The 57671-nt window shown below is 60.2% G+C and carries 52 protein-coding genes and 4 tRNA genes (2 of these 56 cut by a window edge); 16 read left to right on the top strand and 40 right to left on the bottom strand.

Annotated features, from left to right (window positions below):
* The 6 genes from rbsK to AC1DVE_RS03580 all read right to left on the bottom strand — a co-directional run.
* Window positions 1–812, bottom strand: the 5' portion of a protein-coding gene (gene rbsK / locus AC1DVE_RS03605) for a ribokinase (protein WP_223532639.1). Its footprint begins 106 nt before the window's first position; the window shows 812 of its 918 coding nt (coding positions 1–812); the start codon lies at window positions 810–812; the stop codon falls past the left edge of the window.
* 91 nt (window positions 813–903) lie between these two features.
* Window positions 904–1923, bottom strand: a complete 1020-nt coding sequence (locus AC1DVE_RS03600; protein ID WP_223532637.1) for a LacI family DNA-binding transcriptional regulator — start codon at window positions 1921–1923, stop codon at window positions 904–906.
* Between the two features lie 3 nt (window positions 1924–1926).
* Window positions 1927–2904 carry an ABC transporter permease gene (locus tag AC1DVE_RS03595; RefSeq protein ID WP_150752675.1) on the bottom strand — a complete coding sequence of 326 codons (978 nt, stop codon included), beginning with the start codon at window positions 2902–2904 and terminating at the stop codon, window positions 1927–1929.
* Window positions 2901–4454, bottom strand: coding sequence for a sugar ABC transporter ATP-binding protein (locus tag AC1DVE_RS03590; RefSeq protein WP_477783749.1), 1554 nt, complete (start codon window positions 4452–4454; stop codon window positions 2901–2903). Before AC1DVE_RS03590 ends, AC1DVE_RS03595 begins: the two co-directional genes overlap by 4 nt.
* Window positions 4455–4509: 55 nt before the next feature.
* Window positions 4510–5466 (bottom strand): sugar ABC transporter substrate-binding protein, encoded by a 957-nt coding sequence (locus AC1DVE_RS03585; RefSeq protein ID WP_223454342.1) that lies wholly within the window; start codon window positions 5464–5466, stop codon window positions 4510–4512.
* A gap of 192 nt (window positions 5467–5658) precedes the next feature.
* Window positions 5659–6120: a hypothetical protein gene (locus AC1DVE_RS03580; protein ID WP_223454341.1), complete on the bottom strand. Its 462-nt coding sequence runs from the start codon at window positions 6118–6120 to the stop codon at window positions 5659–5661.
* 352 nt (window positions 6121–6472) lie between these two features.
* Here AC1DVE_RS03580 and AC1DVE_RS03575 point away from each other — a divergent pair, with 352 nt between their 5' ends.
* The 3 genes from AC1DVE_RS03575 to AC1DVE_RS03565 all read left to right on the top strand — a co-directional run bounded on the left by AC1DVE_RS03575 (window position 6473) and on the right by AC1DVE_RS03565 (window position 8707).
* Window positions 6473–7561, top strand: coding sequence for an asparaginase (locus tag AC1DVE_RS03575; RefSeq protein ID WP_223532635.1), 1089 nt, complete (start codon window positions 6473–6475; stop codon window positions 7559–7561).
* 182 nt (window positions 7562–7743) lie between these two features.
* Window positions 7744–8013: a DUF1654 domain-containing protein gene (locus AC1DVE_RS03570; protein ID WP_223454337.1), complete on the top strand. Its 270-nt coding sequence runs from the start codon at window positions 7744–7746 to the stop codon at window positions 8011–8013.
* A 4-nt stretch (window positions 8014–8017) separates the two neighbouring features.
* The gene (locus AC1DVE_RS03565) at window positions 8018–8707 is read left to right on the top strand and encodes an endonuclease (protein ID WP_223454335.1); all 690 of its coding nucleotides are present in this window, start codon (window positions 8018–8020) and stop codon (window positions 8705–8707) included.
* A gap of 82 nt (window positions 8708–8789) precedes the next feature.
* Here AC1DVE_RS03565 and AC1DVE_RS03560 read toward each other — a convergent pair whose 3' ends face one another.
* Window positions 8790–9155, bottom strand: a complete 366-nt coding sequence (locus AC1DVE_RS03560; RefSeq protein WP_223454333.1) for an SPOR domain-containing protein — start codon at window positions 9153–9155, stop codon at window positions 8790–8792.
* 250 nt (window positions 9156–9405) lie between these two features.
* On the opposite strand from AC1DVE_RS03560, the gene csrA reads away from it, so the two are divergent.
* A complete protein-coding gene (gene csrA, locus AC1DVE_RS03555) occupies window positions 9406–9597 on the top strand; it encodes a carbon storage regulator CsrA (protein WP_053161267.1) in 192 nt (63 codons plus the stop codon).
* 185 nt (window positions 9598–9782) lie between these two features.
* Here csrA and AC1DVE_RS03550 read toward each other — a convergent pair whose 3' ends face one another.
* On the bottom strand, window positions 9783–10238 hold the full coding sequence (locus tag AC1DVE_RS03550; protein WP_223454331.1) for a DUF2214 family protein: 456 nt from the start codon (window positions 10236–10238) through the stop codon (window positions 9783–9785).
* Window positions 10239–10441: 203 nt separating this feature from the next.
* Between AC1DVE_RS03550 and AC1DVE_RS03545 the strand changes: the two genes are divergently transcribed.
* Window positions 10442–11194, top strand: a complete 753-nt coding sequence (locus AC1DVE_RS03545; protein WP_223542931.1) for a carbonic anhydrase — start codon at window positions 10442–10444, stop codon at window positions 11192–11194.
* A 75-nt stretch (window positions 11195–11269) separates the two neighbouring features.
* Here the strand turns inward: AC1DVE_RS03545 and AC1DVE_RS03540 are convergent, their stop codons facing one another.
* Window positions 11270–11464, bottom strand: a complete 195-nt coding sequence (locus AC1DVE_RS03540; protein ID WP_150727129.1) for a hypothetical protein — start codon at window positions 11462–11464, stop codon at window positions 11270–11272.
* Window positions 11465–11715: 251 nt separating this feature from the next.
* Here AC1DVE_RS03540 and AC1DVE_RS03535 point away from each other — a divergent pair, with 251 nt between their 5' ends.
* A complete protein-coding gene (locus AC1DVE_RS03535; protein WP_223454327.1) occupies window positions 11716–11934 on the top strand; it encodes a hypothetical protein in 219 nt (72 codons plus the stop codon).
* Between the two features lie 295 nt (window positions 11935–12229).
* Complete coding sequence (locus AC1DVE_RS03530; protein ID WP_223454325.1) at window positions 12230–13654, top strand: DUF1254 domain-containing protein; 1425 nt, start codon at window positions 12230–12232, stop codon at window positions 13652–13654.
* 448 nt (window positions 13655–14102) lie between these two features.
* Here AC1DVE_RS03530 and AC1DVE_RS03525 read toward each other — a convergent pair whose 3' ends face one another.
* On the bottom strand, window positions 14103–14759 hold the full coding sequence (locus AC1DVE_RS03525; protein ID WP_223454323.1) for a serine protease: 657 nt from the start codon (window positions 14757–14759) through the stop codon (window positions 14103–14105).
* A 1009-nt stretch (window positions 14760–15768) separates the two neighbouring features.
* Between AC1DVE_RS03525 and AC1DVE_RS03520 the strand changes: the two genes are divergently transcribed.
* Complete coding sequence (locus AC1DVE_RS03520) at window positions 15769–16188, top strand: hypothetical protein (protein ID WP_223454321.1); 420 nt, start codon at window positions 15769–15771, stop codon at window positions 16186–16188.
* 1337 nt (window positions 16189–17525) lie between these two features.
* Window positions 17526–17708 (top strand): hypothetical protein, encoded by a 183-nt coding sequence (locus tag AC1DVE_RS03515; protein WP_223532629.1) that lies wholly within the window; start codon window positions 17526–17528, stop codon window positions 17706–17708.
* Between the two features lie 86 nt (window positions 17709–17794).
* Here the strand turns inward: AC1DVE_RS03515 and AC1DVE_RS03510 are convergent.
* Window positions 17795–17871, bottom strand: a tRNA-Val gene (locus tag AC1DVE_RS03510).
* Between the two features lie 184 nt (window positions 17872–18055).
* Here AC1DVE_RS03510 and AC1DVE_RS03505 point away from each other — a divergent pair.
* Window positions 18056–19339 carry an NAD(P)/FAD-dependent oxidoreductase gene (locus tag AC1DVE_RS03505; protein WP_223454319.1) on the top strand — a complete coding sequence of 428 codons (1284 nt, stop codon included), beginning with the start codon at window positions 18056–18058 and terminating at the stop codon, window positions 19337–19339.
* A 131-nt stretch (window positions 19340–19470) separates the two neighbouring features.
* On the opposite strand, the gene AC1DVE_RS03500 is transcribed toward AC1DVE_RS03505, so the two are convergent.
* From AC1DVE_RS03500 to AC1DVE_RS03480, 5 genes are all read right to left on the bottom strand, one after another.
* Entirely contained in the window at window positions 19471–20442 is a 972-nt protein-coding gene (locus AC1DVE_RS03500; RefSeq protein ID WP_223532628.1) for an XdhC family protein, read from the bottom strand.
* A 1-nt stretch (window position 20443) separates the two neighbouring features.
* Window positions 20444–21682 (bottom strand): cytochrome c, encoded by a 1239-nt coding sequence (locus AC1DVE_RS03495; protein WP_223542933.1) that lies wholly within the window; start codon window positions 21680–21682, stop codon window positions 20444–20446.
* Window positions 21683–21684: 2 nt separating this feature from the next.
* Window positions 21685–22224 (bottom strand): (2Fe-2S)-binding protein, encoded by a 540-nt coding sequence (locus tag AC1DVE_RS03490; protein WP_007982256.1) that lies wholly within the window; start codon window positions 22222–22224, stop codon window positions 21685–21687.
* The gene (locus tag AC1DVE_RS03485; protein ID WP_223454311.1) at window positions 22217–25048 is read right to left on the bottom strand and encodes a xanthine dehydrogenase family protein molybdopterin-binding subunit; all 2832 of its coding nucleotides are present in this window, start codon (window positions 25046–25048) and stop codon (window positions 22217–22219) included. Before AC1DVE_RS03485 ends, AC1DVE_RS03490 begins: the two co-directional genes overlap by 8 nt.
* 176 nt (window positions 25049–25224) lie before the next feature.
* Entirely contained in the window at window positions 25225–26166 is a 942-nt protein-coding gene (locus AC1DVE_RS03480) for a LysR family transcriptional regulator (RefSeq protein ID WP_223448423.1), read from the bottom strand.
* 124 nt (window positions 26167–26290) lie between these two features.
* Between AC1DVE_RS03480 and AC1DVE_RS03475 the strand changes: the two genes are divergently transcribed.
* Genes AC1DVE_RS03475 through aldA form a run of 4 tightly spaced genes read left to right on the top strand, consistent with a single transcriptional unit; the run spans window position 26291 to window position 31056 of the window.
* Window positions 26291–27586: an MFS transporter gene (locus AC1DVE_RS03475; RefSeq protein ID WP_223454309.1), complete on the top strand. Its 1296-nt coding sequence runs from the start codon at window positions 26291–26293 to the stop codon at window positions 27584–27586.
* A gap of 17 nt (window positions 27587–27603) precedes the next feature.
* On the top strand, window positions 27604–28788 hold the full coding sequence (rhmD, locus tag AC1DVE_RS03470; protein WP_477783748.1) for an L-rhamnonate dehydratase: 1185 nt from the start codon (window positions 27604–27606) through the stop codon (window positions 28786–28788).
* Between the two features lie 14 nt (window positions 28789–28802).
* Window positions 28803–29603, top strand: a complete 801-nt coding sequence (locus AC1DVE_RS03465; protein ID WP_477783747.1) for an aldolase/citrate lyase family protein — start codon at window positions 28803–28805, stop codon at window positions 29601–29603.
* Window positions 29604–29622: 19 nt separating this feature from the next.
* On the top strand, window positions 29623–31056 hold the full coding sequence (gene aldA / locus AC1DVE_RS03460) for an aldehyde dehydrogenase (RefSeq protein WP_223454303.1): 1434 nt from the start codon (window positions 29623–29625) through the stop codon (window positions 31054–31056).
* A gap of 136 nt (window positions 31057–31192) precedes the next feature.
* Here the strand turns inward: aldA and AC1DVE_RS03455 are convergent.
* The 20 genes from AC1DVE_RS03455 to leuC form a co-directional block, all read right to left on the bottom strand.
* Window positions 31193–31269, bottom strand: a tRNA-Asp gene (locus AC1DVE_RS03455).
* 105 nt (window positions 31270–31374) lie between these two features.
* Window positions 31375–31451 (bottom strand) — tRNA-Asp (locus AC1DVE_RS03450).
* A 53-nt stretch (window positions 31452–31504) separates the two neighbouring features.
* Window positions 31505–31580, bottom strand: a tRNA-Val gene (locus tag AC1DVE_RS03445).
* A 25-nt stretch (window positions 31581–31605) separates the two neighbouring features.
* On the bottom strand, window positions 31606–31767 hold the full coding sequence (locus tag AC1DVE_RS03440) for a hypothetical protein (RefSeq protein WP_223454301.1): 162 nt from the start codon (window positions 31765–31767) through the stop codon (window positions 31606–31608).
* A complete protein-coding gene (locus AC1DVE_RS03435) occupies window positions 31757–32533 on the bottom strand; it encodes an SDR family oxidoreductase (protein ID WP_223454299.1) in 777 nt (258 codons plus the stop codon). Before AC1DVE_RS03435 ends, AC1DVE_RS03440 begins: the two co-directional genes overlap by 11 nt.
* Window positions 32530–33741, bottom strand: coding sequence for an O-succinylhomoserine sulfhydrylase (locus AC1DVE_RS03430; RefSeq protein ID WP_223454298.1), 1212 nt, complete (start codon window positions 33739–33741; stop codon window positions 32530–32532). Before AC1DVE_RS03430 ends, AC1DVE_RS03435 begins: the two co-directional genes overlap by 4 nt.
* Window positions 33742–33822: 81 nt before the next feature.
* On the bottom strand, window positions 33823–35328 hold the full coding sequence (purF, locus tag AC1DVE_RS03425) for an amidophosphoribosyltransferase (protein WP_223454296.1): 1506 nt from the start codon (window positions 35326–35328) through the stop codon (window positions 33823–33825).
* A gap of 41 nt (window positions 35329–35369) precedes the next feature.
* Window positions 35370–35930 (bottom strand): CvpA family protein, encoded by a 561-nt coding sequence (locus AC1DVE_RS03420; protein WP_223454294.1) that lies wholly within the window; start codon window positions 35928–35930, stop codon window positions 35370–35372.
* A gap of 98 nt (window positions 35931–36028) precedes the next feature.
* Complete coding sequence (locus tag AC1DVE_RS03415; protein WP_223454292.1) at window positions 36029–36682, bottom strand: SPOR domain-containing protein; 654 nt, start codon at window positions 36680–36682, stop codon at window positions 36029–36031.
* A complete protein-coding gene (gene folC / locus AC1DVE_RS03410; RefSeq protein WP_223454290.1) occupies window positions 36666–37973 on the bottom strand; it encodes a bifunctional tetrahydrofolate synthase/dihydrofolate synthase in 1308 nt (435 codons plus the stop codon). The genes AC1DVE_RS03415 and folC overlap by 17 nt, the downstream gene beginning before the upstream one ends.
* Window positions 37970–38890, bottom strand: a complete 921-nt coding sequence (gene accD / locus AC1DVE_RS03405; RefSeq protein WP_108217781.1) for an acetyl-CoA carboxylase, carboxyltransferase subunit beta — start codon at window positions 38888–38890, stop codon at window positions 37970–37972. The genes folC and accD overlap by 4 nt, the downstream gene beginning before the upstream one ends.
* A gap of 217 nt (window positions 38891–39107) precedes the next feature.
* Window positions 39108–39734 (bottom strand): phosphoribosylanthranilate isomerase, encoded by a 627-nt coding sequence (locus AC1DVE_RS03400; RefSeq protein ID WP_223454286.1) that lies wholly within the window; start codon window positions 39732–39734, stop codon window positions 39108–39110.
* Window positions 39735–39797: 63 nt separating this feature from the next.
* The gene (truA, locus tag AC1DVE_RS03395; protein ID WP_095943676.1) at window positions 39798–40622 is read right to left on the bottom strand and encodes a tRNA pseudouridine(38-40) synthase TruA; all 825 of its coding nucleotides are present in this window, start codon (window positions 40620–40622) and stop codon (window positions 39798–39800) included.
* A 299-nt stretch (window positions 40623–40921) separates the two neighbouring features.
* Window positions 40922–43549 carry a motility hub landmark protein FimV gene (locus AC1DVE_RS03390; protein WP_477783746.1) on the bottom strand — a complete coding sequence of 876 codons (2628 nt, stop codon included), beginning with the start codon at window positions 43547–43549 and terminating at the stop codon, window positions 40922–40924.
* Between the two features lie 205 nt (window positions 43550–43754).
* Window positions 43755–44765, bottom strand: a complete 1011-nt coding sequence (locus AC1DVE_RS03385; protein WP_477783745.1) for an aspartate-semialdehyde dehydrogenase — start codon at window positions 44763–44765, stop codon at window positions 43755–43757.
* Between the two features lie 178 nt (window positions 44766–44943).
* A complete protein-coding gene (gene asd / locus AC1DVE_RS03380; protein ID WP_007975660.1) occupies window positions 44944–46056 on the bottom strand; it encodes an aspartate-semialdehyde dehydrogenase in 1113 nt (370 codons plus the stop codon).
* Between the two features lie 66 nt (window positions 46057–46122).
* On the bottom strand, window positions 46123–47205 hold the full coding sequence (gene leuB / locus AC1DVE_RS03375) for a 3-isopropylmalate dehydrogenase (protein WP_223542937.1): 1083 nt from the start codon (window positions 47203–47205) through the stop codon (window positions 46123–46125).
* 51 nt (window positions 47206–47256) lie between these two features.
* The gene (locus tag AC1DVE_RS03370) at window positions 47257–48024 is read right to left on the bottom strand and encodes a class I SAM-dependent methyltransferase (protein ID WP_223454280.1); all 768 of its coding nucleotides are present in this window, start codon (window positions 48022–48024) and stop codon (window positions 47257–47259) included.
* A 146-nt stretch (window positions 48025–48170) separates the two neighbouring features.
* Window positions 48171–48815: a 3-isopropylmalate dehydratase small subunit gene (leuD, locus tag AC1DVE_RS03365; protein ID WP_150759155.1), complete on the bottom strand. Its 645-nt coding sequence runs from the start codon at window positions 48813–48815 to the stop codon at window positions 48171–48173.
* 10 nt (window positions 48816–48825) lie between these two features.
* Window positions 48826–50244, bottom strand: a complete 1419-nt coding sequence (gene leuC, locus AC1DVE_RS03360) for a 3-isopropylmalate dehydratase large subunit (protein ID WP_223454278.1) — start codon at window positions 50242–50244, stop codon at window positions 48826–48828.
* A 306-nt stretch (window positions 50245–50550) separates the two neighbouring features.
* Between leuC and AC1DVE_RS03355 the strand changes: the two genes are divergently transcribed.
* The gene (locus tag AC1DVE_RS03355; protein ID WP_008047336.1) at window positions 50551–51441 is read left to right on the top strand and encodes a LysR family transcriptional regulator; all 891 of its coding nucleotides are present in this window, start codon (window positions 50551–50553) and stop codon (window positions 51439–51441) included.
* Window positions 51442–51506: 65 nt separating this feature from the next.
* Window positions 51507–54785 (top strand): sensor domain-containing protein, encoded by a 3279-nt coding sequence (locus AC1DVE_RS03350; RefSeq protein WP_223454276.1) that lies wholly within the window; start codon window positions 51507–51509, stop codon window positions 54783–54785.
* A gap of 32 nt (window positions 54786–54817) precedes the next feature.
* Here the strand turns inward: AC1DVE_RS03350 and AC1DVE_RS03345 are convergent, their stop codons facing one another.
* The 4 genes from AC1DVE_RS03345 to AC1DVE_RS03330 form a co-directional block, all read right to left on the bottom strand.
* Entirely contained in the window at window positions 54818–55777 is a 960-nt protein-coding gene (locus AC1DVE_RS03345; RefSeq protein WP_008050845.1) for a tRNA dihydrouridine synthase, read from the bottom strand.
* Window positions 55778–55961: 184 nt separating this feature from the next.
* A complete protein-coding gene (locus tag AC1DVE_RS03340) occupies window positions 55962–56411 on the bottom strand; it encodes an acyl-CoA thioesterase (RefSeq protein WP_477783744.1) in 450 nt (149 codons plus the stop codon).
* Between the two features lie 49 nt (window positions 56412–56460).
* On the bottom strand, window positions 56461–57294 hold the full coding sequence (locus AC1DVE_RS03335; protein WP_223454272.1) for an alpha/beta fold hydrolase: 834 nt from the start codon (window positions 57292–57294) through the stop codon (window positions 56461–56463).
* Window positions 57295–57323: 29 nt separating this feature from the next.
* Window positions 57324–57671, bottom strand: the 3' portion of a protein-coding gene (locus tag AC1DVE_RS03330; RefSeq protein ID WP_008050839.1) for a TetR/AcrR family transcriptional regulator. It continues 192 nt past the right edge of the window; 348 of the gene's 540 nt are visible here — the last part of the coding sequence; the start codon falls outside the window, past its right edge; its stop codon occupies window positions 57324–57326.

The raw sequence follows: 57671 nt of genomic DNA, 5'->3' as shown, positions 1-57671 counted from the left end.
TGCGCCTCATCGTTACCCGCGGCCAAGGCCGCCGCGAAGCCGCCGACGAACGTATCGCCGGCCGCCGTGGTATCGACAGCCTTTACCGCGGGCGCGGGGAAATGTTCGAAGCGTAGGCCATCGGCAAACAGCGAACCTTGCGCACCGAGGGTGATGATCACCTTGCCGGCGCCCAGGGCAATCAGGCGGGTCGCCGCGGCTTGTGCGGTTTCCAGGGAGTCTACCGACAGACCGCTCAGGGCCGACGCTTCGCTTTCGTTGGGAATCAGGTAATCGATAGACGCGTACCAGTCCGCTGGCAGCGGACGGCTGGCCGGTGCCGGGTTGAGGATGACCGTCTTGCCCAGCTCGCGGCCGCGCTTGAGCGCATGACCAACAGAAGCATCGGGCACTTCCAGCTGACAGATGAGCACGTCCGCCGCGCGTATCACCGAATCAAAACGGTCAATGGCTTCAGCGGTCAATGCACCGTTGGCACCGGGGACGATCACGATGCTGTTCTGACTGCTGTCATCGACCACAATCAACGCCACGCCGCTGGAACCCTCAACGGTACTGACCGCCTGACAATCGATCTGCTCGGCCAACAGCGCCCCGCGCAACGCCTCACCATAAGCGTCACTGCCCACGCACCCGATCATCGACACCTGGGCTCCCAGCCGCGCCGCAGCCACGGCCTGATTGGCGCCCTTGCCGCCGGAGACGGTGGTAAACGACTCGCCAATCAGCGTTTCACCGCCCTTGGGCAAGCGTGGCGCCCGGGTCACCAGGTCCATGTTCAAACTGCCTATTACTACTACTTTTGCTGGCATACGTTGCTACTCATCGATTCTGTTTCGGCGGCGCTGTGGGTTCAGCGGCTTTCTGTTTTCAACGGCTCTCTGTTTTCAACGGCTTTTTGTTTCAACGGAATTGGGCAAACACGCCGGCCAGCGGCGCCGTCGATTCGCGCATGACGATACTCGGCGTCACGATCCGCTGATCGGTCGCCAGGCCCGGCGTGGCGATTCGCCGTAAAAGCACTTCGGCGGCCATTTCGCCGAGCTGCAGGATCGATTGCCCGACCGTGGTCAACGACGGGTAGACATACCGACTCATCTGGATATCGTCGAAGCCGATCACCGACAACTCGCTCGGTACGCGAATATTGCGCTCGGCGGCGGCCCGTAGCACGCCGATGCCGATCATGTCGTTGGCCGCAAAAATGGCGCTAGGCGGATTGCTTTCCAGCAAAATCGCGGCGGCGCTGTAACCGCCGGTGCTGGTGAAATCGCTTTCCAGCATGCGCCCGGGAGAGACTTCGACGCCCGCCTCCTTCAAGGCCCGGCGATAACCCGCCAGACGCATCTGCGCCACACTGGTGTTTTCCGGCCCGCTGATCGTGGCGATATCCCGGTGTCCCAACTCCAGCAGATGCCGGGTCGCCAGATACGCGCCGTATTCATGGTCTATGCGCACCAGGTCCGCATCGACACCGTCCAGTCCGCGGTCGACGATCACCATGGGTGTGCGGACGCCTTTCAGGCCTTGTGCCAAGCCACTGTCGCCACCGGCCGAGGCGACAATCAGGCCGTCGATGCGTTTTTCCAGCAGCACACGCAGGTAACTGCGCTGCTTGTCCGGATTGTCGTCGGAGTTGCACAGGATGACGCAGTAACCGTTTCGCTCGCAGTAATCCTCGATACCTCGGGCCAGTTCGGCGAAATACGGGTTGAGGCTGTTGGGCACCAACAGGCCGATGGTCGCCGTGGTCTTGGCCTTGAGCGAACGGGCCACGGCGCTGGGGACGTAGTCGAGGGTCTGGATTGCCGCCTCGACCTTGATCCGGACTTCTTCACTGACCGGGCGGGTCTTGTTCACCACATGGGACACCGTGGTGTAGGAAATGCCGGCAAGGGCTGCCACATCTTTGATAGTCGCCATGACTCAGGTCCGCCGGCTTGCGCGTTGACTGCGATAAGTATCCAGCACCACCGCCACCACGATCACCGCGCCGGTAATGATGCGTTTGGTCGGCTCGGTTGCCCCGATCTGCGCCAGCCCCGCGGCCAGCACGGAAATAATCAGGACGCCAAAAAACGTGCTGATCACCGAACCGCGCCCGCCCATCAGGCTGGTCCCGCCGATCACGACGGCTGCGATCACCTGCAACTCAAGGCCGGAGCCAGCATTCGGGTCGGCGGCTTCCAGGCGAGAAATCTGGAACAACGCGGCAATACCGGCCAGCAACCCCATCAGGCTGAAGACCAGGATTTTGTAAGGCTTCGGATTGATCCCCGCCAGTCGCACGGCCTCTTCGTTGGTGCCGATACCGATCAGGTAGCGACCGAACACCGTGCGGGTCAACACGGCCTGGGCGATGAAAATGATCAGCAACGCAATGATGAACGACGGTGAAATGCCGAAGGCGATCGGATTGGACAACCAGGCGAACGCATCGCCGATATAGGCCGTACGCGAACCGGTCATCTGGTACGCCACCCCGCGAGCCATTTCCAGCACGCCCAGGGACACGATGAACGACGGAATCCGCCACGCCACAGTGATCGAGCCGGTGATGGTACCGGCGAGCGCCGCGACGGCCATGCCCAGCAGCGCCGCCGGCAGCACGCCCCAGCCCCATCCAAGAATCGCCACGCTCACGGTCGAGGCCGCCAGCGCCAGCACCGAGCCTACCGACAGGTCGATGCCTCCGATGATCAACACAAAGGTCATGCCGACCGCCAGCACCATCAGGTCCGGAATCTGGTTGGCCAGGGTGCTGAAAGTATCGTAGGACAGGAAGTGACTGCTCAGCACCGAGAACAGCACGATCATCGCCAACAAGGCACCCGCCAGGCCCAGATAGGTGCCCAGGCCGTAGAAGTTGCCACTGCGTGTGCCGGCGAAAGAAGCGGTTTTCATGGAAGATCCCTAGGCGCGGCTTCAAAGAGCTGCGCATCACGTTTTTGGTAGCCGACGAAAGCAGCGGCGAGCAACTCATCCTGGGTCCAGTTGTCGCGATCGAATGTATCGATCAGCCTCCCCGCCGAAAGCACGCCGATCCGGTCGCAGATCAGCATCAGCTCGCGCAAGTCGCTGGAGACCACCACCAGCGCCTTGCCCTGGCGGGTCAACTCGCCGAGCAGGTTGTAGATATCGAACTTGGCGCCGACGTCGATGCCGCGGGTCGGCTCGTCGAACAGCAGCACCGAGCAATCGCGCTCCAGCCAACGGCCGATGACGACCTTCTGCTGATTGCCGCCGGACAGCTCGGACACCAGCTGTGCCGGACCGGAACTGCGAATGCGCATGGCGTCGATCTGACGCTGGGCCAGGGCGCTTTCGCCATCGTTGTCGACAAACCCCGCACTGGAGATGCCGGGCATGTTGCCCAAGGCGATATTGGCGCTGATCGACTGCGTCAACAAAAGACCTTCACCCTTGCGATCTTCAGTGATCAACGCGATGCCATACCCGACCGCATCCACCGGCGAACGCACATTGATGACCTGCGCCGGCGCCCCCAGGGCAATCGTGCCGCTGTCGGCGATATCGGCACCGAAGATCAGACGCAGCAATTCGGTGCGCCCCGCGCCGATCAAACCGGAAATGCCGAAAATCTCTCCGGCACGGACTTCGAACGACACGTCGCGAACCTTGTCGGCACGGCTCAGGCCCTTGACCGTCAACGCCGGAGCGCCGATCTTGCGCGCCCCCAAATCGATGTGTTCGCCAAGCTCGCGACCGACCATCAGCGTGACCAGTTGCTCGCTGTTGTAGTTGGCCATCGGCTCGACACAAACCAGGTTGCCATCGCGCAGCACGGCAATGCGTTGCGCGACTCGCGCAAGTTCTTCGAGGCGATGGGAGATATAGATGATCGATACGCCGCGCGCCTGCAGGCGGGTGATCTGCTCGAACAGCATTTCGACTTCGCGTGCAGTGAGCATCGCGGTCGGCTCGTCGAGAATCAGCACATGACAATCGCCAATCAGGTTGCGGGCGATCTCGACCATTTGCTGGTGGCCGATACCCAGTTCGCCGACCAGAGTATCCGGGTCAATGGCGTCGAGCCCGACATGCGCCATGGCCTCGATGGCAGCCTTGCGCAACTGCTTGCGACTGATCCAGCCGCCTTTGCTGGGCAGGTTGTCGAGAAACAGGTTTTCCGCCACCGACAAGGTCGGCAGCAGATTGAGCTCCTGCATGACCATGCGGATACCCAGCGCTTCAGCCTGAGCCCGACTACCCGGACGATAGTCCTGCCCCTGAAACTGCATCTGGCCGGCGGTCGGCGTGACCAGCCCGCCAATAATCTTCGAAAGCGTGCTTTTGCCTGCACCGTTCTCGCCGGTCAACGCCAGCACTTCCCCGCGCATGAGCGTCAGGTCGATGCCGGCCAGGACCGGTTGGGCGTAGGTCTTGCCGATACCGCTGACCGAGAGGACAGCGTTCGGAGTGCAAACTGACATAAAAACTCTCCATGCGCTCGTCCGGCTGGACGAGCGCCGTTGCGTCGCCAGAAGGCTACTTGGTGACCAGCTCTACCGGCGTTTCGATCACGCCATTGGCGCCGCCGTCGACCTGCTCGCCCTTGAGAATCTTCAATGCAGTCTCGATGCCGAACACCGCCTGTTTGGCCGCAAACTGGTCCGCGGTGGCCAGCACGCGACCATCCTTGAGCATTGGCTGGATGGCATTGATATTGTCGTAGCCGACCACCTGCACCTTGCCGGCCTTGCCTGCGGCGCGCACCGCAGACACCGCACCGACCGCCATGCTGTCGTTGCCGGCCAACAGGGCCTTGGTTTGCGGGTATTCGCTGAGAATCGATGCAGCTACCTTGTTGCCCTTGTCGATCTCCCAGTCGCCGGATTGCAGGGACACGACCTTGATCTGCGCCGCCTCCATCGCATCCTTGAAACCTGCGGTCCGCTGCTGGGCATTGGTGGTGGTGGACACACCTTCGACGATGCCGACTTCGTCACCGGCCTTCAGCTGTTTGGCCAGGTAATCCCCCACCAGCCGTGCGCCCTTGCGGTTGTCCGGGCCTACGAACGGAACATTGATGTTTTTGCTTTTGACCACGGCGGGGTCCAGCTGGTTGTCGATGTTGATCACGGTGATACCGGCATCGATGGCTTTCTTGATCACCGGGACCATGGCCTTGGAGTCTGCCGGCGCGATCACCAGTGCGTTGACCTTGGCCAGGATCATTTGCTCGACGATGCGCGTCTGGCCTGCGGTGTCGGTTTCATCCTTGATGCCGTTGGAGATGAGCTCGAATTCGCCGGAGTGATCTTTCTGGTAGGCCTTGGCGCCGTCTTCCATGGTCAGGAAGAACTCGTTGGCCAGGGATTTCATGACCAGTGCGACTTTCGGCTTTTCAGCGGTTTCAGCAAAAGCCGAAGAGACAGGCAATGCAGCGGATGCGGCAGCCAGCATAGCGACAGCGAGAAGACGTCCAGCGAATGGCAGCTTCATGGGTTCACTCCGATCTTATGATTATTGTGAGCAACGCTTGCGCTGGCGTAAGCTTCACGACCCACCGCGATGAAAAGTCATCACTGTCGTCGCGCAAACGTTTGCGTGAACCAAACTATGCGAACCCTGCCGGTATTTGTCAACGACCGGAAAAGTGCTTTCACGGATGTTTAGCGAAAAACAGCATTCAGCTCATGCCGTGGTGTTGACCACCGATCCCGTGCCAGAACCCTTGGCCAGCTCCTTGATCAGGCTCGCGCTCACTTGCAGGATGGCGCCGTTGGTGTCGGCAACCTGCCCCTCAATGGCCGCTACCGCGGTGGTCTTGGCTTGCGGAGTCGGATAGGACGCCGCCTGGGTTTGCGCCAGTTGCTGCTGTTGCTCGCGCAATTGCTGCTGCAACTCCTTCAGACGCTTGAGCAGGACCTTCACCGTAACGCTGGTGTTGTCGCTGGTTTGCGATTCGGCCTGTGCGCCGGCACTTTCTCCCAGACCTACCGGGCCCGTCTTGACCTGGGTGCCGTCACTTTCCTTTGCACCCGGCGTTTGAGCAGCCGCATCAGCTGTCACATCGCCTAAAGCACGAATGGTCGTCGCAGCCTTTCCCCCGATGGTGATGCCCGCGGCATTTGGGAAGCCAATAGATAACGACATGTGAACTCCTGCAGAAAAAGATCCCTTGAAGGAGCATCGACCGACGCGGGTGCTTCTTTAGTCGTTAGTGATGATTTGACCCGTTGAAATCTTAAACAAGACCGCGATCCGTTTCGGAGAGCCGAACGCAAAAGTTAAACATGTTCGGCATTCCGGACGCCCCGACCCCGGAACCGCCCCGGACACAAACAGCAATACCGTTACAAATCATTAACTTAAGCGTGTTTTTCGATTCAGAGTATTACTGGTACAGATCCTGCTCTTCCTCTCGCACCCTCGGCGTTCAGATTCGCCCGGGGCGCATCTAGATGAACTTGCATCTGCACCGTCTCACAACTAGAAGAGAAAAATAATGACATCTGCACTCAAGACCTTTGTTCCGGGCGCCTTGGCCCTCCTGCTGCTTCTGCCTACCGCCCTTCAGGCCAAAGAAGCCGAAACCCAACAGAAACTGGCCAACGTGGTAATCCTTGCCACGGGCGGCACCATTGCCGGCGCGGGCGCCAGCGCCGCCAACAGCGCGACCTATCAAGCGGCGAAAGTCGGCATTGAACAGTTGATCGCCGGCGTTCCAGAACTGAGCCAATTGGCTAACGTTCGCGGTGAACAGGTCATGCAAATCGCCTCCGAAAGCATCACCAACGAAAACCTGCTGCAACTGGGTCGCCGCGTAGCCGAACTGGCCGACAGCAAAGACGTCGATGGCATCGTGATCACCCACGGCACCGACACCCTGGAAGAAACCGCGTACTTCCTGAACCTGGTGGAAAAAACCGAGAAGCCGATCATCGTCGTGGGCTCCATGCGCCCGGGCACCGCGATGTCCGCCGATGGCATGCTGAACCTGTACAACGCGGTGGCCGTGGCCAGCAGCAAAGACGCGCGGGGCAAAGGTGTGCTGGTGACCATGAACGATGAAATCCAGTCGGGTCGCGACGTCAGCAAAATGATCAACATCAAGACCGAAGCGTTTAAAAGCGCCTGGGGTCCGCTGGGCATGGTAGTAGAAGGCAAATCCTACTGGTTCCGTTTGCCAGCCAAGCGTCACACCATGGATTCCGAGTTCGACATCAAGACCATCAAGAACCTGCCTGACGTCGAAATCGCCTATTCCTACGGCAACGTCAGCGATACCGCCTACAAGGCCCTGGTTCAATCCGGCGCCAAAGCCATCATCCACGCTGGCACCGGCAATGGCTCGGTATCGTCGCGGGTAGTCCCAACCCTGCAAGCCTTGCGCAAGGACGGCGTGCAGATCATTCGCTCCTCCCATGTCAACGCTGGCGGCTTTGTATTGCGCAACGCCGAACAGCCTGACGATAAATACGACTGGGTCGTGGCCAACGATCTGAACCCGCAAAAGGCGCGGATCCTGGCGATGGTCGCGCTGACCAAAACCAACGACAGCAAAGAGCTGCAACGGATGTTCTGGGAATATTGATTCGCCCTCGCCCGACCGGATCCGGTCGGGCACCCCGTGCGCCATTCGCCAGCCTTGGCGATTGGCTGCCGCTGGATCTGACAAAAAAACTCCCTTCGTCTTACGCCAAATGGAAAAAACCGCTGTCAGAGGATTTTCTTGATTTTTAAGCAGTTGCGAAATGTCCTACAGTTAAATACTGTATGCACGTACAGCCTAATAAGGATAATTCCGTGGACACCACCTCCTCCTCTCCTGACACCTATGTACGCATGGGCCTGCGCGTTCAGAAAATCATCAACTCTCCCACCGCACAAAAGGCCAGGGCAGCGCTGATCTTCCGCCTTCCTGACGAGCCGGTGGATGAATGGGAACGCTTGCTGGAAGAAATCGACGAAAACGACAACGTCACCCTCGCCTATCGCGACGATGGCGGCGTGCAGATTTTCTGGGTTGTGCCGAAGGAAGATTGAGTCGATGAGTGCCCGCTGGTTTGCTTTGCTGTTCCTGTTTTTTGTCGTGGGCGCGCAAGCCGACGCTCCGCGCACCTTCACCGAAGCGAAAAAGGTGGCGTGGAAGCTCTACGCTCCCCAGTCCACCGAGTTTTACTGTGGCTGCAAGTACACCGGCAACCGGGTGAACCTTGCTGCCTGCGGTTATGTGCCACGTAAAAATGCCAAACGCGCAGCCCGCATCGAGTGGGAGCATATTGTTCCGGCCTGGCAAATCGGCCATCAACGCCAGTGCTGGCAACAGGGCGGCCGCAAGAACTGCACCCGCTACGACCCGATTTACCAGAAGGCCGAGGCTGATTTGCACAACCTGGTGCCCAGCATTGGCGAGGTCAATGGCGATCGCAGCAACTTCAGTTTCGGCTGGCTGCCCGAGCAGTCGGGACAATATGGATCCTGCCTGACCCAGGTCGACTTCAAGGCCAAGAAAGTCATGCCCCGCCCTTCCATTCGCGGCATGATCGCCAGGACCTACTTCTACATGAGCAAGCAATATGGCTTGCGCCTGTCGAAACAGGATCGGCAACTGTATGAAGCCTGGGACAAAACCTATCCGGTACAGGCCTGGGAGCGCCAACGCAACCAGAGCGTGGGGTGCGTCATGGGGCGCGGCAACGAGTTCGTTGGCCCGGTAGACATGAAGGCCTGCGGTTGAATCCAGACACTGAAACAAAAAAGGCCTCGGGGCTAAACACCCGAGGCCTTTTTTGTTTCTTCAACGTCAGCGCTACAGAACGTTATTGAGCGGCCGGACGCTCAAGCACCAGCAATTCGATGTTCTGTTTCTTCGAGCGAGTGAGCGCGGCGCGGACTTCATCCTGCCTGGCTTCGGCCTCGGCTTTCGAATTGAACGGCCCCATCAGGATTCGGGTATTGCCATTCTCCTTGACGACGCTGGACATGAAACTGTGCTCGATCAGCCAGCCACTCAGATCGCTGACTGCCTGAGGGGTTTCACCTCGCACTTCAAGATCCCATTGCGGGCCGGACACTGGCGCGGGTACCGCAGCCATGGCCGGCTTAGGCTTCGGTGCATCCACACTGCTGCCCTCGCCACATCCCGCCAGCGCCAATATCGCGACGACCAAAACCATTTTGCGCACGGCGTTTCCCTCTAAATGCCTAAAGCGCAGATTTTAACATCCATGAATACTTCGCGAGTGCCGTAAAATGGACTCAAAACAACGAGAATGATGGTTGCGGCCTCTGTATAGTTACGCCTTGGGAATTAATGCCGCATCTGCGCGTCAGAAAGAGGCACCCAAACCGTGAGACTTCGCACTAATCTATACATACCACCGACCTCTGCACTGTCCGAATCAGGTGCCCCACAAAGCAATCAAGGAGAAGACCATGCTGATACTCACCCGCAAAGTCGGTGAAAGCATAAACATTGGTGATGACATTACGATCACCATCCTGGGCGTAAGCGGCCAGCAAGTCAGGATCGGCATCAACGCCCCGAAGGACGTTGCAGTGCATCGAGAAGAAATTTATCAGCGCATTCAGGCCGGCCTCACCGCCCCGGAAAAGCCGCAACCCTGAATTCTGCTGTAGTCAGTAGCCAGCCCGTTCAGCCCGGAACCACGGCTGGCTAAAGATTCATCACCCCATTGCCCTCCGCTTGCGCCCCCACTCAAACCCCAGGGGCCGATACTAGCGGCAAGCTCCACTCTTTTGCTGTCAGACTTTTCTGGTTTACCCCAGGGAAGGACGCGTTCGCTGCGTGGTTAACCAAGCATCACGCCACGTGCCATGCCAGTCGCCGCCACCACCATCAACAGCACCAGCAGCGCCTCGATATGACTGATCCGTGCAAACAGCTTCGCACGGCCGGTATCGACAGCCACTTTACGGCCCAGCGCTATCCGCCACTTGATCAGCGTCACCATGGGTGCGATTTCCAGCAGCAAGATCAGGACGAACAGCGTCATCTTCAGATGAAACAGCGGCTGATGCAGGTAATAGTCCGTGCCTTTCTCGTACCCGCCAAACGCTCGCATCCCCCCACTGATCAGTAAAACGACAGCTGAAATACCCCAGATATTGTCCGCCATCAGAACACTGCGCACTTCTGCCGCCCCTTCGGCCAAACGCCGAAAAGCCGTGCCTCGAACCAACACCGCCCAAAATCCCAAGGCCAATGCCAGAAGATGAACCGCCGCCAGAAACCAGTGAGTCAGCATCGAGAAACTCCTGCCAGGTCGAAGTTGTATGAGCCTGTCAGTAGTAGCCCATGAAATGGCTGCTTGCACGGCATCTGCGGACAATGTCCGGAACATAAAATGACAGACCAACTAGACTCCACTGCGCTGGTATTGAGCGTCCGTGACAGTACCGGCCCCGACACCAACTCACTCTCACCGCATTGAACTGAGTAAACAAAATCATGTGTGAATCATGTGATTCAAGCTCTGCTTCAAACACAACAGGCCGTCGTCGTTTTCTTCAATTTGCCGGATTGAGCGCAGGCGCCCTGCTGCTGACCGGCACACTGCCCGGCAAGATCATCCAGGCAGCCGAAAAAGCGACAGCCCCACCCAAACCTCAAAACGTAATCAGTCCCGATATGGCGTTGAAAAGACTGATGGAGGGCAATGAACGATATGTAAGCGGTACGTCCAAGACTCATGATTTCAAAGCCGAGCGAGAGGCCCTGGTGTCCGGTCAGAATCCGTTCGTGGCAGTGCTGAGTTGCTCTGACTCGCGCATCGCTCCGGAATATGCGTTTGACACCGCACGAGGCGATCTTTTCTCCATCCGCGTCGCGGGCAACTTCGTTACCCCGGAAGGCTTGGCCAGCCTTGAATACGGGGTTGCCGTGCTTGGCGCCCCGCTGATTCTCGTACTTGGACATGAGAGTTGCGGCGCCATCGAGGCCGGTATCAAGGCCGTCAAGGATCAGACGATTTTCCCCGGCCATATCCCGAAACTGACTGACGCACTCAAGTCAGCCGTCGAGACCGTACTCAAACAGCCCGGGAGCTTGATGGAAAACGCCACCGCGCAAAACGTCAAAAATTCGGTCAACAGCCTGAAACAGGCCTCGCCACTGCTGACTGATGCGCAGAGCAAAGGCGCGCTGAAGATCGTGGGAGGTATCTATCGCCTGGCAAGTGGCAAGGTAGAGTTGATCGTTTGACCCACAACGCGCACATCACCAGCATCGGTGCATATCCGCGTATGTGAAGAGCCCAGCGCGACGGCTGGGCTCTGGTTATTTTCGATTTTCCATCATTTTGTCAGCGAGGGTTTTGGCCCTCTCGATCAACAGGTTCTGCCTGTCTTCGTGAGTAGCCCCGCCAACAACCGGGGCAGTCAAATTGCTTTCGGCAATCAATGCAGCGCAGAAGTATTGATCCCAGACAGCCTTGTCCACAGATGCCGGTTTGATGATTTGATCGACGTTCATAGGCGGCTCCTTTCAATGAGGCAGCACCACTAGTTTACGCCCGAATGACCAAGAATCCTGGCCATCATTCACAGTGGCCCGCCATTCGTCGCTTGCCAAAACACAACGAGGAGTTCGCCCGCATCCGTGGCTTGGGGCTTGCTCAGATCGCGCGTAGCAGCGCCGGAACGACATGATTCTGACGCAGCGGCCACTCAATCAATGCTTAAGGACGCCAGCGATACGCTTGGTCAGTCGCCGGGAGATGTAACGTGTCAACGCTCAACGAAATCGCAATGAACCACGCGAGAATGGCCAAGGAAAAAGCACAAAAGTCGACCGAACTGAGCGAGCGCCACCTCCAGGTCGTAGGGAGCTTGGAGGTACCGTCCTATTTTACTCATTCGGGCATCTCATCTTTCAAACACAGCGAAGTGACCGCCAACTGGATGCCAGGCTCAGCAAATAACACGCAATTACTTGTGGATTGAAAATCCATAGACTAAACATAACCCCACAGTCAGCTTCCCCACAAACCAATAATGATTCTTGGTACTAGTAAGGGTTTTATGCTCCTTGCCGTACGAGCAAACAAACGCGGTCCTTCAAGCGCAAGCATTGTAATTGTCAAGCCTGGCACTACAGCAGGCGCTGTCTGTAGCAGTGAGCATCTTTAGATAAAACAAGTGCGTTGTGCGAGCTCATGCCTTGAGCAAACGCCAGCGCCTGATTAGTCGTTAGTTGACCAACTCACTCATCCGACTTGACGAATGGAGATGCAGGTTCATGAAAACCCCACTACCGAGAGCCGTTGGTTGTGCACTGGTATTGCTCGCCTCCTTTGGATCTACGCTCGCCCTTGCAACGGACATCACTCCCGCCGAAACGAAAGCCATCGCCGAGGAAGGCTACGTCTACGGCCTGCCCATCGTGATGAATTACGCGATCATGTACGACTATGCGGTGGACAAGAACTCCAGCCAGTTCAAGGCGCCGTTCAACCAAATCGACAGCCTGCATCACGTCGCTACATACAAGGACACGGCCATCATCTCGCCGAACAGCGACACACCATATTCCATGCTGTTCATGGACCTGCGCAGCGAGCCGATAGTGCTATCGGTGCCAGCGGTCGAGAAGCCGCGGTACTACACGGTGCAGCTTATAGACGGCAACACCTACAACTTCGGTTACATCGGCAGCCGCGCCACCGGCAATGAAGCCGGCGATTACATGGTGGTCGGCCCCGATTGGAAAGGCACGACTCCGCAGGGCATCAAGAAAGTGTTTCGTTCCCGCACGCAACTCCCCTTCGCAGTCTTTCGCACCCAGCTCTTCAACCCGGCGGACATGCCGAATGTCGTAGCGATCCAATCAGGCTACAAGGCTCAGCCGCTTTCCACCTATCTCAAGCAGCCTGCGCCACCGGCCGCCCCGACGATCGACTTCCCGAAGATCAACAAGAACCTCGTGAAGACCGACTTCTTCAAGTATCTCGACTTTGCCTTGCAGCTCGCCCCAGCTACACCGGATGAAGCGGCGATCCGCGCGAAACTTGCCCGTATCGGCATTGGCGCCGGCAAGGACTTCAACTTCCAGGATCTGTCCGCCGAACAAAAGGCCGCAGTGGTTCAGGGCATGCAAGCCGGGCATGTAAAGGTCGAGGATGGGATAAAGAATCTCGGCACGAAGATCAATGGCTGGAACATTGCCGGTGCCGGCGGCGACAGCGCCTTCTACAACGGCGACTGGCTCAAGCGTGCTGCCGTCGCGCAAGCAGGCATCTATGCCAACGATGCCGAGGAAGCCACGTATCCGCTGTCCAAAACCCTGCCTAATGACGAGTCGCTCGACGGCAGCAAGCACAACTACACCATCACCTTTCCCGCCGAACAACTCCCGCCAGTCAATGCCTTCTGGTCGGTGACGATGTACGACGGCAAGTCGCAACTGCTGATCAAAAATCCGATCAATCGCTACCTCATCAACTCGCCGATGCTGCCCGACATGAAGAAGAATGCGGACGGCTCGTTGACGCTGTACATCCAGAAGGATTCGCCCGGTGCGGACAAGGAACGCAACTGGCTGCCTGCACCGGATGATCTGATCTACCTCGTGATGCGGCTGTATTGGCCGAAGACGGAAACGCCTTCCATCCTGCCTCCCGGCAAAGGGACGTGGAGCCCGCCCGAGATCGTCAAAGTCAATTGAGCAAGTTGTTGTACCGCTACCCACTCAGGTGCCAACAAAAGAATACGGGGGAGTCGGATGCGAATTAAGCACATTCGATCCGGTCTTAACACAGGGTCATACGTCAATTATGACCCTGCAGCCCTGTTTGCAGAATTGATTACCAGCGCACGCCTTTAAAGGGATTCCAGCCCTGTTCGCATTTGTCCCGAGTGCGCCTTCGCCCACCCCGTACAAATAGCGATCCATTGCGTGGTCAATCCTGCAGCCACTGGCAGCGCCACTAGGTACTGGCAGGCATGACACCGCCAACACACAGAGCCGCAATGGCCTTTACGATGTCATGAACATTCTGCAAGAAATCCAGGACAACAAAAAAGGGCTCACCTTTCGGTGAGCCCTTCCAGATCGCCCGGTAGAGCGGATTTTGTTTGATAGACACGATGACCAATTGGTTGATAGCTAAAAGCTACTTCACCACGTACCTCGCGCCGTGTGGATCGTCAAGTTTTGCCTGCAATATCCCCCACTCGCGCTGAATGATCGAGTAAGGAATAAAAATGCTGATCCTCTCAGCCCCCTTTACGCCGGAGTTATTGCTCACATCGTTCAGAGTGGTTGAGTAGAAACCGATATTGATGCCGACAATACAGCCGTCACTGGTGAGGACCGGCCCACCCGACATACCCTTGACCAGCGGGGCATCATGGATGGCATAGAGATCACCGCTGTGTTCATCGGCATTGACGAACGGCGTTTGATACACCTTGCCTTTCCCGGTAGCGGTCATGAGGTAAGGACTCGCCCCAACGGCAGTGATGCTCTCGCCCACACGCGGTGCGCGCCATGATGGGTAGTGGCCGTTGGCCTTGTGCAGGATGAAGACGAGATCGCAGCCTGTGCTGCAACTGTACTTCACGTTGGGGATGAACGGAGTGTGGCGGGTGGTTACCGCATAGTCATCGTTCCATTGCACGGCCGAGGCCATGTATAGATACGGTGCGGGAAACCCCGAATAGACTGAAAAGTATGAATCATTGGCAGGACCCGAAAAGTCGGGTTTTACGATGCCGTTGCATCCTGCAGTTACAGCTCCAATTAAAAAGTAGGCCATGATCTTGATCATGATATATCACCGACTTAATTGGGAGAATGTGACTGTTTTTTGTTGTCAGTATTTTGGCTTTTTGTAGGGTTGCAGTACTCCTCGCCGCTTGTTCTAGTTGGACGTTTTCTTACTTATGGCTGAGATTGTAATGACGCGTATGAATAAATCGCGCTAAGGCCAATTGCTTTTCGATCAACTCCAAAGTTCAATTATTTGGCGCCTGAAAAATGTTAAAGACGAGTAAAAAAAACAAGAGTTTCTATAGACTCCTTCGTTAGTGACGCCTGCCTGAATCAATCGCAATGCCCGTCACCCACAAGAGCGACAAGAAGGCTGTTGGTAGTCCAATCGTCCTGCACCGCAGCAGCGCCGCAACTGGCTTTATACTCCGCCAAGTTGGACGTACTTCATCAAACTTAAGGAAACTTTAAACAACATTGTCTTGGGGTCGACATGACTAGAGGTAAATATGACTGATAGCGAATCAACTCAACTGGCTGAAATTATTCCACATGTAAAAGTCCTGATTGATCCCGACCAGGAATCTTCTCTTATTCCTTTCGTACCTCGCGGCACAAGCAGTTGCTGCTCTCGGCCCATCTGGCGGAACAGCGCTGCTTGGGGCTTGAACGTACGTAGCAAGCACCCAGGTCATTTCAAGGGGGGGTAATTATCCTGGACGAGAACCCCTTGGTACCTATCCTGCTATAGCAAGCGGAATCAAACGTAAACTTTGTGACATCTGAAAACTTCTCGGCCTTTACCCGCGCCGGCCTGCCAGTTGCAATAGATAGCCGGGCGCCCTCTTGGTTCGAATCAAGAAACATTCAAGTCAATGGCAACAGAGAAAATAACGATATCGGCCGGGCATGCTGCGCCTATGGTGCCTATACGACAATAGATCACGTTGTAATCGTATGGGGCACTCGTGGTGGCCGCTACACTGAGTACGTAACTAACGTATCTAATAATGCTTCGGTTTCCCGCGACAATAACGGAGTCGACTGGATAAACCGTGGACCGCATAATGTCCACCGGCATGCGAAATGAAGACTGGAACTACTTCAGTGAAATTCTCGACGAAACGTACGACGGAGCGCCCACTAATTGCACTATTTTTAATTGCTTGCAGGGAGACATGTGTTGGAAAAGTGCAAGCAGCTGCAAGCGCAAATACATTGATATCGGAACCAATGGCTCATTCGGTCAGATTACTGTGGATGGCGGCTCGTTAGAAATTAATGCGAGATCGTGCTTGATCTCAAATCTTAACCAGTATTTCGCCGGCCTGGGAGGCATCATGATTACAGTTTCGGGCTCTTGCAACATGACTGGAGCGTGGCGAGGCCTCGCCCGCGCGGCAGGATCTACAGCCGAGCCAGACGCTTGGGTTGCCAGGATCACCGGAGGCTTTAACAGCGTCGGTGTTATGCAGAAGCTGAACTAGCTGGCTTGTCGCCTTCAACTTGCCTGAATTGGTGCCCACCCTGACCAGTTGCTGGCCATTCAGTAATCCATCTGAAACACACCAGGCCGGGCGAGCGGTCATGACTTTACCCAGCGCAGCGCCAAGTGTCCCGAACACAATCCTGAACAAAATTAACATTGAGCCTGCAGTTGAATGCGGGCGAGGACTTCGTGTGAATACTTATCGACACACCAATCGGCGAAACCCGACAGGACGGGGCTCGCTTCCTTGCCGGGCGGCATGCACTGGTGTCGATCCCGCGCCAAGACGACATGGGCATTGTCGCTGATGTCTGCCAGTCGTTCATCTTCGACAACGGTGCGTTTTCGATCTGGCTGCCGTCTCCGACCGGGAAGCCAAGAAAGCGGGCTTCGACGCTAAACGGGAAAAGCTCAACGACGTGTTCGGCGGCCCGGGTTCTCCAATGTACTCAGGCAGTGACAGCTACGTCGGTGGCGTGAAGATCAGCGATAGCCGGGATCTGGACGTTGATTGGCGGCGCCCGGACGAATACGGCGGGCCCTGCGCAACGCGGCCTAGCCAGAGAAAGGGGCCACAAAAGAAGCTCGAGCGGCGCACAAGGCTGAACACGAGCGCAACACCCTTCCTGTAAGAAGCGACGATCTCATGAGCCTGATTAAGCTCGAGGTTGAGTTTTCTGTCCTGCCTACGCAGATCAGCGACTCGCGCTCTGGATAGTGCGTGCGTACATATCTGCAAAAAAAGCGATTCGTACCATTCCATGGGCCACCTCTGAAAAGTCAGGCCCACAAATACCCCCACTTCAACGAATCACGCCAGCCGGCGAGAAAGGAAGATGATAGAGGCGGCAGCTTAAGCTTGGATCAGAACGCTAGCCTGCTGCGAATCAATAGTTGGGATCAGCCCCGAGCCCTGTTGATGTGCGAGCCAGGCCCGAGTCAGCTTCACGTCGAATCGCCAGCCATGGGTTTCCATCCAAACAAGCGCTGTATGGGTAATTCGATAGTGTCCGCACTTCGTGCATGCTCTTTCCTGGTAATCATCACCAGCATTGACGTCCGAAGCAGGCTCATCGCAAATTAGGCATTCCATATCTACCTCCATTGGCTGGACCCCTAACTATAGACGATTCCCACCCCTCCACCGCCCGGGCATGCCCCGGCATAGGACGCCCCACGTGCAAGCTTCACGGCCTGCGGATACTTGACCCGGCAATTTTTGGTCACCTGCCGCTCTCCAGCGCCGATAGCACGAACATCGGCCGGAACATCGGCATCGATCAGGCTTGGCGCGGCACGTACTCGCCGCCGACCAAGGAGGCCCGGGCAACGGTGATGCGTAGCCGAATTGAGTCGCACAACGCCCCGCCATGGCTGTACGAACAGCAGAATTTCCCACAGGAGTACATTCAGGCGCTGATGGGGCATGCAGACGAGAAGATGACAAAGCACTATCAGGAGGGGCACGACGAAAAGAACATCGAGTACCTGGAGATGGGCGCCGAGTTGGCGTTTTGAGTGGGTGTTTTGCAAATCGCAGGCAACAAAAAAGGGCCCACCTTTCGGTGAGCCCTTCTAGACCGCCCAGCAGAGCGGATTTTGTTTGGTAGGCGCGATTGGACTCGAACCAACGACCCCCACCATGTCAAGGTGGTGCTCTAACCAACTGAGCTACGTGCCTGCTGTGAGGCGGCATTCTACGGAATTCCGGAGGGGTGTCAACACCTTTTTTCGAGCTAACCCTATGAATATGCAAAATATTTAATTTTGCCGGTACAAAGAAGATTTTCCGGGTGGCTGGCGGGCGATTTTCAACTCGGGTAGGATCAACGCACTCGTAAAATATATTAAACAGAGGCTGCCGGATGGCTAACACTCCCTACCCCGAGTCCTACTACGCCGCATCGGCCAATGCGGTTCCACCGCGCCCGGCGTTGCAGGATGACGTGGAGACCGATGTCTGTGTGATTGGCGCCGGTTATACGGGGCTGTCCTCTGCCCTCTTTCTGCTCGAGAACGGTTTCAAGGTCACGGTGCTCGAAGCCGCCAGGGTGGGATTCGGGGCGTCCGGGCGTAATGGCGGCCAGATCGTTAACAGCTATAGCCGCGATATCGATGTCATCGAGCGCACGGTCGGTCCCAAGCAGGCCCAGTTGCTGGGGCAGATGGCGTTCGAGGGTGGGCGAATCATTCGTGAGCGGGTCGCCAGGTACAACATTCAGTGCGACTTGAAGGACGGTGGCGTGTTCGCCGCGATGACCGCCAAGCAGATGGGGCATCTCGAATCCCAGAAGCGCCTGTGGGAGCGTTTCGGGCACACCCAGCTTGAGTTGATGGATCAACGCCGCATCCGCGAGGTGGTTGCTTGCGATCAGTACGTCGGCGGGATGCTCGACATGAGTGGCGGCCACATCCATCCGCTTAACCTGACACTGGGTGAAGCGGCGGCGGTCGAGTCCCTGGGTGGCACGATTTACGAGCAGTCGCCCGCTGTGCGCATCGTGCGCGGCGCGAATCCGGTGGTGCACACGCCGCAGGGTAAGGTCCGGGCCAAATTCATCATCGTCGCCGGCAACGCTTATCTGGGCAACCTGGTGCCGGAACTGGCCGCCAAGTCGATGCCTTGCGGCACACAGGTGATTACCACCGAGCCATTGGGCGAAGAACTGGCACAGACCCTGCTGCCCCAGGATTACTGTGTCGAAGACTGCAATTACTTGCTCGACTACTACCGCCTGAGCGGTGACAAGCGCCTGATTTTCGGTGGTGGCGTGGTGTATGGCGCGCGGGATCCGGCGAACATCGAAGCGATCATCCGGCCGAAGATGCTCAAGGCATTCCCGCAGCTCAAGGACGTGAAGATCGATTACGCGTGGACGGGCAACTTCCTGCTGACCCTGTCGCGCCTGCCTCAGGTCGGACGGCTGGGCGACAACATCTACTATTCCCAGGGTTGCAGCGGCCATGGCGTGACCTACACGCATCTGGCGGGCAAGGTCCTGGCCGAAGCGCTGCGCGGCCAGGCCGAGCGTTTTGATGCGTTTGCCGACCTGCCCCACTACCCGTTCCCCGGCGGACAAATGCTGCGTACCCCATTCGCGGCACTGGGCGCCTGGTACTACGGATTGCGCGACAGGTTCGGGTACTAAGCGGCACGCAATACATTGTAGGAGCGAGCCTGCTCCGGGCGGCGATCCGACGATATCGGTCTAGCAGCCAACGAATATGTTGGATGTTACGACCTCATCGCGAGCAAGCTCGCTCCCACAGGGGTTTCGGGTTAGAGACGATCTCGTGGGATACCGCTGCGAATCCGCAGGATGTCCGCCAGTACCGCCAGCGCGATCTCTGCTGGCGTCTTGCTGCCCAGGTTCAGCCCGATGGGCGCATGAATCCGCCCCAACTCGACATCCCCCAGCCCACCAATACGCCGCAAGCGCTCGAAGCGCTTTTGCGAGGTCTGCATGGAGCCCATCACACCGATGTAAAACGCCTCGGTGCGAACCGCCTCCATCATCGCCAGGTCATCGATACGTGGGTCGTGGGTCAACGCCACCACCGCCGTGTCGCTGTGACAGCCTCCATCGGCGATGAACACCGACGGCAGTTGGCGACGAATCTCCACGTTTTCCAGCACGACGCCTTCCAGCACTTCGTCCCGCGGGTCACACAGAATCACCTCGAAGCCCAGGCCCACGGCAAACTCCGCACAGGCCTGGGCTACACTGGAATACCCCGCCAGCAGCAAGCGCTGGGCTGCGCCGACACGCACGCGCACCCGGTCGATTTCACGCTCGATACGCACACCCTGCTCACGATCATCTAACAGGCTGCGCGCACCGCTTTGCAGATCCACTTCGCGGATCAACCGACGCCGACCCAGCAGCGCCGACTCCAGCTCCCGCAGATGCGCTTGCACCTCGCAATCGCCATCAAGCTTCTCGACCAGCACATCCAGCACCCCGCCACACGGCAGGCTGACGCGCGAGCGTGGGTCGTCGCCTTCGCCGTAACGAACAACGCTGACCGGTTCCAGAAACGCGCCCTCGGCGACTCGCTCGAGAAAGTCTTCCTCGACACAGCCACCGGACAACGAGCCAATCCAGTGCCCCTGCGTGTTCACCGCCAGCAGCGAACCCGGTGCGCGCGGTGCCGAGCCGTACGTGGTCAGCACCGTACACAGCCAGATGCGCTGCCCGGCCGCCGACCACTGCAGCGCCCGGCGTATCACTTGCAGATCGAGATGCTGCATATCAGTGGGCCTTGTGCTCGAGCGGCGGCGCATCGGCCCGCAACTTCTGCACGTCGTTTACAGCCAGATCATTCGGCTGACCGCCCCACCCCTGACGCAGGTAGTTCAGTAGATCCGTGAGTTGCTCGTCGCTCAATTTCGCGGCGAACCCTGGCATCGGTTGCATGTGTTCGAAACCAGAGAACTTCTGTTCACCGATACCGTCGTCGATCACCCGTACCAGGTTGCGCGGATCTTCCAGGCGCAACGTGGTGTTACCGCGCATGGCCACGGCGATATGCGGCTTGCCCTCACCGCCCGGCGCATGGCAACCGGCGCAGACATTCAAATATTCCTGACGGCCGCGCTGGGCACTCGGACTCAGCTTGTCCAACGGCACTTCGGTGAGCACTTTCGCCGCTGGCGGCTGATCGCCCAGCAGGAAGGTCGCCATCGCCGCCAGATCCGGATCGCTGAGGCCCTGGGTGCTGTTGTGGAACACCGGGAACATTTCGTTGAACATCGTGCCCTGGGCGCTCATGCCGTGCTTGAGGAAGGAGCTCAGGTCTTGGTGATTCCAGCCACGGGCCGCCAGGTCAGTGGCCAGCAGGCTCGGCGCCAGATAACCGTTAAGCAGCCCGCCGGTCATGCGCTTGTCCTGCTGCATCGCACCCGGCAAGCCGCGTGGGGTGTGGCATTCGCCACAGTGCCCCAGAACGTCGACCATGTACTGGCCGCGCTTCCAGGCTTCGCTCTTGCCCTCGGCAGGCTCCAGCTTCACGTCCTTGCCGTACATCATGTTCCAGCCCATCAGGCCCAGGCGCACGTTAAACGGGAAGCTCAGGCTGGTGACCGGCGCAGCACGCTCGATCGGCTCGACGGTTTTCAGGTAGGCATGAATCGCGTCGGAATCTGCTCGCGGCATCAGGTGATACGAGGTGTAGGGCATCGCCGGATACAGGTTCGCACCATCGCGGCGCTTGCCTTCGGTCAGCGCGGCGAAGAACTCGTCATCGTTGTACAGGCCGATGCCGTGCTCTTTGCTCGGGGTGATGTTGGTGCCGTAGATCGTACCGAACGGCGACGCGATCGGCAGGCCGCCCGCATAGGGCGCGCCACCCGGCGCGGTGTGGCACGCCATGCAGTCGGCGGCGCGGGCGAGATATTCGCCTTGCTTGACCTGCGCATCATCCGCGTGAGCCGCCACCACAGGCGCAGCCAGACCAACCGCCAACGCCAGGCGGCTAAGTAGAAGCTTCATGCTTAACCCTCCTTGACCAGGCCGAGATCGGTCAGCACGTTGCGCGTGGCGCTGTAGTAGCGCACGTACCCGGTGCAACGGCAGATGTGATGACCGAGGCTGTCCTCGATGACTTTTTCCAGCTGGCTTTTGACGATGGGCTGACGCTGCAGCTTTTCCACCAGCACGGTCGCGGCATTCACGAAGCCCGGCGCGCAGTAGCTGCACTGGAAGGCGAACTCGTCGACGAAGCGCTGCTGGATCGGGTTCAGCTCGGTGACCTTGCCCTGCTCGTCGCGGGTCGCATGGCCTTCGATGGTCCGCACTTTCTTGCCTTCGAAATAGTGTGCGCCGGTGATGCAGGTGCGCACTTCTTCGCTGGTGCCATCGGGGTTGTCGACGATCACCACGCAGGCGTGGCAGATGCCCTGGCCGCAACCCAGGCGCGAACCGGTGAGGTTCTTGTATTCGTGCAGGTAGTCGATCATCGGCAGGTCATCAGGGATGTCCACCGGGCCGACGGATTGACCGTTGAGGGTCAGTTGAAGCGGACGGTTAGCCATTGAGGGCCTCCTTGATGCGTGCAGAAGTGATAGGCAGGTCGCGGACACGTTTACCGATGGCATGGGCCACGGCGTTGCCGATGGCACCGACCACCGGGATCATCACCACCTCGGCGATGCCCTTGGACGGGTCGCTCGGCGACAGCGGCGGCAGGATGTCCGCCGTCTGTTTCCACACCGCGACGTGACGCGCCATTGGCAGGCGGTAACGGTTGAAGTTCCAGTCACCCTCCCCCGGCCCGCCTTCGTACAACGGCATCTCTTCCATCAGCGCATGGCCGATGCCCATGGCGATCCCACCTTCGAGCTGGCCCCTGACCAGTTCTTCCACCAGCACCCGACCGCACTCGACCCACGAGTGATGATTGAGCACCGACACTTCGTTCGAACCCTTGTTGACCTTCACTTCCACCAGCGTCGCGACCGGGCTGTAGTAAGTCACCGCCGCGTTGTTCAGCTGGGTCGCCGGGTAGGCGATGCCCTGCCGATCCAGCAGATGGAAACCGGCGCTGTTCATCTGCGCCTTCTTCGCCTTCGGTGCACCGTCGCCGTACTTCACGGCCAGACCGTCAAGCGGCAAGCGCTCACGCACACCATCGATGCTGAACTCAGCCTCGGCCCAACTCCAGCGGTTGAAACCGTGCACGGTGGCGCCGCTCACCAGGCCCCGCTCGTGAACGCGCTTGGCGAGCATGGCGAATGGCAGTGGCTCCATGCCGTTGGCCGTGAGCTTGCCGTCGACCCAATGGGCGTCTTCGCGGCGCACCACGTAAGGGTTGGCCTGGCCGCCGTAAGGGCCTTGGCGCCAGATCTCCAGCGCCGCCGGCCACAGGCCGTGGTTGAACAGCACGCGCGCCGCTTCACGGGTGGCGTGGCTGAAGTAGTACGCCGAGTTGGTGGCCGACGAAGCCGAAGCGACCTTGCCGACCCAGCGTGGATTGCGCAGGAAGTTGTCCTGCTCGGCCTGGCTCATGATGTACGGGTTGCCGCCACTGATCAGCTGCAACTCTTTCCATTCGGTTTCGCCGGTCTTCACCTCGTGCGCCGGAATACCAAGGAAATCGGCCACGACCATGGCCTGGGAGGTGGACATGCCGGTGCCAATTTCGATACCGATGTGGCGCAGGCTGATGCGACCTTCGGCAGTGAATTCAATGCTGGCCATCGGCGCTTCGGAACCGGTACCGAAGTCTTTCTGGCAGATGGCGAAACCCACCCCGTACCAGTTGTCCGGATCGGCGGCTTCGCGTTGTTTCTTGATCGCGTCGCGGTTTTTCCAGGTGTCGTGGACGGCCGCTTTGTCGAGAATCTCGTGCAGGCGCAAGGCACCGGCCGGGATCGCGCCCTGGGTGTTTTTCATACCCGAGCGCAGTGCGTTTTTACGGCGCAGTTCAATGGCATCGACACCGAGGCGACCGGCGATTTCGTCGACCATCATCTCGGTCGCCGCCATGCTCTGCAGGGTGCCGTAGCCGCGCATCGACCCGGCTTCAACGGCGCGGGAGTGATAGGCCGTGACCTGCAGATCGTTCTGCGGCATGTAGTAGATCGACTGTGCCGCCGTGGCGCCCACCGCAGCCACGGATGGGCTGTAGTTGATTCGCCCGCCACCGTCGACGCTCATCTCCGAACGGAAAATCTTGAAGCTGTGATCGGTTTTGTCCACCGCCAACTGGTAGCGAATGTCGAACGGGTGACGCTTGATGCCGCTCTGGAACTGCTCGTAGCGGTCGTTGGCCAGGCGCACCGGCACACCGGCGCCGTACAACGCGGCCAACGCTGCGTAGTAGACGAAAATGTTGTGATCCTTGGAGCCGTAACCGACGGTGTAACCCGGGTGCATGTTCAGGTTGGCCAGGCCGAAACGCGACGGTGCGATCATCTTCGCGGTTTCGGTCGCCGCTTCCAGCGGGCACTGGGTGGCGACGACGAAATGCAGGGTCTTGGTGGCCGGGTCGTACCAGCCGTTGCCGTTGTCCGGCTCCAACGCGGCCGGCTCGATCGACGGGGTCTTGTAGCGCTCGTCGAACACCAGCCAGTTGTCCGGCGGCGTGTCGATCTGCTGCTTCATGCGCTCGGCGTAGAACAGCCCGCGCTCGGTCAGGTTGCCGTGCAGGTTCGGCTGGGAGTTCCACACCGGACGACGGTTTTTCAGCATCGGGAACAGAATCGAATCCTTGAGGCTGGCGAACTCGTCTTCGTCCGCCGAGGTTGCGCCGCCGACGCGCACGTAGCGGAAGCTGCCGTAGGGATCGCCTTCATAAAACGGCGCTTTATCGCCGTAGCGAATTGCCTTGTCATTGAATTTGAGTTGGTTCTTGGCCTGACGGAAGCGCTCGAAATCGTTCCAGATCAGGATCGCCACCGGGTGGCCGATGAACATCGGCACCTTGCCGGCCGGCAACAGTGGATCCGGGGCGTGCTCCTCAGGGAACACGATACCGTCCTTGACCAAGTCCTCGGCGGTAACGATGCGGTCCGGCTGCAACTCGGCGCCGAGCCAAGACAGGTCGATGCCTGCAAAGATGTGGTCGGCCTTGATGGTTTTCAGCAGCATGGCGTGGCCTTGCTGCTGCGGCCAGCCCGGCATGTCCTTGGCACGGATGTCGCGGGCAAAGACTTTGCTGCCGCAGACCTTGGACAAGGCATCGTTACGGGCGCGCGCCTTGCCGTTATTGCCGAGCCACTGCTCGGACGGCACGGTCACGCTGTTTTCCATCAAGGCGGCCAGCGCCTGGCTGCTCAACGGCGTGAGCGTCACGCTCACACCCGCTACCAGCCCGCCCTGAAGGAACGAGCGCCGGGATATATCACGGTTGGACATGGATCATCCTCTGGGCGGTTATGGGGTCCGCCCTTCTGGTTATGTTCTGGAAATCTCGAGTCTTGCAGAAGCCCTTTTCGACGATGCAAAGGGCTGTTGGTGACAGTGCAAAGCTGACCGAAAGGTTAAGTTTATAGGCTTATGCCTTCGCGGAAAACCAAAAACTGACCAAGAAATCAAAAAACCGCGACTTTTCGACGCAGCAGATCGATGAACAACCCCAACTCCCGACTGATGTGCTCGCCCTTGCGCAACAGCAGCCCGAATGGCGCCATTTGCACATCCAGTTCCACCGGCAGCGCCACTACCAGGCCCATTTTAAGATAGTCGCGCAATGCGGTTTCCGACAGCACCATGATCGCGTCGGTCAGCTGAATCAGTTGCTGCATGGAGTACACCGAACTGCATTCGATGATGTCTGCCGGCAACGGCAAGGCCAGGCGCTGCAACGCCTGATCCAGACCGATGCGCGCCGGACTGGTTTCCGGTTGCAGGATCCACGGCCAACCGCTGACCAGCTCCGCCATCTCCAGTTTTTTGCGCCGGGCCAACGGGTGGCCGGCGTGCACCACCACCAGCAAGCGTTCGTTACCCAATTGCTCGAAGACGTAATGCTCACTGTCGGTGGCAGCATTGCGCCGGGCGATGGCAAGGTCAATGCGGCCCTGTTCCAGCAACTGGATCACCTGGTCGCTGGTGTCGCCCATGATGCGAATCCGCAGCTGCGGATTGAGCGCCTTGATCTCGGCAATCGAATCCATCACCAGATCTGGCGCCGCGCCCATGATGGTACCGATCGACAGATAGCCGTAGCCGCCCTGCTGCCGCGCCATCAGGTCCTCGGCACAACGGTCGAGGCCACTGATGGCCGACTCGGCAAAGCGAATCAGCTCCTGGCCCAGCGCTGTCGGGCGCATCCCCCGCGGCAGACGCTCGAACAGATCGCAGCCGAACATGTCTTCAATCTCATGGAGCATGCGGGTTGCCGCCGGTTGCGACATGTTCAGACTTTGCGAGGCGCGGTGCAGGTTCTGGCTGGTGCTGAGCGTCACCAGCATGTGCAGATGCTTGTAGCGCAGGCGATTGAGCAGACTGCGGGAGATGGTCGGCGTGGTCATGGCGGGCCTTTTTATCGATACCCTGAGGGTATCAGTTGTGAGCTAGATTCGATTTGTAACGTATCGATCAGCGGCCGTACAGTCTTCCCCATAAGAACAAATGCCCTACCAAAGGAAAACTGCGATGAAGACTCTACCCGCGCCTCTGCTCGCCAAAATTTCCTGGCGGCTACTCCCGTTTCTCCTGCTGATGTACATCATGGCCTTCCTCGACCGCGCCAACGTCGGGTTCGCCAAGCAAGCCTTCCAGGCCGATACCAACATCAGTGATGCCGCCTTCGCCTTCGGCGCCGGCGTGTTCTTCGCTGGTTACGCACTGCTCGAAGTGCCGAGCAACCTGATCCTGCACCGCGTCGGCGCCCGCCTGTGGATGTGCCGGATCATGGTCACCTGGGGCCTGGTCTCCGCCGCCATGGTCTTCGCCCACACTGAAACCAGCTTCTACGTCCTGCGCTTCCTGCTGGGCGTGGCCGAAGCCGGCTTCTTCCCCGGCGTGATCCTCTACCTCACCTACTGGTTTCCCAGCGCCGTGCGCGGCAAGGCCATGGGCTTCTTCTACTTCGGTGCGCCGCTGGCGTTCATCTTCGGCAGCCCGTTGTCCGGCCTGCTGCTGGAACTGGACGGCTTTACCGGTTTACACGGCTGGCAGTGGCTGTTTGCCGTTGAAGGCCTGATGGCCACGGCTGTGGGCATCTGGGCCTACTGGTACCTGGACAACCGCCCGGCCGACGCCAAGTGGCTGACCGTCGAGGAACGCCAGCAAGTGCAGAGCCTGCTCGATCAGGAAGACAGCCATAAACAGAACCACGGCCGCAGCCTGCTCAACGTCATTTGCCAACCCTCGGTGCTGTACCTGTGCCTGATCTACCTGTTGATCCAGGCCAGCGTCTACGGCGTGGTGTTTTATCTGCCGAGCCAGGTTGGCGGACTGCTGGGCACCAAGGTCGGGCTGATGGTCGGCCTGGTCACGGCGATTCCATGGATCTGCGCATTGCTCGCCGCCTACCTGATTCCCGGCTACAGCGACCGCACCGGCGAACGTCGCCGCACCGCCTGCCTGACCTTGTTGATGGCCGCCGCCGGGATCGCCTGCTCGGTGACCTTCAGCAACCCGCTGCTGGGGATCATCGCCCTGTGTTTTGCCGCGTCCGGCTTCATCGCCGTGCAACCGGTGTTCTGGACCTTCCCCTCCAGCTACCTCGCCGGCAGCGCCGCCGCGGCCGGGATCGCCCTGATCAACTCGTTCGGCGCCCTCGGTGGCTTCATCGCCCCAGTGCTGAAGAACTGGGCCGAAGGCGCCTTCCATTCACCGGCAGCAGGCTTGTACGTGCTGGCCGCTACCACCGTCATCGCCGCGTTGCTGGTGCTGGGCATACGCGCACCCGGCCATAAAGCCTCGAACAAACCGGCCACCGTTTAAACCTGAGGAGTCACACCATGGGCATTCCAACCATCAAACACGTCCGCGCTTTCACTCTGCGAGGCGGCGGCGCGGATTATCACGACCAGGCCGACGGCCACTGGATCGACGATCACATTGCCACGCCGATGAGCAAATACCCCGAGTACCGCCAGAGCCGCCGCACCTTCGGCATCAACGTACTCGGCACCCTGGTGGTGGAAATCGAAGCCAGCGACGGCACCGTCGGTTTTGCCGTGACCACTGGCGGCGAGCCTGCCGCCTACATTGTCGAAAAGCACCTGGCGCGCTTCCTCGAAGGCGCCCGGGTCACCGACATCGAAAAAATCTGGGACCAGATGTACCAGTCGACCCTGTACTACGGGCGCAAGGGCATCGTCATCAACACGATCTCCGGCGTTGACCTGGCGCTGTGGGACTTGCTCGGCAAGATCCGCCAGGAGCCCGTGCATCAGTTGCTCGGTGGTGCGGTTCGCGACGAGTTGCAGTTCTACGCCACCGGCGCCCGCCCGGACCTGGCGCAGAAAATGGGTTTCATCGGCGGCAAGATGCCGCTGCACCACGGCCCGGCGGAAGGCGAGGAAGGCCTGCGCAAAAATCTGGAGGAACTGGCAACCATGCGCGAACGCGTCGGCCCGGACTTCTGGCTGATGCTCGATTGCTGGATGAGCCTGGACCTCAACTACGCCACCAAACTGGCGGTTGGCGCCCACGAATACGGCTTGAAATGGATCGAAGAAGCCCTGCCGCCGGACGATTACTGGGGCTACGCAGCCCTGCGCATCAACGTGCCCAAGGGCATGCTGGTGACCACCGGCGAACACGAAGCCACGCGCTGGGGCTTCCGCATGCTGCTGGAGATGGGCTGCTGCGACATCATCCAGCCGGATGTCGGCTGGTGCGGCGGCATCACTGAACTGGTGAAGATCTCGGCCCTGGCCGACGCCCACAACGCGCTGGTCATCCCTCACGGTTCTTCGGTGTACAGCTACCACTTCGTCGCCACCCGGCATAACAGCCCGTTCGCCGAGTTCCTGATGATGGCGCCGAAGGCCGACGAAGTAGTGCCGATGTTCCACCCGCAATTGCTCGGCGAACCGGTGCCGGTCAATGGCCGCATGCGCCTGTCCGCTCTCGACCAGCCTGGTTTCGGCGTGACCCTCAACCCGGAATGCCAACTGCATCGGCCGTATAACCGCTGAGAAAGGAGTTCGACATGAACATGCCGCACAACGCGTTCAAGGCCGCACTGAACAACAGCGAGACCCGGTACGGAATCTGGGCCGGGTTCGCCACCGGCTACGCCGCCGAGATCGTCGCCACCACCGGTTACGACTGGATGCTGATCGATGGCGAGCACGCGCCAAATACCGTGCCCGGTGTACTCGCTCAGTTGCAAGCCGTGGCGCCCTACTCGACTGCGCCGGTGGTGCGCGCAGTGAATGGCGATGCCAACCTGATCAAGCAACTGCTGGATATCGGCGCACAGACGCTGATGATCCCGATGGTCGAAACCGCCGAGCAGGCACAGGCACTGGTGCGCGCCATGCGCTACCCGCCCCACGGCATTCGCGGGGTCGGCGGCGGCCTGACCCGCGCCACCCGCTGGGACGGTGTGCCGGACTACCTGAATACTGCCCATGAACAACTGTGCCTGATCGTACAGGTGGAATCGCGGATCGGCGTGGAAAACGTCGCAGCGATCGCCGCCGTCGAGGGCGTGGATGCGGTGTTTATCGGGCCGGCGGATTTGTCGATCGGCCTGGGCCATGCCGGCAACCCCGGTCACCCGCAAGTCCAGGAGCGGATTCAACACGCCGTGAACGCCACGCTGGCGGCCGGCAAGGCCTGCGGGATTCTAGCCCCCAACGAAGAAGACGCCCGCCGCTACCAGCACTGGGGCTGCCAGTTCATTGCCGTGGCCATCGACATCAGCCTGCTGCGCCAAAGCGCCATGGCCACCCTCGCCCGCTACCGCGAACCCGCTACCACCCAAGCGCCGTCACGCACTTACTGATCTGCCAAGGAGTCGCACCATGTCATCCGTGCCTGTTTACGAAAACTTCATCGACGGCCAGTTCGTGGCCACCGCTGCCCACCTCGATGTGATCAACCCGGCCACCGGCGCCGTGCTGTCGAAAGTCCCGGCCTCGACCGCCGAGGACGTCGACCGCGCCCTCGCTGCCGCCCGTGCCGCGCAGAAAGACTGGGCGCGCAAACCGGCGAATGACCGCGCCGGCTACTTGCGCCGGATCGCCGCCAAACTGCGGGAAAACGTTGCGCACCTGGCACGAACCATCACTCTGGAACAAGGCAAGACCAGCGGGCTGGCGGAAGTCGAAGTGAATTTCACCGCCGATTATCTCGATTACATGGCCGAATGGGCCCGGCGCATCGAAGGTGAAATCATCACCAGCGACCGCCAGGACGAAAACATCTTCCTGTTCCGCAAACCGCTGGGCGTGGTGGCCGGGATCCTGCCGTGGAATTTCCCGTTCTTCCTGATCGCCCGCAAGATGGCCCCGGCCCTGCTGACCGGCAACACCATCGTCATCAAGCCCAGCGAAGAAACCCCGAACAACTGCTTCGAATTTGCCCGACTGGTGGCCGAAACCGACCTGCCGCCCGGTGTGTTCAACGTGGTCTGCGGTGACGGCCGAGTCGGCGCGGCACTGAGTGCGCACAAAGGCGTGGACATGATCAGCTTCACCGGCAGCGTCGAAACCGGCTCGCGGATCATGGCCGCCGCCGCGCCAAACATCACCAAGCTCAATCTGGAACTGGGCGGCAAGGCACCGGCCATTGTGCTGGCGGATGCAGACCTCGACCTGGCGGTCAGGGCGATCCGCGATTCGCGCATCATCAACAGCGGCCAGGTGTGCAATTGTGCTGAGCGGGTGTATGTCGAGCGCAAGGTGGCGGATCAATTTATCGAGCGCATCGCAGCGGCCATGAGCGCGACCCGCTATGGCGACCCGATTGCACAGCCCGACGTCGAAATGGGTCCGCTGATCAATCGTCAGGGCCTGGACAGCGTCAATCGCAAAGTCCGCACCGCGTTGAGCCAGGGCGCAAGCCTGATCAGCGGTGGGCAAATCGCTGACCTGCCCAATGGCTTCCACTTCCAGCCCACCGTTTTGGCCGGTTGTCGTGCCGATATGGAGATCATGCGCGAAGAGATTTTCGGCCCGGTGCTACCGATCCAGATCGTTGATGACCTGGACGAAGCCATCGCCCTGGCCAATGACTGCGACTATGGCCTGACCTCATCGATCTACACCCGCGACCTGAGCAAAACCCTGCAGGCGATGCGCGAGCTGGATTTTGGCGAAACCTACGTCAACCGCGAGAATTTCGAAGCGATGCAGGGTTTCCACGCTGGCGTGCGCAAGTCCGGCATCGGCGGCGCGGATGGCAAACACGGGTTGTACGAATACACCCATACCCACGCGGTGTATTTGCAGGGCTGAGCGAGGTATTCAGGCAGATTGCCAAATCGCAGACACAAAAAACCCCGGTCTTTCGACCAGGGTTTTTGCTATCGACTCGAAGTAACCAACGGTTTCTTCGTAGCTCCAAGGCGTTCAGCGGGCCTCGGGGCAGATATGGCGCAGCGGACGGGACTCGAACCCGCGACCCCCGGCGTGACAGGCCGGTATTCTAACCGACTGAACTACCGCTGCGTATCGCTTTGAGCTGACGCTCAATTAACTCGTCTGATTAAAAGCTCTGAGACTTTTCAATCTCTCTTTCAATCTCGAATCAGGGCGGACCTGACTCGGAAAATATGGCGCAGCGGACGGGACTCGAACCCGCGACCCCCGGCGTGACAGGCCGGTATTCTAACCGACTGAACTACCGCTGCGCGTCGGTGGAGGCATTTCAGCCTACCTCTTGCTTTCGCAAGTATCTCGGAAGTGGTGGGTGATGACGGGATCGAACCGCCGACATTCTGCTTGTAAGGCAGACGCTCTCCCAGCTGAGCTAATCACCCGTTTGCATCTCCGAGGCCGCGAAATTTACGCAGGTAGCGAACCTAAGTCAATAGCAGGATTGAAGTTTTTTTCAAAAACAGCTTTTAGCTTCAAGCTTCGAGTAAAAGCAAGTACGCATACAGCAGGCATACCACCGTCACGCTTTAACTTGCAGCTTGAAGCTTGAAGCTGCCGTTCACTGCTCATAGATCATCTTCTTGGTCATGCCGCCATCGACCACGAATTCCTGGCCGGTGACAAACCCGGCGTTCCTCGACAGCAGCCAGGCCACCATCGCCGCGACATCCTCGACCGTCCCTACCCTGCCCGCCGGATGCTGGGCATGATCGGCCTCGGTCAATGGTTCGGCACGCCGCACCGAGGGGTCGCGCCCATCGATCCAGCCTGGACTGACGGCATTGACCCGGATCTCCGGGCCAAGGCTGATGGCCAACGCATGCGTCAAGGCCAACAAACCGCCCTTGCTCGCCGCATAGGCCTCTGTGTCGGGTTCCGACTGCCCGGCGCGGGTCGAGGCCAGATTGACGATGGCACCGCTGTGAGCGCGCAGGTACGGCGCACAGTGTTTGGCCAGCAACATCGGCCCACTGAGGTTCACCGCCAACACCCGATTCCAGTGGGCCAGGTCGAGGCTTTCCAGGGTGATGTTGTGCGGATCGGCAACCGCTGCGTTGCATACCAGCGCATCCAGGCGCCCGAACTGGCCGAGCACCTCGGCCACGCCCAGCGCGACTTGCCCCTCGTTGGAGACATCCATGGCGATGAACCAGGCGTTGTCGCCCAGCACTTTCGCCACTTTCGAACCGCGCCCCCGATCCAGATCCGTCAGCACGACTTGCCAGCCTTCGCTGATCAGCCAGGCCGAGATCCCCAGGCCAATGCCCCGCGCAGCACCGGTCACCAGCGCTACGCGGCCATTTGAGCCAGTGGTCGGCGTAGACAACTCGATCACAATGCAGCCAGACCGCGCGCCAGATCGGCTTGCAGGTCCGCCACATCCTCCAGACCGACCGCAACGCGGATCAGGCTGTCACGAATGCCTGCCGCTTCACGCTCTTGCGGCGCCAGGCGACCATGGGAGGTGGTGCTCGGATGGGTGATGGTGGTCTTGCTGTCGCCCAGGTTGGCGGTGATCGAAATCAGGCGCGTGGCATCGATAAAGCGCCAGGCGCCCTCTTTGCCGCCCTTCACCTCAAAACTGACGACCGCACCGAAGCCCTTCTGCTGGCGCAGCGCCAGTTCGTGCTGCGGATGGCTCTTGAGGCCGGCGTAATGGACTTTCTCGATACCTTCCTGCTGCTCCAGCCACTCGGCCAGTTGCTGGGCGTTGGCGCAATGCGCCTTCATCCGCAGGTTCAGGGTTTCCAGGCCCTTGAGGAAGATCCAGGCATTGAACGGGCTCAGGGTCGGCCCGGCAGTACGCAGGAAGCCAACCACTTCTTTCATCTGCTCGCTACGACCGGCGACCACGCCGCCCATGCAACGGCCCTGGCCGTCGATGAACTTGGTGGCCGAGTGCACGACGATGTCCGCGCCCATTTTCAGCGGCTGCTGCAAGGCCGGGGTGCAGAAGCAGTTGTCGACCACCAGCATCGCGCCTTTGGCATGGGCGATTTCCGACAGCGCCGCAATGTCCACCAACTCGGCCAGCGGATTGGACGGCGATTCAACGAACAACAGCTTGGTATTGGCCTTGATCGCAGCATCCCAACCGGACAAATCGGCCAGGGCGACGTAGTCGACTTCGATACCGAAGCGCTTGAAGTACTTTTCGAACAGGCTGATGGTCGAGCCGAATACGCTGCGCGACACCAGCACATGATCACCGGCGCTGCACAGGCTCATCACCACGGCCATGATGGCCGCCATGCCGGTGGCCGTGGCCACGGCCTGCTCAGCGCTTTCCAGCGCGGCGATGCGCTCTTCGAACGCGCGTACGGTCGGGTTGGTGTAGCGCGAATAAACGTTGCCCGGCACTTCGCCAGCGAAGCGCGCAGCGGCGTCGGCGGCGGTACGGAACACGTAGCTGGAGGTGAAGAACATCGGATCACCGTGTTCGCCTTCCGGCGTGCGGTGCTGACCGGCGCGTACGGCCAGGGTATCGAACGCTACACCTTCGAGGTCGCTGTCCAGCCGACCGGCATCCCATTCCTGACTCATGCTGTCACTCCTTGCCCTGCTCTTGATAGATAGAAGTCTTTTTGCCAGATACAAAACCGGCCCCTCAGGGCCGGTAGAAACTCAGTTGTTGTACAGATCGATGATCGCACTGACTGCCTGTGTCTTGACCTTGGAGGCATCGTTGCGTGCCTGCTCGATCTTGTTCAGGTAAGCCTCGTCGACGTCGCCGGTGACGTACTGGCCGTCGAACACCGCGCAATCGAACTTCTCGATCTTGATCTTGCCGCCACCGACCGCTTCGATCAAGTCAGGCAGGTCCTGATAGATCAACCAGTCAGCGCCGATCAGGTCGGCTACGTCCTGGGTCGAACGGTTGTGGGCGATCAACTCGTGAGCGCTCGGCATATCGATGCCGTAGACGTTCGGGTAGCGAACGGCCGGTGCCGCGGAGCAGAAGTAGACGTTCTTGGCGCCGGCTTCGCGGGCCATCTGGATGATCTGCTTGCACGTCGTGCCACGAACGATCGAGTCGTCCACCAGCATCACGTTCTTGCCGCGGAATTCCAGCTCGATGGCGTTGAGCTTCTGGCGTACGGATTTTTTCCGCGCGGCCTGGCCCGGCATGATGAAGGTCCGGCCGATGTAGCGGTTCTTCACGAAGCCTTCGCGAAACTTCACGCCCAGGTGGTTCGCCAGTTCCAGCGCCGCGGTGCGGCTGGTGTCCGGAATCGGGATGACCACGTCGATGTCGTGATCCGGACGCTCGCGCTGGATCTTCTCGGCCAGTTTCTCACCCATGCGCAGGCGGGCCTTGTAGACCGACACGCCGTCGATGATCGAATCCGGACGCGCCAGGTAGACGTGTTCGAAGATGCACGGCGTCAGGGACGGGTTGGTCGCGCACTGACGGGTGTACAGCTTGCCCTCTTCAGTGATGTAGACCGCTTCGCCCGGTGCCAGGTCGCGAATCAGGGTGAAGCCGAGCACGTCCAAGGAAACGCTTTCCGAGGCGATCATGTACTCGACACCTTCGTCGGTGTGACGCTGGCCGAAAACGATCGGGCGGATGCCGTGCGGATCGCGGAAACCGACGATGCCGTAGCCGGTGATCATCGCCACGACGGCATAACCACCGACGCAACGGTTGTGCACGTCGGTTACAGCGGCGAACACGTCTTCTTCGGTCGGCTGCAACTTGCCGCGCTGGGCCAGTTCGTGCGCGAACACGTTGAGCAGCACTTCCGAATCGGAACTGGTGTTGACGTGGCGCAGGTCAGATTCGTAAATCTCCTTGGCCAGTTGTTCAACGTTGGTCAGGTTACCGTTGTGCGCCAGGGTGATGCCGTAAGGCGAGTTGACGTAAAACGGTTGAGCTTCAGCCGAAGTCGAGCTGCCCGCGGTTGGATAACGCACATGGCCAATGCCCATGTGACCGACCAGGCGCTGCATGTGACGTTGGTGGAACACGTCACGCACCAGGCCGTTGTCCTTGCGCAGGAATAACCGGCCATCATGGCTGGTCACGATACCGGCAGCGTCCTGGCCGCGGTGCTGGAGGACGGTTAGCGCGTCATACAGCGCCTGATTGACGTTCGACTTACCGACGATACCGACGATGCCACACATGCGACGCAACCCCTACTTAATGGATCTGAACTGAGCACTACTCACCGAGGCGTTTTGGCCATCGGCAAGAGTTGCTCCTTGAACGGAATATCAGCGGGTACGCTGATTCCGCTGGCAAGCCACTGACTGCTCCACCCGAGGATCAGGTTTTTGGACCAGTCTGCAACCAATAGAAATTTTGGCACGAGCTGTGACTCTTTCCACCACCCGTCCTGCTGTACCGGCCCCAGGCTCAACAGCCCGACGGCGATAACCACCAGCAACCCGCCACGCGCGGCGCCGAAGGCCATGCCGAGGAATCGGTCGGTCCCGGAGAGCCCGGTGACGCGAACCAGTTCGCCGATAAGATAATTGATCATTGCGCCTACGATTAAAGTGGCGACAAACATGATGGCACAGCCCGTGATTATACGTGCCGATGGCGTTTGAATGTACCCGCCGAGGTACTCGGACAGTGAGCCACCGAACATCCAGGCTACGACTCCTGCGATGATCCAGGTCAGCAGCGACAGTGCTTCTGTGACGAAGCCGCGGCTCAGACTGATCAATGCGGAGATGGCGACGATTGCTACGATCGCCCAGTCAACCCAGGTAAATGGCACAGTGCAGCCTACAGACGGATAAGGCGGCGCATTTTAGCAGAGCCCATGCTTATCGGTAAGCTGCGATTGTCAGTGCATTTCAAATCGGGGCGATAGTTTTAGCCACGTTCCGGCTGAAAGCGCACGACAAACCCCTTGAGGTTCTGCTGGCGGTTCAGCAAGTCACGCAGCCGGTCGGCTTCAGCGCGCTCGATCAGCGGCCCGACAAACACCCGGTTTTTGCCGTCGGCGGTACGGATGTAGGCGTTGTAACCCTGGCTGCGCAGGGTTTTCTGAAGCTTTTCCGCGCTTTCACGACTCGACAGGCTGGCCAGTTGCACGGACCAGCTGACAGACAAACCATTGGCATCGACACGGCTTTGCGTGGTGTCCGGCTTGCCCGGTGCCGCGGTGATCGGCTGGGCAGGCGCTGTCGCAGGTTTAGCCGCCAAAGCCGGGACCGGCGCGGGTGCAGGCGGTTTGGCTGCAGGCGCTGGAGCCAGCGGCGCAGCTGGCACCGCCGATTCCTGCTGGGCGATTTCTTCATCGCTCGGCACGGGTTCCTGAGGCAAGGCTTGCGGTTCAGGTACCACCACCGGCTCGACCTGTACCTGGGGCATCGCAGGCGCCTGCGGAGCCGCAGGCGCTTCGACCTTCACCTGGCGCTGTTCGTCCTGGCGGGAAAACAGCATCGGCAGAAAAATCACCGCCAGCGCGACCAACACCAGGGCGCCAACCATGCGCTGTTTGTATGCCTTATCCAGCAATGCCATTCGCCGCGTCCTCCGTGGAGCGCCGAGCCAGCCATTCAAGGGCCTCGGCGACACAATAAAATGATCCGAACAACAGGATTTCGTCGTCGCTCGTGGCCTGCGCGCACTGCCCTTCCAGGGCGGCCGCGACACTGTCGTATGACGTGACCGAAGCCCCAAGGCCTTGCAGCGCGGCGTGCAAATCCGCAACCGAACGCGCCCGAGGCGAATCCAGCGGTGCGACAGCCCAGTGCTGGACACTAGCATTCAATTCGCCGACAACACCACCCAGGTCTTTGTCCGCCAGCAACCCGAACACCGCCAGACGCCTGCCGACCGGTGGACGACTGGCCAGGCGACGAGCCAGATACTCCGCCGCATGAGGGTTATGCCCCACATCCAGCAATAGATTCAAGCGCTTGCCTTGCCACTCGAACTCGCGGCGATCCAGACGACCGACCACCTTCGTTGCCCGCAGCGCCTCGACAATCTGCGCATCCACCCAAGGCAAGCCGAGCAGCAGGTACGCCTGCAACGCCAGTGCAGCGTTTTCCATCGGCAGATCGAGCAGTGGCAGGTCGCGCAGCTCAACCACGCGCCCTTGCGCATCGACACCGCGCCATTGCCAGTTGTGATCGGTCACACCGAGGTCAAAATCGCGCCCACGCAGGAAAAACGGGCAATTGAGCTCGCGCGCCTTGTCCAGCAGGGGTTGTGGAGGGTTCAGATCGCCGCAGAGCGCAGGCGCGCCTTGGCGGAAGATACCGGCCTTCTCGAAGGCCACGGACTCTCGGGTATCACCGAGGTAATCCGCATGATCGACGCCAATACTGGTGACCAGCGCCATGTCGGCGTCCACCACGTTGACCGTGTCCAGACGACCGCCCAGACCGACCTCCAGCACCACCGCATCGAGCCCGGAGCGCTGGAACAGCCAGAATGCCGCCAGGGTGCCCATTTCGAAGTAAGTCAGGGAAGTGTCGCCGCGCCCGGCCTCTACCGCGGCAAAGGCCTCGCACAGCTCGGCGTCCGTGGCTTCGACGCCATTGACCGTTACCCGCTCGTTGTAACGCAGCAGGTGCGGGGAGTTGTAAACCCCCACTTTCAAGCCCTGGGCCCGCAGCAAGGACGCCACGAACGCACAGGTGGAACCCTTGCCGTTGGTCCCGGTGACCGTGATCACCCGAGGTGCCGGCTTGCCCAGTCCCATGCGGGACGCTACCTGCTGCGACCGCTCCAGGCCCATGTCGATGGCCGAAGGGTGCAACTGCTCAAGGTAGGCGAGCCATTCGCCAAGGGTACGTTGGGTCATAGGCTGGCGGGTACCGGTGGAACCACGATCGGCTCGATGGGTGCAGCCACGAACTGCGGCGTCGGCAGGCCCATCATTTGCGCCAGCAGGTTGCCCAGACGCGGACGCAGCTCCTGACGGTCGATGATCATGTCGATGGCACCGTGCTCCAGCAGGAACTCGCTGCGCTGGAAGCCTTCCGGCAGTTTTTCACGCACGGTCTGCTCGATCACTCGCGGACCGGCAAAACCGATCAACGCCTTCGGCTCGCCGACAATCACGTCGCCGAGCATCGCCAGACTGGCGGAAACGCCGCCGTAGACCGGGTCGGTCAACACGGAGATGAACGGGATGCCTTCTTCACGCAGACGAGCCAGCACCGCGGAGGTCTTGGCCATTTGCATCAGGGAAATCAGCGCTTCCTGCATCCGCGCACCGCCGGAAGCCGCGAAGCAGATCATCGGGCAACGTTTTTCCAGGGCGTAGTTGGCGGCGCGCACGAAACGCTCACCGACGATGGCGCCCATCGAACCACCCATGAAGGAAAACTCGAACGCCGAGACCACGACCGGCATGCCCAGCAAAGTGCCGCTCATGGAAACCAGTGCGTCTTTTTCGCCGGTCTGCTTTTGTGCAGCGGTCAGGCGGTCCTTGTACTTCTTGCCGTCGCGGAATTTCAGACGGTCAACCGGCTCCAGGTCTGCACCCAGCTCGGTACGGCCTTCAACATCGAGGAAGATGTCGATACGGGCGCGGGCGCCGATACGCATGTGATGGTTGCACTTGGGGCAAACGTCCAGGGTCTTTTCCAACTCCGGACGATACAGCACAGCCTCGCAAGACGGGCATTTGTGCCAAAGACCTTCAGGCACCGAGCTCTTCTTGACCTCGGAACGCATGATCGAAGGGATCAGTTTGTCTACTAACCAGTTGCTCATGCTTTCTTTCTCCAGTACCGGTGGCCCGAACGCTCTGGTTCGCAGCCCCGTGTATGCCCTAGCGCTAAATTCATGTGTGCGAAGAGGGTCGATGGACTGCCACGGTCAGCGCGAAACATGACCTGCGTGCAACCACAAACCCTCGGATCTGCCTGCTGTGTGCAGTGCATCCGCTTTGTACAGTGCAGTGGACGGCGGCAGTCTGCCAGCCGTCACATCAACAGGTGTTACCGCGTACCGCTTTGATAAATGCCTGAATCTTTGCGTGATCCTTGATGCCCTTGCTCGCCTCTACCCCGCCGCTGACATCCACGGCATAAGGCCGAACGCGGGCAATCGCTTCGGCGACGTTATCCGGCGTCAGACCGCCCGCCAGAATGATCGGCTTGCTCAAGCCTTGCGGTATCAGTGACCAGTCAAACGCCTCGCCGGTTCCTCCGGGAACGCCTTCGACATAGGTATCGAGCAAGATTGCGCTGGCACTGGCGTAAGCATCACAGGCCGCGGCGATGTCATCACCCGCCTTGACCCGCAGCGCCTTGATGTACGGGCGGTGCCAACCTTCGCACTCGGCCGCGCTTTCATCGCCGTGAAATTGCAGCAGGTCCAGGGGCACCGCGTCGAGGATTTCACCCAATTCGCACCGGCTTGCATTGACGAACAAGCCCACGGTGGTCACGAACGGCGGCAGTGCCTTGATGATCGAGCGCGCCTGCTGGAACGTTACCGCACGGGGGCTTTTGGCGTAGAACACGAATCCGATGGCATCCGCCCCGGCTTCGACGGCTGCCAACGCATCTTCCATGCGGGTAATCCCACAGATCTTGCTGCGAACGGCTGACATGTTGGCACAACTCCAAGACAAATCCAGGAAAGTCCCGGATGGTAACAAAAGCGTTCGAGGGCGTCAGCCGCCAAGTTCCGAGAAACCGGTCAAGAAGTGTGGACCGATGTAACGCTCGGGCAATTGGAACTCGTCACGGTACTCGACCTGCACCAGATACAAACCGAATGGATGCGCGGTCACGCCACCGGTCCGGCGAATCCGGCTCTCCAGCACCTCTTTCATCCACTCCACCGGACGCTCTCCGGCGCCAATGGTCATCAGCACGCCGGCAATGTTGCGCACCATGTGATGCAGGAAGGCGCTGGCGCGGATATCCAGCACGATCATCTTGCCGTGACGGGTGACACGCAGGTGATGCAGCTCCTTGATCGGCGACTTGGCCTGGCACTGACCGGCGCGAAAAGCACTGAAATCATGGGTGCCGAGCAGGTACTGGGCGGCCTCGGCCATGCGCTCGACGTCCAGCGGACGGTGGTTCCAGGTCACCTCTTCGTTCAGGTGCGCCGGGCGGATCTGATCGTTGTAGATCACGTAGCGATAACGCCGGGCAATGGCTTTGAACCGCGCATGGAAATGCGCCGGCATAACCTTGGCCCAACTGACACTGACGTCGTGGGGCAAGTTGATGTTGGCGCCCATGGTCCAGGCCTTCATCGAACGCTCGACCTGGGTGTCGAAATGCACCACCTGTCCGCAGGCATGCACCCCGGCGTCGGTACGCCCGGCGCACATCAGCGAAACGGGTGAGTCGGCGACTTTGGACAAGGCGTTTTCGAGGGTTTCCTGCACGGTGAGCACCCCGGACGCCTGGCGCTGCCAGCCGCGGTAGCGCGAGCCTTTGTATTCGACGCCCAGCGCGATCCGGAAAAAGCCGTCGGCTGCCATTTCGGCGACCGGGTTATCTATATTTGCCAAGGAGGGACAGCCTGCTGATGTACCAAAGGCGGGCATTATAAGGCCGACTGGAGGGGATGCCAGTACAACTGAGGGACTGGAGTGAATGTTAGGGCCTCTTCGCGAGCAGGCTCGCTCCCACAGGGGATTGGCGCAGAGCCCAATATCGCGAACGACATTGACCCAATGTGGGAGCGAGCCTGCTCGCGAAAATCCCAAGGAACACGGGTACTCACTGAAAAAAACGGCAGCCTCAATGGGCTGCCGCTTTTTTAAAACATACCGATCACTCAAGCCAGGCGCGAAAGCATTTCCTCGGCTTCATTCTTCTGCTCGGCACTGCCTTCGCTCACCACCTCATTGAGGATGTCGCGAGCACCGTCGCTGTCCCCCATGTCGATATAAGCCTGAGCCAGATCGAGCTTGGTAGCGGCTTCGTCAGTACCCGAGAGGAAGTCGAAGTCATCATCGTCACCCAGTGCTGCATCAGCTTCGGTAAAGGTCGGCTCGCCGATGCTGTTGGACAAGCTCTCCAGCTCGGCGTTGACATCATCCAGCTCTGCCGCGAACGCATCCGGTGCATCAAGCTCGTCGGCCAGCGACAAATCGAAATCGGCAGGCAATTCCAGGTCATCCAGTGCGACCTCAGGGACAGCTGGAGTTTCGGCAACCGGGAAATCTTTCACACCTTCGTCCAGATCCAGCAGGAAATCGTCTTCAGCCAGCATCGCCGGCGACGGTTGCGCACCGAGATCCAGGTCGAGATCGAAGTCCGACAGGTCGTCGAGGTTTTCCTTGATTTCAGTCTGTTGCTGCAACACCGACTCAAAACTCAGATCGTCATCCAGCGGGAACTCGTCCAGGTCCGCCAGCGCCGTCACTTCAGGCTCCGGCGCAGGTGCAGGTGCAGGTGCAGGTGCAGGCGCCACAGGCGTAATCGCGTCCAGATCATCCAGGCTCAAATCGAAGGCACTGTCGAGGTCATCCTCGAACGGCGCTGGCACTGGCTCTGGCGCCGGTGCTTGCGGCTCATCGAGTAACAGATCCTTGACGTATTGCGCGTCCAGTTCGGCAGCAACGGCGGCTGCGGCGATGCCACCGGCAGCCACCAGCGCCATGGCCGGGAAGCGGCTTTTGAGCTTTTCAACCTGGGCGAAGTTGTCGCCATTGGCCACCAACTGACGCTCCTGGCCGACGAACGCATCGCGGTCGCCTTGCTGGCCGTAGACTTCCATCAGTTTCAAGCGCAAGTCGCTGCGCTTCGGCTCTTGCTTGACGCCGTCCTCCAGCAACGCGGCAGCCTGATTCAGGCGACCGGCATTGATGTGCGACTGAGCCTGGCCCAGCACGTCGTCGGAACGCTCGGCGGCCGGAGCCACCAATGGTGCGGCAATCGGCGTGGTCATCACCACCGGAGCAACCACCGGCGCTGGCGCGGGAGCAGGCGTCGGGGCAGTCGCCAGCTTCACACTCGGCGACGGAACTCCAAGGCCTTCGAAGCTGCTTTCCGGCAAGTCGAAATCGGCCGGGAACGGCTGTTCTTCGGCCAAGGCACGGGCCATGCGCATATGCTTTTCGGCTTCTTGCTGGGCTTTGCGGCGGCGCGCCAGCAACAGCAGCAAGAGCAGCAGAATCACCGCACCGCCACCCACCAGGCCCAGCAGCACCGGATTGGCCAGCAACTCATTGAATTTCTGATCATCGGATGCTGCCGGTGTCGCCTCAACGGGCTTCTCGGCCGGCACCGCAGTTGCCTCGGGCGCTGTGACCACTGGCGCAGTTTCAGCCGGACCAGGCGCTGCCGGGTTTGCAGCCAGCTCGGCCGACATCGCCGGAGCTGTCGCAGCCGCTGGTGCACCCGCAGCGCCCTCGGCCTGCAACTTGGCCAGTTGATTGTTCTTCAACTCGATCAGGCGTTGCAGCTTGTCCACCTGGCTTTGCAGATCGGTCATGCGGCTTTGCAGTTCGGCGTTATCACGACGGCTGCTGTCGAGGCTTTCCTGGGTCACCGCCAACTTGTTGCTGAGGGCCTTGGCATCTCCGGCAGCCCCTTTGCCACGGTTCTTGCCGGACTCGGCAGACACCAGGCTCAGCTTGTCGGTGGTCGCTTGCGTCGGAGCACCATCGGTACGAGCGCGACTGGTGGCGTCAAGCTGTTGCTGCCCTGCCCCGGGTTTCGCCACGTAGCGACGCCCCTGGCGCCATGCGGTGTTCTGCGCAGCCACTTCGGCAATGGCCTTGGCTTGCGGCAGGCCCGTGCTCTGTGCCTGGTCCGGCAGGCGCAGCACCTGGCCAGTTTTCAAGCGGTTGATGTTGCCGTCGATGAATGCATCCGGGTTCAGCGCCTGAATAGCCAGCATGGTCTGCTGGATCGAACCGCCGTTACGCGCCTTCGCGGCGATTTCCCACAGGGTATCGCGCGGCGTGGTGGTGTATTGCGACGGTTTGGTCGCACCGGTGACGGGCGCGGCAACCGTTGACGTCGGTTGCGCAGCCGCTTCAGCGGTTTGCGGCGAGAATTTGGACGGATCGAGCAGCACACTGTAGTCGCGCAGCAAGCGGCCGTTCGGCCACATGACCTGAACCAGGAACTTCACCATGGGTTCGGAGAGTGGTTTGCTGGAGGTCACGCGCAGGATGCTTTTGCCGCTCGCGTTAAGCACCGGGGTAAAGGTCAAGTCGTTGAGAAACGCCTGGCGGTCGACACCGGCCTTGGCGAAATCGTCTGGTGAGGCCAGGCTCGGCACCACTTCGGCGGCGGTGAGATCCTTGACATCGAGCAGCTCGATTTCCGCTACCAGCGGCTGGTTGAGCGTCGATTTCAGGGTCAACTCCCCGAGCCCGAGGGCATGCGCCATACCGGAGGACAGCGCCGAGGCGGCCGCTATTGCTAACACCAGTTTGCGAACTTGAACCATTAGCTCATCCTTAGTTTGAACATTCCTCGGCCAGCGAGAAGGTATTGATAGCCGCTGCCGTAAGGCATTGCGCGCAACGGCGAGGGTCGTCGCGCGCGGTCATTTCATTGATGCCCGGCAAAGCCCCGCAGAGTGGCTCGCCTTCAGCACTCCGGCAAGCATAGGCACGCGCGGAATCATTCGACAAATTGTTGCAAAGTATCTTTTACAGCAGGTCTTTAAGCAACAACTCGGCCAGCTGCACAGCGTTGAGCGCCGCGCCTTTGCGTACGTTATCTGACGTCAGCCACAGATTAAGTTCCGACGGGTCGTCGATACCCAGGCGAACCCGACCGACGTAGACCACATCCTGCCCTACCGCATCGCCCACCGGCGTCGGGTAATCGCCGGCTTCCACCAGCTCGATGCCGGGTGCGTCTTCCAGGGCCGCATTGATTTTCGCCAGGTCGATTTCACTCGCGGACTGCAGGGTCACGCTATAGCTATCGCCAAAAAACACCGGGGCTTGAATGCAAGTGACGGAAATCTTCAATGAAGGCCGCGCCATGACCTGGCGTAGCTCACGCACCAGGCGTTTTTCCAGCAACGTATGACCTTGCTCATCCGGTTTGCCGACCTGGGCCAACAGGTTGAAGGCCATCTGCCGATCAAAGAATTTCGGCTCCAGCGGCCGCACATTCAGCAGCTCGGCGGTCTGCCGCGCCAGCTCGCTCACGGCTTCGCGGCCCTGGGCCGATACCGCCAGGCTGGCGGTCAGGCTGACGCGCTGCAAGTCGAGCAAATCCATCAGTGGCGCGAGCACCACCGCCAGCGTGGTGGCCGACGGACTTGGACTGCTGAGCTGAAACGGCTTTTTCAAGCCGGCCAACACCTCAGCGTTGGCCTCAGGCACAACCTGCGGCGCCTTTTCGGCCGCCAAGGCACCGGAGAGATCGATCACCGAGCAACCGGCATCGGTCGCGCGGGAAGTAAAACTCAACGAAACCGCCGGGCCGGCGGCAAAGAATGCCAACTGCACCTTGCTGAAGTCGAACTCATCGACCTCCCGCACCCGCACGTTCTTGCCGCGAAACGGTACCGAACTGCCGGCCGATTCGCTGCTGGCCAACAGATGAAGGTTGCCGATCGGGAAATCGCGCTCTTCGAGAATCTGCACGAGTGTTTCGCCGACAGTACCGGTGGCGCCGATCACGGCAATATCAATGGTCTGGCTCATGGGTTTTACCTCTGGCGAAACGGGGGGAGCGGCACTTTACCGGGTGGTGGGGATGCAGGCAATTCGGCGGGAGATTTGTGGTGTTCGTGCCGGCCTCATCGCGAGCAAGCTCGCTCCTACAAGGATAAAAAAACCCGCACCTCTTTCAAGGCGCGGGTTCTTTCATTGCATCAACCGATCAACGCTCGAGCAGGATCCGCAGCATGCGACGCAGCGGTTCGGCCGCGCCCCACAACAACTGGTCGCCGACGGTAAACGCGCCGACAAATTGCGAACCCATGTTCAGCTTGCGCAGACGACCAACCGGGATGTTCAGGGTGCCGGTGACCTTGTTCGGGCTCAGCTCCTGAATGCTGGTCTCACGGCTGTTCGGCACCAGCTTGACCCAAGGGTTGTGCTGGCTGATCAACCCTTCGATATCAGCGATCGGTACGTCTTTGTTCAGCTTGATGGTCAGCGCCTGGCTGTGGCAGCGCATGGCGCCGATGCGCACGCAGATACCATCGACCGGGATCGGGCTCTTGAAGCGACCGAGGATCTTGTTGGTCTCGGCCTGGGCCTTCCACTCTTCGCGGCTCTGGCCGTTCGGCAGTTCCTTGTCGATCCACGGGATCAGGCTGCCGGCCAGCGGTACGCCGAAGTTTTCGGTCGGGTACGCGTCGCTGCGCATGGCTTCGGCCACACGACGGTCGATGTCGAGGATCGCGCTGGCCGGATCGGCCAGTTGATCGGCAACAGCGGCGTGGGTCGCGCCCATTTGCTTGATCAGTTCACGCATGTTCTGCGCGCCGGCACCGGAGGCCGCCTGATAAGTCATGGCGCTCATCCACTCCACCAGGCCAGCTTCGAACAGGCCACCAAGGCCCATCAGCATCAGGCTGACGGTGCAGTTGCCGCCGATGTAGTTCTTGGTGCCCGCATCCAACTGCTGGTCGATCACCTTGCGGTTGACCGGATCCAGAACGATCACCGCGTCATCCTGCATGCGCAGGCTGGAAGCGGCGTCGATCCAGTAACCCTGCCAGCCGGCTTCACGCAGCTTGGGGAAGACTTCGCTGGTGTAGTCGCCACCCTGGCAGGTCAGAATCACGTCGAGGGTTTTCAGCTCTTCAATGCTGTAAGCGTCCTTGAGCGGAGCAATGTCCTTGCCCACGGACGGGCCTTGGCCACCGACATTGGAAGTGGTGAAAAACACCGGCTCGATAAGATCGAAATCCTGCTCTTCCAGCATCCGCTGCATGAGCACGGAACCGACCATACCGCGCCAACCGATCAGACCTACACGTTTCATCGCAACTACACCTTCTTGAAATGTGGGCCGCTGCCTTGTCTTGAATTTGGCAGCGGGCCCGAGAGATTACAGATTCCGCAGCGCGGCGACTACTGCGTCACCCATTTCCTGCGTACCGACTTTAGTACAACCGGCCGACCAGATGTCACCGGTGCGCAAGCCCTGATCCAGCACCAGGCTGACGGCTTTCTCGATGGCATCGGCCGCGGCCTGCTGGTTGAAGCTGTAACGCAGCATCATCGACACCGACAAAATGGTCGCCAACGGGTTGGCGATGCCCTTGCCCGCGATGTCCGGCGCCGAACCGTGGCACGGCTCGTACATGCCTTTGTTGTTGGTGTCCAGGGACGCCGACGGCAGCATGCCGATGGAACCGGTGAGCATCGAGGCCTGGTCGGACAGGATGTCGCCGAACATGTTGTCGGTGACGATCACGTCGAACTGCTTCGGTGCACGCACCAGCTGCATCGCGGCGTTGTCGACGTACATGTGGCTCAGTTCGACTTCAGGATAATCCTTGGCCACTTGTTCGACCACTTCACGCCACAGCTGGCTGGAGGCCAGTACGTTGGCCTTGTCCACCGAACACAGCTTCTTGCCACGGACCATGGCCATGTCGAAACCGACACGGGCGATACGACGGATTTCGCTTTCGCTGTATGGCAGGGTGTCGTAGGACTGACGCTCGCCGTTTTCCAGGGTACGGGTGCCGCGTGGCGCGCCGAAGTAGATACCGCCGGTCAGCTCACGGACGATCAGGATGTCCAGGCCGGCCACGATTTCCGGCTTCAGGCTGGAAGCCTCGGCCAGTTGCGGGTACAGGATCGCCGGGCGCAGGTTGCCGAACAGGCCCAGTTGCGCACGGATCTTCAACAGGCCGCGTTCAGGGCGGATGTCACGCTCGATGGCATCCCATTTCGGGCCGCCAACGGCGCCCAGCAACACGGCGTCGGCCGCGCGGGCACGGTCCAGGGTCTCGTCGGCCAGCGGCACGCCGTGCTTGTCGATGGCAGCACCACCGATCACGTCGTGGCTCAGCTCGAAACCCAGGGCAAACTTGTCACTGGCCAGCTCCAGCACCTTGACCGCTTCGGCCATGATTTCCGGGCCAATACCGTCACCTGGGAGAATCAGAATCTGCTTGCTCATGCTTTCCTCATGTCATCAGTCGGTGCGCCCATGGACGCACCCGGAAAAATTCTATCGCTCAGCCATCAGCACCAGTACATCGGTACTGAACGAACCATCGGCCTCAATCTCGAAATATTCGCGTACTTCATTGCCCATTGACTGCTGCAACTCGCGGATCGCCGCGCGCATCACTTCAGGTGTGCGCATGCGCTCGACCCAGCTGTTGTACTCCAGGCGCAAGCGCTGACGGGTGGTACTGCGGGTGTGCAGCCCCGCCTCGCTGACCTGGCGCAGCCACTCGCCGGCGGAATAATCGCGCACATGGCTGGTGTCGCGCAGCACTTCGACGCTTTGCAGGTAAGTGTCGAACAGCGGGCTACCCGGTGACAACACGTCGACGAACGCCGCCACACCGCCCGGTTTCAGGACTCGACGCACCTCCCGCAGGGCCAGGCCCAGATCGCTCCAATGGTGCGCCGAATAACGGCTGAAGACGAAATCGAATTCGCCATCGGCGAACGGCAGGCGCTCAGCGGCACCATTGACCGTGGTCACGTTGCTCAAGCCACGATCGACAGCGGCAGCGGTCACCACGTCGAGCATCTGCTGCGACAGGTCGTAGGCCACCACTTCTTTCACCAATGAGGCTACGTGAAAACTCACGTGACCGGCACCGCAGCCAAGGTCCAGGACCCGGGCATCGCCCTGCCCGGCCAGTTCGGCCTGTAGCAGCGCGAATTCAGTGCCTTGAGCGTGGACGGCGCTGCTCAGGTAGGCCGAGGCCTGTTCACCGAATTGCTTTTGGACTACCTGGGTGTGTCGGGCGGTGCTGGTCATGGGGGACTTCCTTTTAGTTTTGTGGCGCCTGTTCCGGCCTCATCGCGGGCAAGCCCGCTCCCACAGGTTTTGTGTACGCCGCAATTACTGTGGGAGCGGGCTTGCTCGCGAAGAGGCCGGCCCTGACTACATCAATCTCGGATCAATCACGCGTCGCGAAACAACCAAGGCTGGCTCGCACGATGTTTGGCTTCAAACGTCGCAATCGCATCGCCGTCCTGCAAGGTCAGGCCGATATCGTCCAGGCCGTTGAGCAGGCAGTGTTTGCGAAAGGCATCAATTTCGAAACTCAACACCTTGCCGTCAGGGCGGGTCACGGTCTGGGCTTGCAGATCGACCTGTAACTGGTAGCCCGGATTGGCCTCGACCTGCTGGAACAGCTCATCGACTTCGGCATCGCTCAAGATGATCGGCAGCAAGCCGTTCTTGAAGCTGTTGTTGAAGAAGATGTCGGCATAGCTCGGCGCGATGATGCTGCGGAAACCGTACTCTTCCAGCGCCCACGGCGCATGTTCACGGCTGGAGCCGCAACCGAAGTTCTCCCGGGCCAGCAATACGCTGGCGCCCTGGTAACGTTCGGCGTTGAGGACGAAGTCCTTGTTCAGCGGACGCCTGGAGTTGTCCTGATAAGGCTGGCCCACATCCAGGTAGCGCCATTCATCGAACAGGTTCGGGCCAAAGCCCGTGCGCTTGATCGACTTCAAGAATTGCTTCGGGATGATCTGGTCGGTGTCGACGTTGGCACGATCCAAAGGCGCGACAAGTCCAGTGTGCTGGGTAAAAGCTTTCATGCTGCGCTCCTTAAATCAATTCACGGACGTCGACGAAACGACCGTTCACAGCGGCTGCGGCGGCCATGGCCGGGCTGACGAGGTGAGTACGACCACCAGCGCCCTGACGACCTTCGAAGTTACGGTTGGAGGTCGAAGCGCAATGCTCGCCGGATTCCAAACGGTCCGGGTTCATCGCCAGGCACATCGAGCAACCCGGCTCGCGCCATTCGAAACCGGCTTCGAGGAAAATCTTGTCCAGGCCTTCCGATTCAGCCTGGGCTTTGACCAGACCCGAGCCCGGCACGACGATGGCCTGCTTGATGGTCGAGGCCACTTTGCGGCCCTTGGCGATCACCGCCGCAGCGCGCAGGTCTTCGATCCGCGAGTTGGTGCAGGAACCGATGAACACGCGGTCGAGCTGAATGTCGGTGATCGCCTGGTTGGCGGTCAAACCCATGTATTTCAAGGCGCGGACGATGGAGTCGCGCTTGACCAGGTCCATTTCCTTCGCAGGATCCGGCACGTTCTGATCAACAGCCAACACCATTTCCGGCGAAGTGCCCCAGCTGACTTGCGGCTTGATCTGGGTCGCATCGAGCTCGATCACGGTATCGAACCTGGCATCAGCGTCAGACACCAGGTCTTTCCAGGCTTCGACGGCCAGGTCCCATTCCGCGCCTTTCGGAGCAAATGGACGGCCCTTGACGTAAGCCACGGTCTTTTCGTCCGCGGCCACCAGGCCTACGCGAGCGCCGGCCTCGATGGACATGTTGCAGATGGTCATGCGGCCTTCGACGGACAGGTCGCGAATCGCGCTGCCGGCGAATTCGATGGCGTGGCCGTTACCGCCGGCGGTGCCGATCTTGCCGATCACGGCGAGCACGATGTCCTTGGCGGTCACGCCGAACGGCAATTGGCCTTCGACCGCTACCCGCATGTTTTTCATTTTCTTGGCGACCAGGCACTGGGTGGCGAGCACATGCTCGACCTCGGAAGTGCCGATACCGTGAGCCAATGCGCCGAATGCGCCGTGGGTCGAGGTGTGGGAGTCGCCGCAGACCACGGTCATGCCCGGCAAGGTTGCGCCCTGCTCCGGGCCGATGACGTGGACGATGCCCTGGCGAACGTCGTTCATCTTGAACTCGACGATGCCGTATTCATCGCAGTTGTCATCGAGGGTCTGCACTTGCAGGCGCGAGACCTGGTCAACGATGGCGTCGATGCCGCCCTTGCGCTCCGGCGTGGTCGGTACGTTGTGGTCCGGGGTCGCGATGTTGGCATCGATGCGCCATGGCTTGCGCCCGGCCAGACGCAGGCCTTCGAAGGCTTGCGGCGAGGTCACTTCGTGGATGATGTGACGATCGATGTAGATCAGCGCAGAGCCATCGTCGCGCTGCTTGACCAAATGCGAATCCCAGAGCTTGTCGTAGAGCGTTTTGCCGGCCATCAGACGGTTCCTCATCAGCTTTTTCTATGCCAGTGAGGTCTGTATAGCGAGTTTCGTTAGTCAACTTCGGCGCCAGAAGCCCATATCCTGCGTTGCTGCTCCTCGCCATAGCGCGCTATGACTCGTCGCAGCGCCTTGGCTATGGACTTCTGGCATCCGAATTTGAACTAACAAACTCGCTACACAGACCTCTGGGTCTTGAAAGTCTCAATAACCCTTTGGCTTGTGAGGCTGATCCTATGGGGTTACATTAAATAACTCAAATTCATATTTTTTATGCTTTGGATAACCAACTGGAATACAACCATGGACCTGGCCAACCTCAATGCTTTTATTGCCATCGCCGAGACCGGAAGCTTCTCCGGCGCTGGGGAACGACTGCACCTGACCCAACCGGCCATCAGCAAACGCATCGCCGGGCTGGAGCAGCAATTGAAGGTGCGGTTGTTCGATCGCCTGGGGCGTGAAGTGGGCCTGACCGAGGCCGGGCGCGCCCTGCTGCCGCGGGCCTACCAGATTCTCAATGTCCTCGATGATACGCGCCGCGCCTTGACCAACCTCACAGGTGAAGTGACCGGCCGTCTGACCCTGGCCACCAGTCACCACATCGGCCTGCACCGTTTGCCACCCTTATTGAGGGAGTTCACCCGACGCTACCCACAAGTGGCGCTGGATATTCAGTTCCTCGATTCGGAAGTGGCCTACGAGGAAATTCTCCACGGCCGTGCCGAACTGGCGGTCATTACCCTGGCACCGGAACCCCATGCGCTGGTCAAGGCCACCCCGGTGTGGGACGACCCGCTGGATTTCGTGGTTGCCCCGGAACATTCGTTGCTCAATAACGGCAAGGTCAGCCTGGCGGATATCGCCCGACACCCGGCGGTCTTCCCCGGCGGTAACACCTTTACCCACCACATTGTGCAACGGCTGTTTGAAGCCCAGGGCCTGACGCCCAACATCGCCATGAGCACCAACTACCTGGAAACCATCAAGATGATGGTCTCGATCGGCCTGGCCTGGAGCGTTTTGCCGCGCACCATGCTCGATGACCAGGTGGCGCGCATACCTTTGCCGGGCATACAGCTCACTCGCCAGCTAGGCTATATCCTGCACACGGAAAGGACGCTGTCGAATGCTGCTCGGGCTTTCATGGCCTTGCTGGATGCTCAACTCGATCCGCCAGGGACTCAAGGCTGACTTGTGCTACTCCTATAGAGCCGCGCCCCCCTGTGCCAAACGCCCATTCAGCCTAAGGCTTGCCAATGCCCAAATCTGTTGACCGTATTCCGCCAATGCCGCGTATACAGGCACTTGACCCGAAAAACTCCGAACAGAGCTGGGAAAGTGCCTCGCAACTGTTGGCCGCGCTCAACGGCGCGCGCCTGGGTGCCTGGTATTGGGACATCGAGCGCGGGCAGATCAGCTGGTCCCGGGGTACGCAGGCGTTGTTCGGCTTCGACCCCCGCAAACCGTTGCCATCGGATCTGGAATACCTCGACCTGCTGCCCCCGGAGGATCGCGCGAAAACCCTTCGCGCATTCCACGCGGTCATTGCTGGCGCGCCGCTGGAGCAAGCGATGCGTCACCGCATCCGCTGGCCCGATGGCAGCCTGCACTGGCTGGAAATCAACGGCAGCCTATTACCGGACAAGCACGGCAGGCCACGGATGATCGGCGTAATCCGCGAGATTACCCACCAGCGCCAGCGCGAACAGGCGTTGAGCAGCTCGGAAAAACGCTTCGCCACCCTGTTTCACCTGTGCCCGAACATGGTCCTGCTGACCCGCCAGGAAGACGGCCTGATTTCCGAAGCCAACCAGTATTTCGAAAGCCTGTTCGGCTGGCCGGTGCAAAACGCGATCGGCCGCACCACTCTGGAGCTGGGCCTGTGGGTGCACCCCGAGCAACGGGACGAGTTGGTCAAGGCCACCAAAGCCAAAGGCGATCTGGTCAGCATGGAAGTGCAGTTTCGTGCCAGCAATGGCCAGGTCCACGACGGCATCCTCAGTGCGCAAAAAGTCGAGCTCGAAGGCCAACCCTATCTACTGAGCACTTTCCTTGACACCACCGAACGCAAAATCGCCGAACATGCCCTCAAGGACAGCCAGGAGCGCCTCGACCTGGCCCTGGACTCGGCGCAACTCGGCACCTGGGACTGGCACATTCCCAGCGGCATGCTCTACGGATCGGCACGGGCCGCCCAACTGCACGGCCTGGACGCCAAACCCTTTCACGAGTCCTTCGACGAGTTCTTCGAAGGCGTGCCCGGCGAAGAACGCGACACCATGCGCGACGCTTACCGCAGCCTGCGTGAAGGCCCGGCCGGCAACTATCAATTGACCTACCGCGTGCAGTTACCCGACGGCAGCTCGCGCTACCTGGAAAGCCGCGCCCGCCTCTACCGCGATGACAACGGCGTGCCGGTGCGCATGGCCGGCACATTGCTCGACATCACCGACCAGGTCGAGCGCGAGCAACGGCTGGTGGCCTCCGAAGAAAAATTCGCCACGCTGTTCCAGGTCAGCCCCGATCCGATCTGCGTCACCCACCAGGACTCCGGCCAGTTCATTGAAATCAACTCCAGCTTCACCCAGACCTTCGGCTGGAGCACTGCCGATGTGATCGGCCGCAGCGCCGACGAAATCGGCCTGTGGGACGCTTCGGCGAAAAGCCTGCGACGGATCGAACAAGTGATCCGCGAACAAGGCCTGAACAACGTGGCCATTCTGGTCCAGCACAAGGACGGACAGGTCCTGACTTGCGTGATTTCCAGCCGCCAGATCAGCGTCGGCGACCAGGCCTGCATCGTCACCACGCTGCGCGATATCACCCAGCAACAGCGCTCGGAAGCGGCGCTCAAGGCCAGTGAAGAGAAATTCGCCAAGGCCTTTCACTCCAGCCCCGACGCCATCACCATCACCGAGCGCGACACCGGACGCTATCTGGAGGTCAACGACGGCTTCTGCCGCCTGACCGGTTACCGCGCCGAGGAAGTGGTGGGCCGCACGGTGTATCAGGTGGGGATTTGGGCGGAAGAAAAACAACGCTCGGCGCTGCTGGCGGAATTGCAGATCAAGGGTCGGGTTCATCATCAGGAAATGCTCGGGCGCAACAAGCGCGGCGAACTGCTCACCGTCGAAGTCTCGGTGGAACCGATCACCCTCAACGAAACCGCCTGCCTGCTGCTGACCGCGCGCGACGTCAGCCTGCTGAAAAACGCCGAAGCGCAGATCCGCCACCTGGCCTACCACGACCCACTGACCAACCTGCCCAACCGCGCCTTGCTGATGGACCGCCTGAGCCAGCAGATCGCCCTGCTCAAACGGCATAACCTGCGCGGCGCGCTGATGTTTCTCGACCTCGACCACTTCAAGCACATCAACGACTCCCTCGGGCACCCGGTGGGCGACACAGTGCTGAAAATCATCACCGCGCGCCTGGAGGCCAGCGTGCGCATGGAAGACACCGTTGCGCGCCTGGGCGGTGACGAATTCGTGGTACTGCTCAGCGGTCTCGAAGGCTCGCGCAGTGAGGTCAGCGATCAGGTTCGCGAAGTGGCCGACACCATCCGCGAGCTGCTGTCCGAACCGATGTTCCTCGACGGCCAGCGCCTGCAAGTGACACCCAGCATCGGCATTGCGCTGATCCCCGATCACGGCTCGACCCCGACCGACCTGCTCAAGCGCGCCGACATCGCGCTTTATCGCGCCAAGGACTCGGGGCGCAATACCGCGCAGATGTACCACAACACCATGCAGAAGGCCGCGAGCGAACGCCTGCGCATGGAGACTGACTTGCGCCTGGCGCTTTCCCGGGGCGAGTTTCGTGTGCATTACCAACCCCAGGTCGACGCCCGGGGCGACCGCATTGTCGGCGCCGAGGCACTGGTACGCTGGAATCATCCGGAGCTCGGCGCGCAATCACCCGCCGAGTTCATCAAGGTACTGGAAGACAGCGGGCTGATTCTGGAGGTCGGCACCTGGATCCTCGACGAAGCCTGCCAGGCCTTCAAGCAGTTGATCGACGACGGTCTGGTGAACCCGTACAAATTCAGCCTGTGCGTGAACATCAGCCCGCGCCAGTTCCGCCAGAACGACTTCGTCGAACGAATCGAAAACAGCCTGACCAGCTATGGCCTGCCCTGCTCCCTGTTGAAGCTGGAAATCACCGAAGGCATCGTCATCCATAACCTGGAAGACACCATCAGCAAAATGCGCCGCCTGAAAAAACTCGGCGTGAGCTTCGCCATGGACGACTTCGGCACTGGCTACTCCTCACTGACCTACCTCAAGCGCTTGCCGGTCGACACCCTGAAAATCGACCAGTCGTTCATCCGCGACGCCACCAGCGACCCGAACGACGCCGAGATCATCCGCGCCATCGTCGCCATGGCTCGCAGCCTGGATTTGAAAGTGATTGCCGAAGGGGTGGAAACAGCGGAGCAGCTTGAGTTCCTGCAGGGGCTGGAATGCCATTTCTACCAAGGGTATTTGCATAGCCAGCCGTTGCCGGTGGAAGAGTTTCAAAAACTGCTGAAGTAGCGCTTTTTTAAAGGACAAGGCACAAAAAAGGCTCAGGCCGCTTCAGCCACCGGCAGCCCCAGCAAACGCGAGACATTATCCAGCTCGGTCTCACGACGCAGCACGGTGAACAGCTCCACCGCCTCGGGATAATTGCGGGTCAGCATCGCCAGCCATTGCTTCAGGCGACCCGGCGACTGGCGTGGCGTCATCTGTGCCTTGGCCTGCAACCAGAAGTCCTGAATCAACGGCAGCAACTCGGCCCAGGTCATCTCGACGACCTCCTCACCGGCCCGCGCCGCGGCGATCTGCCGGGCAAGGTCCGGACGCGAAACCAGGCCACGACCGAGCATGATGTCTTCCACACCGCTGATTTCGCGGCAGCGACGCCAGTCTTCGACGCTCCAGATGTCGCCATTGGCGAACACCGGCACCTTGACCACGTCCTGCACCCGCGGAATCCACTCCCAGTGTGCTGGCGGTTTGTAGCCGTCGACCTTGGTCCGCGCGTGCACCACGATGTGTTCGGCGCCACCTTCGGCCAGAGCCGTGGCACACACCAGCGAACCGTCCGGGCTGTCGAAGCCCAGGCGCATCTTGGCGGTGACTGGAATGTGCGCGGGGACGGCACGACGAACGTGCTCGACGATCTGGTTGAGCAGCTCGGGCTCCTTGAGCAGTACCGCGCCACCACGGGACTTGTTCACGGTCTTGGCCGGACAGCCGAAGTTCAGGTCGATCACTTCGGAACCCAGCTCGCAGGCCAGCGCGGCATTTTCCGCCAGGCACACCGGATCGGAACCGAGCAGTTGCACACGCAGCGGCACGCCTGAGGCCGTCCGGGCACCGTTGAGCAACTCCGGGCCGAACTTGTGGAAATAGGCAGGTGTGAGCAACTGGTCGTTGACCCGAATGAACTCGGTCACGCACCAGTCAATACCACCCACGCGGGTCAGCACATCGCGCAGGATGTCGTCGACCAACCCCTCCATGGGCGCCAAAGCAATTTGCATGAAAAACACACTCGAGGAAAAACGTGCGGCAGTTTACTGGATTGCGCGAAGAATCTGCAGAACATCGCGACCACCTGTGGGAGCGGGCTTGCTCGCGAAAGCGGTGGATCAGCCAACATCATCGCTAATGACAGACCGCCTTCGCGAGCAAGTCGGACCGCCGCACCGCCGCTCCCACAGGGAATCAGGGTTGTACCAACTCCTGCACCTGAATCGCCGGACCATAGCCCTCGATGAACTCTACCGGCATGCGCTTGGGCTTGCCGGTAGACAGCTCGATGCAGACGAACGTGGTCTGCGCGCGCAATAGCGTGGTGTTGTCGCTGGGGCGGATCAACTGGAAGTGCCGGGTCATTTTCAGGCGCTGGTCCCAATCGACGATCCAGGTCGCCAATTGCAACTCATCGTCCTCATAGGCAGCCGCCAGGTAATCGATCTCGTGGCGCACCACCGCCATCGCCCGGTCCAGCCGGCGATATTCGACCAGGTCCAGGCCAAGGCGCTGGGAGTGGCGCCAGGCACAGCGTTCGAGCCAGGTCACATAGACCGCGTTGTTCGCGTGCCCCAACCCGTCAATGTCCTCGGCGCTCACTTGCAGATCAATGATGAACGGCGTTTCCCGATCCCAGCCCATGCCCGACTCCCTGGTCAGATAATTTCGACCGGGGCAGTGTAACGGAAGCTCAGGCGGATTGGCGTGATTGCAGACTGCGCCCGGCCAGCAGTGATAACACGCCATCAATCACCCGCGGGTCGGCCAACACTCGCTGATGACCACCGTCTTTCAAACGCAACAAGCGGCTGTCGAACCACGCTTCGTGAATCAACTGGGATTCCTTCACCGAGACAAGGTTGTCGTCTTCGGCGTGGACAATCAGGCCGGGCATGTCGAGTTGATAGTGCGCGACATCCAGCGTCGCGGCTCGCATGCCGACGTCTTGCTCGACCTGGCGAATGAATGCCGAGCGGGCCTTCGGTGGCAACCCGACATAGCGGGCAAAACCACGCAACACGCCGAGAATTCGCGCCGGAGCGGCAATGGTGACCAGGGTTTCGGTGCGCAAGCCCAACTGGACCGCGAGCATCGCACTGGCGCCGCCCATGGAGTGGCCGATGACCGCTTGCAGGGGTGGCAGTTCGGCGGCCGCTTCAAGCATGGCGCGGGCGAACAGCACCACATTCGCCTCACTGCCCGGTGAGCGACCGTGGGCCGGACCATCCAGGGCCACGACCGAGTAACCGGCATCGACCAGCGCGGTGATGAGGCTGGCAAACTGCGTTGGCCGCCCTTCCCAACCATGCATCAGCAAGACTGCCGGGCCCTGCCCCCAGCGCAAGGCCGAGAGACCGAAACGCAGGGTAATCCGCTCAGACTTCGCCAACAGCGGCAGCTCCCAGTCACGCAGCGGCAGATCCCGTGGCGTCATGAACGCCTGTCGCATTTTGCTTGCGACCAGTTTCGGGGCAAACCAGCCCAAGGTGCCATTAACGCCACGAACCCACTTTAACGTGCTCATCGCATTCTCCTCAGGCCGCAGCCTTCAGGTCAACGCACTGCCGATTTGGCGGCACGCAGTAATCGATCGGACAACTCTCCCGGCCCCAGCGCCCGCGCCAGAGCCAGCCCACCCACCATCAAGGCCATGTCGGCCAGGGCTTTTTCGGTTTCTTCAGGGCTGGCCGCCAACTGCGCGACCATCAATTCCACATGCTCATTGAGCGCGACACGAAACGCTTCCGGCAGCCGCCCCAGTTCGCCGACCGATGCCGGGATCGGACAGGCCGATTCGGAGGAATCACGGTGCTTGCGCGACAGATAAAACGCTGCCACCAACGCGCGGCGCTCTTCGCCGGTCAACTGCGCATCCATATCGGCAATCAGGTCGCGGCGGTG

This window comes from Pseudomonas sp. P4_B4, assembly GCF_056402255.1.
Note: the sequence above shows the minus strand (reverse complement) of the source record. Positions and strands in the feature narration are given on the sequence as shown.

Excerpts from the sequence above, each read along its gene's own strand:
- AC1DVE_RS03485 (WP_223454311.1), bottom strand. The coding sequence starts at position 25,048 with ATGTCCAACCGTGATATATCCCGGCGCTCGTTCCTTCAGGGCGGGCTG.
- AC1DVE_RS03350 (WP_223454276.1), top strand. The coding sequence starts at position 51,507 with ATGCCCAAATCTGTTGACCGTATTCCGCCAATGCCGCGTATACAGGCA.
- AC1DVE_RS03550 (WP_223454331.1), bottom strand. The coding sequence starts at position 10,238 with ATGCTGACTCACTGGTTTCTGGCGGCGGTTCATCTTCTGGCATTGGCC.
- aldA (WP_223454303.1), top strand. The coding sequence starts at position 29,623 with ATGTCATCCGTGCCTGTTTACGAAAACTTCATCGACGGCCAGTTCGTG.
- AC1DVE_RS03600 (WP_223532637.1), bottom strand. The coding sequence starts at position 1,923 with ATGGCGACTATCAAAGATGTGGCAGCCCTTGCCGGCATTTCCTACACC.
- AC1DVE_RS03480 (WP_223448423.1), bottom strand. The coding sequence starts at position 26,166 with ATGACCACGCCGACCATCTCCCGCAGTCTGCTCAATCGCCTGCGCTAC.
- AC1DVE_RS03475 (WP_223454309.1), top strand. The coding sequence starts at position 26,291 with ATGAAGACTCTACCCGCGCCTCTGCTCGCCAAAATTTCCTGGCGGCTA.
- folC (WP_223454290.1), bottom strand. The coding sequence starts at position 37,973 with ATGACCCAACGTACCCTTGGCGAATGGCTCGCCTACCTTGAGCAGTTG.
- leuC (WP_223454278.1), bottom strand. The coding sequence starts at position 50,244 with ATGGCCGGCAAAACGCTCTACGACAAGCTCTGGGATTCGCATTTGGTC.
- AC1DVE_RS03525 (WP_223454323.1), bottom strand. The coding sequence starts at position 14,759 with ATGATCAAGATCATGGCCTACTTTTTAATTGGAGCTGTAACTGCAGGA.
- AC1DVE_RS03390 (WP_477783746.1), bottom strand. The coding sequence starts at position 43,549 with ATGGTTCAAGTTCGCAAACTGGTGTTAGCAATAGCGGCCGCCTCGGCG.
- AC1DVE_RS03440 (WP_223454301.1), bottom strand. The coding sequence starts at position 31,767 with ATGAGCAGTGAACGGCAGCTTCAAGCTTCAAGCTGCAAGTTAAAGCGT.
- AC1DVE_RS03430 (WP_223454298.1), bottom strand. The coding sequence starts at position 33,741 with ATGAGTCAGGAATGGGATGCCGGTCGGCTGGACAGCGACCTCGAAGGT.
- AC1DVE_RS03530 (WP_223454325.1), top strand. The coding sequence starts at position 12,230 with ATGAAAACCCCACTACCGAGAGCCGTTGGTTGTGCACTGGTATTGCTC.
- AC1DVE_RS03385 (WP_477783745.1), bottom strand. The coding sequence starts at position 44,765 with ATGAGCCAGACCATTGATATTGCCGTGATCGGCGCCACCGGTACTGTC.
- AC1DVE_RS03580 (WP_223454341.1), bottom strand. The coding sequence starts at position 6,120 with ATGTCGTTATCTATTGGCTTCCCAAATGCCGCGGGCATCACCATCGGG.
- AC1DVE_RS03370 (WP_223454280.1), bottom strand. The coding sequence starts at position 48,024 with ATGACCAGCACCGCCCGACACACCCAGGTAGTCCAAAAGCAATTCGGT.
- AC1DVE_RS03595 (WP_150752675.1), bottom strand. The coding sequence starts at position 2,904 with ATGAAAACCGCTTCTTTCGCCGGCACACGCAGTGGCAACTTCTACGGC.
- AC1DVE_RS03490 (WP_007982256.1), bottom strand. The coding sequence starts at position 22,224 with ATGGCTAACCGTCCGCTTCAACTGACCCTCAACGGTCAATCCGTCGGC.
- leuD (WP_150759155.1), bottom strand. The coding sequence starts at position 48,815 with ATGAAAGCTTTTACCCAGCACACTGGACTTGTCGCGCCTTTGGATCGT.
- AC1DVE_RS03345 (WP_008050845.1), bottom strand. The coding sequence starts at position 55,777 with ATGCAAATTGCTTTGGCGCCCATGGAGGGGTTGGTCGACGACATCCTG.
- accD (WP_108217781.1), bottom strand. The coding sequence starts at position 38,890 with ATGAGCAACTGGTTAGTAGACAAACTGATCCCTTCGATCATGCGTTCC.
- AC1DVE_RS03585 (WP_223454342.1), bottom strand. The coding sequence starts at position 5,466 with ATGAAGCTGCCATTCGCTGGACGTCTTCTCGCTGTCGCTATGCTGGCT.
- AC1DVE_RS03570 (WP_223454337.1), top strand. The coding sequence starts at position 7,744 with ATGCACGTACAGCCTAATAAGGATAATTCCGTGGACACCACCTCCTCC.
- truA (WP_095943676.1), bottom strand. The coding sequence starts at position 40,622 with ATGGCAGCCGACGGCTTTTTCCGGATCGCGCTGGGCGTCGAATACAAA.
- purF (WP_223454296.1), bottom strand. The coding sequence starts at position 35,328 with ATGTGTGGCATCGTCGGTATCGTCGGTAAGTCGAACGTCAATCAGGCG.
- AC1DVE_RS03400 (WP_223454286.1), bottom strand. The coding sequence starts at position 39,734 with ATGTCAGCCGTTCGCAGCAAGATCTGTGGGATTACCCGCATGGAAGAT.
- AC1DVE_RS03565 (WP_223454335.1), top strand. The coding sequence starts at position 8,018 with ATGAGTGCCCGCTGGTTTGCTTTGCTGTTCCTGTTTTTTGTCGTGGGC.
- AC1DVE_RS03335 (WP_223454272.1), bottom strand. The coding sequence starts at position 57,294 with ATGAGCACGTTAAAGTGGGTTCGTGGCGTTAATGGCACCTTGGGCTGG.
- AC1DVE_RS03505 (WP_223454319.1), top strand. The coding sequence starts at position 18,056 with ATGGCTAACACTCCCTACCCCGAGTCCTACTACGCCGCATCGGCCAAT.
- AC1DVE_RS03495 (WP_223542933.1), bottom strand. The coding sequence starts at position 21,682 with ATGAAGCTTCTACTTAGCCGCCTGGCGTTGGCGGTTGGTCTGGCTGCG.
- AC1DVE_RS03465 (WP_477783747.1), top strand. The coding sequence starts at position 28,803 with ATGAACATGCCGCACAACGCGTTCAAGGCCGCACTGAACAACAGCGAG.
- leuB (WP_223542937.1), bottom strand. The coding sequence starts at position 47,205 with ATGAGCAAGCAGATTCTGATTCTCCCAGGTGACGGTATTGGCCCGGAA.
- AC1DVE_RS03340 (WP_477783744.1), bottom strand. The coding sequence starts at position 56,411 with ATGGGCTGGGATCGGGAAACGCCGTTCATCATTGATCTGCAAGTGAGC.
- AC1DVE_RS03500 (WP_223532628.1), bottom strand. The coding sequence starts at position 20,442 with ATGCAGCATCTCGATCTGCAAGTGATACGCCGGGCGCTGCAGTGGTCG.
- csrA (WP_053161267.1), top strand. The coding sequence starts at position 9,406 with ATGCTGATACTCACCCGCAAAGTCGGTGAAAGCATAAACATTGGTGAT.
- AC1DVE_RS03575 (WP_223532635.1), top strand. The coding sequence starts at position 6,473 with ATGACATCTGCACTCAAGACCTTTGTTCCGGGCGCCTTGGCCCTCCTG.
- asd (WP_007975660.1), bottom strand. The coding sequence starts at position 46,056 with ATGAAACGTGTAGGTCTGATCGGTTGGCGCGGTATGGTCGGTTCCGTG.
- AC1DVE_RS03415 (WP_223454292.1), bottom strand. The coding sequence starts at position 36,682 with ATGGCATTGCTGGATAAGGCATACAAACAGCGCATGGTTGGCGCCCTG.
- AC1DVE_RS03520 (WP_223454321.1), top strand. The coding sequence starts at position 15,769 with ATGTCCACCGGCATGCGAAATGAAGACTGGAACTACTTCAGTGAAATT.
- AC1DVE_RS03355 (WP_008047336.1), top strand. The coding sequence starts at position 50,551 with ATGGACCTGGCCAACCTCAATGCTTTTATTGCCATCGCCGAGACCGGA.
- AC1DVE_RS03540 (WP_150727129.1), bottom strand. The coding sequence starts at position 11,464 with ATGAACGTCGATCAAATCATCAAACCGGCATCTGTGGACAAGGCTGTC.
- rhmD (WP_477783748.1), top strand. The coding sequence starts at position 27,604 with ATGGGCATTCCAACCATCAAACACGTCCGCGCTTTCACTCTGCGAGGC.
- AC1DVE_RS03545 (WP_223542931.1), top strand. The coding sequence starts at position 10,442 with ATGTGTGAATCATGTGATTCAAGCTCTGCTTCAAACACAACAGGCCGT.
- AC1DVE_RS03515 (WP_223532629.1), top strand. The coding sequence starts at position 17,526 with ATGCGTAGCCGAATTGAGTCGCACAACGCCCCGCCATGGCTGTACGAA.
- AC1DVE_RS03590 (WP_477783749.1), bottom strand. The coding sequence starts at position 4,454 with ATGTCAGTTTGCACTCCGAACGCTGTCCTCTCGGTCAGCGGTATCGGC.